The 54,260-nt window shown below is 61.7% G+C and carries 66 protein-coding genes (2 of these 66 cut by a window edge); 37 read left to right on the top strand and 29 right to left on the bottom strand.

Annotated elements, in window-relative coordinates; all coding sequences use genetic code 11:
- Positions 1-146 carry the 3' portion of an Nramp family divalent metal transporter gene (locus AC3ANU_RS08165; RefSeq protein WP_026265740.1) on the top strand. The gene continues 1,105 nt to the left of window position 1, outside the view, so 146 of the gene's 1,251 nt are visible here — the last part of the coding sequence; its start codon lies off the left edge, out of view; it ends in the stop codon at positions 144-146.
- 36 nt (positions 147-182) lie between these two features.
- On the opposite strand, the gene AC3ANU_RS08170 is transcribed toward AC3ANU_RS08165, so the two are convergent.
- The gene (locus AC3ANU_RS08170; RefSeq protein ID WP_018769132.1) at positions 183-1,619 is read right to left on the bottom strand and encodes a GH1 family beta-glucosidase; all 1,437 of its coding nucleotides are present in this window, start codon (positions 1,617-1,619) and stop codon (positions 183-185) included.
- Between the two features lie 398 nt (positions 1,620-2,017).
- Between AC3ANU_RS08170 and rpsJ the strand changes: the two genes are divergently transcribed.
- From rpsJ to map, 23 genes are all read left to right on the top strand, one after another.
- Positions 2,018-2,326, top strand: coding sequence for a 30S ribosomal protein S10 (gene rpsJ, locus AC3ANU_RS08175; RefSeq protein WP_003803825.1), 309 nt, complete (start codon positions 2,018-2,020; stop codon positions 2,324-2,326).
- A 17-nt stretch (positions 2,327-2,343) separates the two neighbouring features.
- Positions 2,344-2,994 (top strand): 50S ribosomal protein L3, encoded by a 651-nt coding sequence (rplC, locus tag AC3ANU_RS08180; protein ID WP_018769133.1) that lies wholly within the window; start codon positions 2,344-2,346, stop codon positions 2,992-2,994.
- A 4-nt stretch (positions 2,995-2,998) separates the two neighbouring features.
- A complete protein-coding gene (gene rplD, locus AC3ANU_RS08185) occupies positions 2,999-3,619 on the top strand; it encodes a 50S ribosomal protein L4 (protein WP_018769134.1) in 621 nt (206 codons plus the stop codon).
- Positions 3,616-3,921, top strand: a complete 306-nt coding sequence (gene rplW / locus AC3ANU_RS08190; RefSeq protein ID WP_011692807.1) for a 50S ribosomal protein L23 — start codon at positions 3,616-3,618, stop codon at positions 3,919-3,921. Before rplD ends, rplW begins: the two co-directional genes overlap by 4 nt.
- A gap of 29 nt (positions 3,922-3,950) precedes the next feature.
- Entirely contained in the window at positions 3,951-4,790 is an 840-nt protein-coding gene (gene rplB, locus AC3ANU_RS08195) for a 50S ribosomal protein L2 (RefSeq protein ID WP_026264302.1), read from the top strand.
- Positions 4,791-4,802: 12 nt separating this feature from the next.
- The gene (rpsS, locus tag AC3ANU_RS08200; protein WP_003803803.1) at positions 4,803-5,084 is read left to right on the top strand and encodes a 30S ribosomal protein S19; all 282 of its coding nucleotides are present in this window, start codon (positions 4,803-4,805) and stop codon (positions 5,082-5,084) included.
- A gap of 38 nt (positions 5,085-5,122) precedes the next feature.
- Positions 5,123-5,488 (top strand): 50S ribosomal protein L22, encoded by a 366-nt coding sequence (rplV, locus tag AC3ANU_RS08205; protein ID WP_009358304.1) that lies wholly within the window; start codon positions 5,123-5,125, stop codon positions 5,486-5,488.
- The gene (rpsC, locus tag AC3ANU_RS08210; RefSeq protein WP_134163700.1) at positions 5,489-6,319 is read left to right on the top strand and encodes a 30S ribosomal protein S3; all 831 of its coding nucleotides are present in this window, start codon (positions 5,489-5,491) and stop codon (positions 6,317-6,319) included.
- Positions 6,320-6,736: a 50S ribosomal protein L16 gene (rplP, locus tag AC3ANU_RS08215; protein WP_043454603.1), complete on the top strand. Its 417-nt coding sequence runs from the start codon at positions 6,320-6,322 to the stop codon at positions 6,734-6,736.
- A gap of 2 nt (positions 6,737-6,738) precedes the next feature.
- Positions 6,739-7,068: a 50S ribosomal protein L29 gene (rpmC, locus tag AC3ANU_RS08220; protein ID WP_018769136.1), complete on the top strand. Its 330-nt coding sequence runs from the start codon at positions 6,739-6,741 to the stop codon at positions 7,066-7,068.
- Positions 7,065-7,370 (top strand): 30S ribosomal protein S17, encoded by a 306-nt coding sequence (rpsQ, locus tag AC3ANU_RS08225; RefSeq protein ID WP_018769137.1) that lies wholly within the window; start codon positions 7,065-7,067, stop codon positions 7,368-7,370. Before rpmC ends, rpsQ begins: the two co-directional genes overlap by 4 nt.
- A 629-nt stretch (positions 7,371-7,999) precedes the next feature.
- Positions 8,000-8,368, top strand: a complete 369-nt coding sequence (rplN, locus tag AC3ANU_RS08230; protein ID WP_003803789.1) for a 50S ribosomal protein L14 — start codon at positions 8,000-8,002, stop codon at positions 8,366-8,368.
- Positions 8,369-8,371: 3 nt separating this feature from the next.
- Positions 8,372-8,734, top strand: coding sequence for a 50S ribosomal protein L24 (gene rplX, locus AC3ANU_RS08235; RefSeq protein ID WP_015937845.1), 363 nt, complete (start codon positions 8,372-8,374; stop codon positions 8,732-8,734).
- On the top strand, positions 8,734-9,315 hold the full coding sequence (gene rplE, locus AC3ANU_RS08240) for a 50S ribosomal protein L5 (protein WP_018769138.1): 582 nt from the start codon (positions 8,734-8,736) through the stop codon (positions 9,313-9,315). The genes rplX and rplE overlap by 1 nt, the downstream gene beginning before the upstream one ends.
- 82 nt (positions 9,316-9,397) lie before the next feature.
- Positions 9,398-9,796: a 30S ribosomal protein S8 gene (gene rpsH, locus AC3ANU_RS08245; RefSeq protein ID WP_018769139.1), complete on the top strand. Its 399-nt coding sequence runs from the start codon at positions 9,398-9,400 to the stop codon at positions 9,794-9,796.
- A gap of 18 nt (positions 9,797-9,814) precedes the next feature.
- A complete protein-coding gene (gene rplF, locus AC3ANU_RS08250; protein WP_018769140.1) occupies positions 9,815-10,351 on the top strand; it encodes a 50S ribosomal protein L6 in 537 nt (178 codons plus the stop codon).
- 2 nt (positions 10,352-10,353) lie between these two features.
- Positions 10,354-10,737: a 50S ribosomal protein L18 gene (rplR, locus tag AC3ANU_RS08255; RefSeq protein WP_018769141.1), complete on the top strand. Its 384-nt coding sequence runs from the start codon at positions 10,354-10,356 to the stop codon at positions 10,735-10,737.
- Positions 10,734-11,450, top strand: a complete 717-nt coding sequence (rpsE, locus tag AC3ANU_RS08260; RefSeq protein ID WP_018769142.1) for a 30S ribosomal protein S5 — start codon at positions 10,734-10,736, stop codon at positions 11,448-11,450. The genes rplR and rpsE overlap by 4 nt, the downstream gene beginning before the upstream one ends.
- Before the next feature lie 2 nt (positions 11,451-11,452).
- The gene (gene rpmD, locus AC3ANU_RS08265) at positions 11,453-11,659 is read left to right on the top strand and encodes a 50S ribosomal protein L30 (RefSeq protein ID WP_009358731.1); all 207 of its coding nucleotides are present in this window, start codon (positions 11,453-11,455) and stop codon (positions 11,657-11,659) included.
- Positions 11,660-12,145 (top strand): 50S ribosomal protein L15, encoded by a 486-nt coding sequence (gene rplO / locus AC3ANU_RS08270; RefSeq protein ID WP_013601817.1) that lies wholly within the window; start codon positions 11,660-11,662, stop codon positions 12,143-12,145. It begins immediately after the preceding gene.
- A 210-nt stretch (positions 12,146-12,355) separates the two neighbouring features.
- Entirely contained in the window at positions 12,356-13,666 is a 1,311-nt protein-coding gene (secY, locus tag AC3ANU_RS08275; protein ID WP_026265742.1) for a preprotein translocase subunit SecY, read from the top strand.
- A gap of 5 nt (positions 13,667-13,671) precedes the next feature.
- A complete protein-coding gene (locus tag AC3ANU_RS08280; protein ID WP_018760442.1) occupies positions 13,672-14,241 on the top strand; it encodes an adenylate kinase in 570 nt (189 codons plus the stop codon).
- A gap of 72 nt (positions 14,242-14,313) precedes the next feature.
- Positions 14,314-15,141 (top strand): type I methionyl aminopeptidase, encoded by an 828-nt coding sequence (gene map / locus AC3ANU_RS08285; RefSeq protein ID WP_144600745.1) that lies wholly within the window; start codon positions 14,314-14,316, stop codon positions 15,139-15,141.
- 108 nt (positions 15,142-15,249) lie between these two features.
- On the opposite strand, the gene AC3ANU_RS08290 is transcribed toward map, so the two are convergent.
- From AC3ANU_RS08290 to AC3ANU_RS08300, 3 genes are read right to left on the bottom strand one after another with little or no spacing between them, the layout of a single operon-like run.
- Positions 15,250-16,599, bottom strand: a complete 1,350-nt coding sequence (locus tag AC3ANU_RS08290; RefSeq protein ID WP_018769145.1) for an ABC transporter substrate-binding protein — start codon at positions 16,597-16,599, stop codon at positions 15,250-15,252.
- A gap of 60 nt (positions 16,600-16,659) precedes the next feature.
- Positions 16,660-17,580, bottom strand: coding sequence for a carbohydrate ABC transporter permease (locus AC3ANU_RS08295; RefSeq protein ID WP_018769146.1), 921 nt, complete (start codon positions 17,578-17,580; stop codon positions 16,660-16,662).
- Positions 17,577-18,536 (bottom strand): carbohydrate ABC transporter permease, encoded by a 960-nt coding sequence (locus AC3ANU_RS08300; protein ID WP_026265743.1) that lies wholly within the window; start codon positions 18,534-18,536, stop codon positions 17,577-17,579. The genes AC3ANU_RS08295 and AC3ANU_RS08300 overlap by 4 nt, the downstream gene beginning before the upstream one ends.
- 215 nt (positions 18,537-18,751) lie before the next feature.
- On the opposite strand from AC3ANU_RS08300, the gene AC3ANU_RS08305 reads away from it, so the two are divergent.
- From AC3ANU_RS08305 to AC3ANU_RS08340, 8 genes are all read left to right on the top strand, one after another.
- Positions 18,752-19,690: a P1 family peptidase gene (locus tag AC3ANU_RS08305; protein ID WP_488315827.1), complete on the top strand. Its 939-nt coding sequence runs from the start codon at positions 18,752-18,754 to the stop codon at positions 19,688-19,690.
- 171 nt (positions 19,691-19,861) lie between these two features.
- Positions 19,862-20,083, top strand: coding sequence for a translation initiation factor IF-1 (infA, locus tag AC3ANU_RS08310; RefSeq protein ID WP_009358723.1), 222 nt, complete (start codon positions 19,862-19,864; stop codon positions 20,081-20,083).
- 71 nt (positions 20,084-20,154) lie between these two features.
- Entirely contained in the window at positions 20,155-20,268 is a 114-nt protein-coding gene (gene rpmJ, locus AC3ANU_RS08315) for a 50S ribosomal protein L36 (protein ID WP_009358722.1), read from the top strand.
- A gap of 184 nt (positions 20,269-20,452) precedes the next feature.
- Positions 20,453-20,827 (top strand): 30S ribosomal protein S13, encoded by a 375-nt coding sequence (rpsM, locus tag AC3ANU_RS08320; protein WP_003803743.1) that lies wholly within the window; start codon positions 20,453-20,455, stop codon positions 20,825-20,827.
- Positions 20,828-20,881: 54 nt separating this feature from the next.
- Positions 20,882-21,283 carry a 30S ribosomal protein S11 gene (rpsK, locus tag AC3ANU_RS08325; protein WP_018769149.1) on the top strand — a complete coding sequence of 134 codons (402 nt, stop codon included), beginning with the start codon at positions 20,882-20,884 and terminating at the stop codon, positions 21,281-21,283.
- Positions 21,284-21,413: 130 nt separating this feature from the next.
- A complete protein-coding gene (locus AC3ANU_RS08330) occupies positions 21,414-22,424 on the top strand; it encodes a DNA-directed RNA polymerase subunit alpha (RefSeq protein ID WP_013601812.1) in 1,011 nt (336 codons plus the stop codon).
- Positions 22,425-22,492: 68 nt separating this feature from the next.
- A complete protein-coding gene (gene rplQ / locus AC3ANU_RS08335; RefSeq protein WP_026265744.1) occupies positions 22,493-23,074 on the top strand; it encodes a 50S ribosomal protein L17 in 582 nt (193 codons plus the stop codon).
- 32 nt (positions 23,075-23,106) lie between these two features.
- Positions 23,107-24,000: a tRNA pseudouridine synthase A gene (locus AC3ANU_RS08340; protein ID WP_488315828.1), complete on the top strand. Its 894-nt coding sequence runs from the start codon at positions 23,107-23,109 to the stop codon at positions 23,998-24,000.
- On the opposite strand, the gene AC3ANU_RS08345 is transcribed toward AC3ANU_RS08340, so the two are convergent.
- Positions 24,001-25,668, bottom strand: a complete 1,668-nt coding sequence (locus AC3ANU_RS08345) for a sensor histidine kinase (RefSeq protein WP_056388943.1) — start codon at positions 25,666-25,668, stop codon at positions 24,001-24,003. It abuts the gene before it with no gap.
- 253 nt (positions 25,669-25,921) lie between these two features.
- Between AC3ANU_RS08345 and AC3ANU_RS08350 the strand changes: the two genes are divergently transcribed.
- Positions 25,922-26,707: a response regulator transcription factor gene (locus AC3ANU_RS08350; RefSeq protein ID WP_026265746.1), complete on the top strand. Its 786-nt coding sequence runs from the start codon at positions 25,922-25,924 to the stop codon at positions 26,705-26,707.
- Between the two features lie 3 nt (positions 26,708-26,710).
- Here the strand turns inward: AC3ANU_RS08350 and AC3ANU_RS08355 are convergent, their stop codons facing one another.
- The 18 genes from AC3ANU_RS08355 to AC3ANU_RS08440 form a co-directional block, all read right to left on the bottom strand.
- Positions 26,711-27,190: an Hpt domain-containing protein gene (locus tag AC3ANU_RS08355; protein WP_018769154.1), complete on the bottom strand. Its 480-nt coding sequence runs from the start codon at positions 27,188-27,190 to the stop codon at positions 26,711-26,713.
- A 93-nt stretch (positions 27,191-27,283) separates the two neighbouring features.
- Complete coding sequence (locus AC3ANU_RS08360; protein WP_018769155.1) at positions 27,284-28,168, bottom strand: type II secretion system F family protein; 885 nt, start codon at positions 28,166-28,168, stop codon at positions 27,284-27,286.
- 7 nt (positions 28,169-28,175) lie between these two features.
- Positions 28,176-29,108, bottom strand: coding sequence for a type II secretion system F family protein (locus AC3ANU_RS08365; RefSeq protein WP_018769156.1), 933 nt, complete (start codon positions 29,106-29,108; stop codon positions 28,176-28,178).
- Positions 29,109-29,118: 10 nt separating this feature from the next.
- Positions 29,119-30,615 (bottom strand): TadA family conjugal transfer-associated ATPase, encoded by a 1,497-nt coding sequence (locus AC3ANU_RS08370; RefSeq protein ID WP_018769157.1) that lies wholly within the window; start codon positions 30,613-30,615, stop codon positions 29,119-29,121.
- Positions 30,615-31,808, bottom strand: a complete 1,194-nt coding sequence (locus tag AC3ANU_RS08375) for a CpaE/TadZ family protein (RefSeq protein WP_018769158.1) — start codon at positions 31,806-31,808, stop codon at positions 30,615-30,617. Before AC3ANU_RS08375 ends, AC3ANU_RS08370 begins: the two co-directional genes overlap by 1 nt.
- Positions 31,805-32,554, bottom strand: a complete 750-nt coding sequence (gene cpaB / locus AC3ANU_RS08380) for a Flp pilus assembly protein CpaB (protein ID WP_026265747.1) — start codon at positions 32,552-32,554, stop codon at positions 31,805-31,807. Before cpaB (AC3ANU_RS08380) ends, AC3ANU_RS08375 begins: the two co-directional genes overlap by 4 nt.
- A 39-nt stretch (positions 32,555-32,593) precedes the next feature.
- Positions 32,594-33,553: a Tad domain-containing protein gene (locus AC3ANU_RS08385; protein ID WP_231377422.1), complete on the bottom strand. Its 960-nt coding sequence runs from the start codon at positions 33,551-33,553 to the stop codon at positions 32,594-32,596.
- Between the two features lie 59 nt (positions 33,554-33,612).
- Positions 33,613-34,002, bottom strand: coding sequence for a TadE/TadG family type IV pilus assembly protein (locus AC3ANU_RS08390; RefSeq protein WP_026265748.1), 390 nt, complete (start codon positions 34,000-34,002; stop codon positions 33,613-33,615).
- A 93-nt stretch (positions 34,003-34,095) separates the two neighbouring features.
- The gene (locus AC3ANU_RS08395) at positions 34,096-34,329 is read right to left on the bottom strand and encodes a Flp family type IVb pilin (RefSeq protein ID WP_018769162.1); all 234 of its coding nucleotides are present in this window, start codon (positions 34,327-34,329) and stop codon (positions 34,096-34,098) included.
- Between the two features lie 266 nt (positions 34,330-34,595).
- Positions 34,596-35,477 carry a type II secretion system F family protein gene (locus AC3ANU_RS08400; protein ID WP_488315829.1) on the bottom strand — a complete coding sequence of 294 codons (882 nt, stop codon included), beginning with the start codon at positions 35,475-35,477 and terminating at the stop codon, positions 34,596-34,598.
- Positions 35,478-35,492: 15 nt separating this feature from the next.
- Positions 35,493-36,269: a type II secretion system F family protein gene (locus AC3ANU_RS08405; protein ID WP_224084032.1), complete on the bottom strand. Its 777-nt coding sequence runs from the start codon at positions 36,267-36,269 to the stop codon at positions 35,493-35,495.
- A 178-nt stretch (positions 36,270-36,447) separates the two neighbouring features.
- The gene (locus AC3ANU_RS08410; protein WP_018769165.1) at positions 36,448-37,923 is read right to left on the bottom strand and encodes a TadA family conjugal transfer-associated ATPase; all 1,476 of its coding nucleotides are present in this window, start codon (positions 37,921-37,923) and stop codon (positions 36,448-36,450) included.
- Positions 37,920-39,122, bottom strand: coding sequence for a CpaE/TadZ family protein (locus tag AC3ANU_RS08415; RefSeq protein ID WP_018769166.1), 1,203 nt, complete (start codon positions 39,120-39,122; stop codon positions 37,920-37,922). The genes AC3ANU_RS08410 and AC3ANU_RS08415 overlap by 4 nt, the downstream gene beginning before the upstream one ends.
- Positions 39,119-39,901, bottom strand: coding sequence for a Flp pilus assembly protein CpaB (cpaB, locus tag AC3ANU_RS08420; RefSeq protein ID WP_026265749.1), 783 nt, complete (start codon positions 39,899-39,901; stop codon positions 39,119-39,121). The genes AC3ANU_RS08415 and cpaB (AC3ANU_RS08420) overlap by 4 nt, the downstream gene beginning before the upstream one ends.
- Positions 39,902-39,921: 20 nt before the next feature.
- Positions 39,922-40,935 (bottom strand): pilus assembly protein TadG-related protein, encoded by a 1,014-nt coding sequence (locus AC3ANU_RS08425; protein ID WP_043424895.1) that lies wholly within the window; start codon positions 40,933-40,935, stop codon positions 39,922-39,924.
- The gene (locus tag AC3ANU_RS08430) at positions 40,923-41,249 is read right to left on the bottom strand and encodes a TadE/TadG family type IV pilus assembly protein (protein ID WP_488315830.1); all 327 of its coding nucleotides are present in this window, start codon (positions 41,247-41,249) and stop codon (positions 40,923-40,925) included. Before AC3ANU_RS08430 ends, AC3ANU_RS08425 begins: the two co-directional genes overlap by 13 nt.
- Positions 41,250-41,408: 159 nt before the next feature.
- Positions 41,409-41,615, bottom strand: a complete 207-nt coding sequence (locus AC3ANU_RS08435) for a Flp family type IVb pilin (protein ID WP_018769170.1) — start codon at positions 41,613-41,615, stop codon at positions 41,409-41,411.
- 278 nt (positions 41,616-41,893) lie between these two features.
- Entirely contained in the window at positions 41,894-42,520 is a 627-nt protein-coding gene (locus tag AC3ANU_RS08440; protein WP_043424896.1) for a prepilin peptidase, read from the bottom strand.
- Positions 42,521-42,854: 334 nt separating this feature from the next.
- Between AC3ANU_RS08440 and rplM the strand changes: the two genes are divergently transcribed.
- Entirely contained in the window at positions 42,855-43,298 is a 444-nt protein-coding gene (rplM, locus tag AC3ANU_RS08445) for a 50S ribosomal protein L13 (RefSeq protein WP_015937805.1), read from the top strand.
- 38 nt (positions 43,299-43,336) lie between these two features.
- Positions 43,337-43,840, top strand: a complete 504-nt coding sequence (gene rpsI, locus AC3ANU_RS08450) for a 30S ribosomal protein S9 (protein ID WP_018769171.1) — start codon at positions 43,337-43,339, stop codon at positions 43,838-43,840.
- 83 nt (positions 43,841-43,923) lie between these two features.
- Here rpsI and AC3ANU_RS08455 read toward each other — a convergent pair whose 3' ends face one another.
- From AC3ANU_RS08455 to AC3ANU_RS08465, 3 genes are read right to left on the bottom strand one after another with little or no spacing between them, the layout of a single operon-like run.
- Positions 43,924-45,828 (bottom strand): ArnT family glycosyltransferase, encoded by a 1,905-nt coding sequence (locus AC3ANU_RS08455; protein WP_196804753.1) that lies wholly within the window; start codon positions 45,826-45,828, stop codon positions 43,924-43,926.
- A complete protein-coding gene (locus AC3ANU_RS08460) occupies positions 45,800-47,677 on the bottom strand; it encodes an ArnT family glycosyltransferase (RefSeq protein ID WP_155845555.1) in 1,878 nt (625 codons plus the stop codon). Before AC3ANU_RS08460 ends, AC3ANU_RS08455 begins: the two co-directional genes overlap by 29 nt.
- Positions 47,674-48,912, bottom strand: coding sequence for a bifunctional glycosyltransferase family 2/GtrA family protein (locus AC3ANU_RS08465; protein ID WP_043424898.1), 1,239 nt, complete (start codon positions 48,910-48,912; stop codon positions 47,674-47,676). Before AC3ANU_RS08465 ends, AC3ANU_RS08460 begins: the two co-directional genes overlap by 4 nt.
- A gap of 231 nt (positions 48,913-49,143) precedes the next feature.
- On the opposite strand from AC3ANU_RS08465, the gene AC3ANU_RS08470 reads away from it, so the two are divergent.
- Together AC3ANU_RS08470 and glmM are read left to right on the top strand one after the other, a co-directional pair.
- Complete coding sequence (locus AC3ANU_RS08470; RefSeq protein WP_196804754.1) at positions 49,144-50,208, top strand: acyltransferase family protein; 1,065 nt, start codon at positions 49,144-49,146, stop codon at positions 50,206-50,208.
- 67 nt (positions 50,209-50,275) lie between these two features.
- Positions 50,276-51,637, top strand: coding sequence for a phosphoglucosamine mutase (gene glmM / locus AC3ANU_RS08475; RefSeq protein ID WP_026265751.1), 1,362 nt, complete (start codon positions 50,276-50,278; stop codon positions 51,635-51,637).
- Between the two features lie 82 nt (positions 51,638-51,719).
- Here the strand turns inward: glmM and mscL are convergent, their stop codons facing one another.
- From mscL to AC3ANU_RS08490, 3 genes are all read right to left on the bottom strand, one after another.
- Positions 51,720-52,121: a large conductance mechanosensitive channel protein MscL gene (mscL, locus tag AC3ANU_RS08480; RefSeq protein WP_018769177.1), complete on the bottom strand. Its 402-nt coding sequence runs from the start codon at positions 52,119-52,121 to the stop codon at positions 51,720-51,722.
- Positions 52,122-52,202: 81 nt separating this feature from the next.
- Entirely contained in the window at positions 52,203-53,765 is a 1,563-nt protein-coding gene (locus tag AC3ANU_RS08485) for a phenylacetate--CoA ligase family protein (protein ID WP_018769178.1), read from the bottom strand.
- 28 nt (positions 53,766-53,793) lie between these two features.
- On the bottom strand, positions 53,794-54,260 hold the final stretch of the coding sequence (locus AC3ANU_RS08490; protein ID WP_488315831.1) for a hypothetical protein. The gene runs 613 nt beyond the window's last position; the window shows 467 of its 1,080 coding nt (coding positions 614-1,080); its start codon lies beyond the right edge, outside the window; its stop codon occupies positions 53,794-53,796.

The following is a 54,260-nucleotide window of genomic DNA, read 5'->3' on the forward strand; positions in this document are numbered from 1 at the left end:
CCCTGATCCGGCTCACCGGCAGCCGCAAGGTGATGGGCATCCATGCCGATTCAAAGCCGCTCAAGATCGCCGGGTGGACCAGCGCCACCCTGATCGTGGGCTTGAACTGCGTGCTGATCTTCCTCACGGTGTTGGGACACGGCTGAACCCGCGGCCGCCGCTACAGTGCCGGTGGCGCGCCACTAATGTGGCCGGTGGCGCCGTGCCCTGGACAACGCCTGGTACCAGTAGAAGGACCGCTTGGGCGTCCGCTCCAGTGTCTCGAAGTCCACGTGCACCAGCCCAAAACGCTGTGAGTAGCCGGCCGCCCACTCAAAGTTGTCCATCAGCGTCCAGACGTAGTAGCCCCGGAGATCCACGCCCTCGGCGTGGCCGCCGGGGGCGGTGGCGTCAAGCGCTGCCGTCAGATGTGCGGCAAGGTACTCCACGCGGTCGGTGTCTTCCAGTGTGCCGGCGATACGGTCGGGTTCGGGGAAGCTGGCACCGCCCTCGGTGATGTACACCGGGGGGAGGGCCGCTCCGTACCGGTCCCGCATTTCCCGCAGCAGGATTCCCAGATGGTCAGGTGCCACGGGCCAGCCGAATCCTGTGCTGTCGAACTCGGAGTAGCCAACCTCGTGGAAGGGCAGCTTGGCGAGTTGCTTGTGCATATCCGCAGGCAGGGGAGTGATGCCCGGCCCCAGGGCCACCTTGACGGGGAAGTAGTAGTTCAGTCCGTAGAAGTCCAGCGGCTGGTGGATGGTCCGGAGGTCCGCATCGGAAATCCTGCCGATTGATCGCAGCCAGGGCTTAGCGTACAGCGGCAGCGAGGGGTATTGGCCCAGCAGGACGGGGTCGGCATAGATCCTGTTCATGAGCAGGTCGTAGAGATGGGCCACCAGCCGGTCGCCAAGCTTCCTGGTGGCGGGCCTGACGGGGGAATGCAGGTTGGTCAGGCCGATGCCGCCCGCCACGCCGGCCGCCCGCAGTGCCTGCACGCCGAGCCCGTGCGCCAGGAGCTGGTGATGGATGGCGGGAAGGGCGTCAAACATCAACCGGCGCCCCGGTGCGTGCACTCCAAGGGCATAGCCGTTCAGGGTGACCGAGACCGGTTCGTTGAGGGTGACCCACTGCGCCACGCGATCGCCGAACCGCTCGCCGGCAGCCCTGGCATACTCGCCAAACCGCTCCGCGGTGTCACGGTTCAGCCAGCCGCCGCGGTGTTCCAGGGGCAACGGGGTGTCCCAGTGGTAGAGCGTTGCCATGGGGGAGATGCCGGCCTCAAGGAGTTGGTCGATCAGCCGGTCGTAAAAGTCCAGGCCCTCGGGATTGAAGCCGCCCTGGCCATCCGGCTGGATGCGTGGCCAGGACAGCGAGAACCGGTATGAGTCAACGCCCAGTTCCTTGAGCAGCGCCACATCCTCCGGCAACCTGTTGTAATGGTCGCAGGCCACGGCGGGGGAGTGTCCGTCCTGGATGGCGCCGGGCTTTTCCGCAAAGGCATCCCACCCCGATGGCCCGCGGCCCCCGGCCTTGAGTGCGCCTTCAATTTGGAACGCCGCCGCCGCGACGCCAAGCGTGAACGACGGCGGAACGCGTCCGGCCAGTTCGGTCACCGATTCAGTGCCTTCCAGGGTCATGCTCCCTATCATCCAGCGCGTTCGGGTCCGCGGCAATGGCCGGTGACCAGCCCGGACCCGGAGCCGATTCGCATCTGCCGCGGATTTCCGGCATACTAGATGAGTTGTTCAAGCGCTTCTTCGCGTCCCGATCCGGATAATGCCGGGTGCAGGGTCCAAGCTGAAGACCAAACATAACCCACCCCCATGGAACTGCGGATTTATATGTGCGCCCAGCGCGACACGCCCGACCGCGGGGGTCGGTTACGCCGGCAAGGTGAGGAACCCGGATTCATCCGGATTCAGTTTGTGCGGCGGATGGTGGTTACGACCTCAAATGCTTCGGCAGCCATACAACGAGTAAGTGAACAGGGCAGCCCTAAACCGGGGAAGCACAGACTGAAAGAGAGTCAGGCGACATGGCGGGACAAAAAATCCGCATCCGGCTGAAGTCATACGACCACGAGGTCATTGACGTTTCAGCACGGAAGATCGTTGAGACGGTCACGCGCGCAGGCGCAACGGTAGTCGGCCCCGTGCCGCTGCCGACGGAGAAGAACGTGTACTGCGTGATCCGCTCTCCGCACAAGTACAAGGACAGCCGCGAGCACTTTGAAATGCGCACGCACAAGCGTCTTATCGACATCATCGATCCCACGCCGAAGGCTGTTGACTCGCTCATGCGTCTCGACCTGCCGGCTGACGTGAACATCGAAATCAAGCTGTAGGGAGGTGCTGAGAAACTATGACCGCAACCCGTAACGTAAAGGGCCTGTTGGGCACGAAGCTCGGCATGACCCAGGTCTGGGACGAGAACAACAAGCTCATCCCCGTCACTGTGGTCCAGGCAGACTCGAACGTCATCACCCAGCTGCGCAACGCTGAGACCGATGGCTACGTCGCCGTTCAGATCGGCTACGGCCAGATCGATCCCCGCAAGGTCACCAAGCCGCTGGCTGGTCACTTTGAAAAGGCAGGCGTCACGCCTCGCCGCCACGTCGTCGAACTCCGTACCGCAGATGCTGCCGAGTACGAGCTGGGCCAGGAGCTCTCCGTAGAGGTCTTCGAAGCCGGCCAGAAGATCGACGTCATCGGCACCACCAAGGGTAAGGGCTTCGCCGGTGTTATGAAGCGTCACGGCTTCCACGGTGTTGGAGCTTCCCACGGTGCCCACAAGAACCACCGTAAGCCCGGTTCAATCGGTGGCGCATCCACCCCGAGCCGCGTCTTCAAGGGCATGAAAATGGCCGGCCGCATGGGCGCCGTTCGTCACACCACGCTGAACCTCACGGTCCACGCGGTTGACGTCGAGAAGTCGCTGCTCCTGATCAAGGGTGCCGTTCCCGGCGCCCGCGGCCAGGTCGTACTCGTACGCACCGCCGTGAAGGGAGCCTAGTTCAATGGCTAACACTGTCCAGGTTGACCTGCCTGCAGAGATCTTCGACGTTCAGACCAACGTGCCGCTGCTGCACCAGGTTGTCGTTGCCCAGCTCGCTGCTGCCCGCCAGGGAACCCACAAGACCAAGACCCGCGCTGAAGTTTCCGGTGCAGGACGCAAGCCGTTCAAGCAGAAGGGCACCGGCCGCGCCCGTCAGGGTTCCATCCGTGCTCCCCACATGACCGGCGGTGGCATCGTCCACGGTCCCACCCCGCGTGACTACAGCCAGCGCACCCCCAAGAAGATGATTGCTGCTGCACTGCGCGGCGCACTGTCTGACCGGGCACGCAACGGTCGCATCCACGTTGTCGCAGAACTGGTTGAAGGCACCAAGCCCTCCGCCAAGACCGCACTGGCAACGCTCCGCGGTGTGTCCGACCGCAAGAACCTGCTGGTCGTCATCGAGCGCGATAACGACGTTGCCGCACTGTCCGTGCGCAACCTCGCCGGCGTTCACGTTCTGTATGTAGACCAGCTGAACACCTACGACGTTCTCGTCTCTGATGACGTTGTCTTCACCAAGGCTGCCTACGACGCATTCGTTGCCGCTAAGGCAGCTAAGAACGAGGAGGATGCCAAGTGAGTGCAGCCACCATCAAGGATCCCCGCGACGTCGTGCTTGCACCCGTCGTGTCGGAAAAGAGCTACGGCCTGATCGACGAGGGCAAGTACACCTTCCTGGTGGACCCCCGTTCGAACAAGACCGAGATCAAGCTGGCCGTGGAGAAGATCTTCTCCGTCAAGGTCGAATCGATCAACACCATCAACCGTGCCGGTAAGCGCAAGCGCACCAAATTCGGATGGGGTACCCGCAAGAACACCAAGCGTGCGATTGTCACCCTCAAAGAAGGCACCATCGACATCTTCGGCGGTCCGCTCGCGTAGCGGAGACCACTTTAACGAGGAAATAAATTATGGGAATCCGTAAGTACAAGCCGACTACCCCGGGCCGTCGTGGCTCGAGCGTAGCGGACTTCATCGAAATTACGCGGTCGACGCCGGAAAAGTCGTTGGTACGTCCGCTGCCCAAGAAGGGCGGCCGTAACAACACCGGTAAGATCACCACCCGTCACAAGGGTGGTGGGCACAAGCGCCAGTACCGTCTGATCGACTTCCGTCGCCACGACAAGGACGGCGTCAACGCCCGCGTTGCCGAAATCGAGTACGATCCGAACCGCACGGCTCGCATCGCCCTCCTGCACTACGTTGATGGCACCAAGCGTTACATCATCGCTCCCAACAAGCTCTCCCAGGGTGACGTTGTCGAGGCAGGTGCCGGTGCTGACATCAAGCCCGGTAACAACCTGCCCCTGCTCAACATCCCGGTGGGTACCGTTATCCACGCAGTGGAACTGCGTCCGGGTGGCGGCGCCAAGATGGGCCGCTCCGCCGGCGCATCCATCCAGCTTGTTGCCAAGGAAGGCCGCTTCGCCCAGCTGCGCCTGCCTTCCGGTGAAATCCGCAACGTTGACGTGCGCTGCCGCGCAACCGTCGGCGAGGTGGGCAACGCCGAGCAGTCGAACATCAACTGGGGCAAGGCCGGCCGTATGCGGTGGAAGGGCGTCCGCCCGACCGTCCGTGGTGTTGCCATGAACCCGGTTGACCACCCGCACGGTGGTGGCGAGGGTAAGACGTCCGGTGGACGTAACCCCGTCAACCCGAACGGTAAGCGTGAAGGCCGCACCCGCCGCCCCAACAAAGAGAGCGACAAGCTTATTGTGCGTCGCCGTCGTACTGGCAAGAACAAGCGATAGGAGCCTGGACACATGCCACGCAGCCTGAAAAAAGGTCCTTTCGTCGACCAGCACCTCTTTGTGAAGGTAGCCAGGGAAAACGAAAAGGGCACCAAGAACGTCATCAAGACCTGGTCCCGCCGTTCGATGATCATCCCCGACATGCTCGGACACACGATCGCCGTACACGACGGACGCAAGCACATCCCGGTGTTTGTCACTGAGTCGATGGTCGGGCACAAGCTCGGCGAATTCGCTCCCACGCGGACATTCCGCGGCCATGTCAAGGACGACCGTAAGGGCAAGCGCCGCTAGGCGCCTGCGTTTACGTCAAAGACGAGAGAAGGAAAGCAATGGAAGCCAAGGCAATTGCGCGCCACATCCGCGTAACGCCTATGAAGGCCCGGCGCGTCGTCAACCTTGTTCGTGGATTGCAAGCGAATGAGGCTCTGGCAATTCTGAAGTTTGCCCCCCAGGCAGCTTCGGAGCCGGTATTCAAGGTAGTTCAGTCGGCAATCTCCAACGCCCGGGTCCTCGCGGACCGCGACGGCGTGGCGTTTGACGAAGGCGACCTCATCATCAGCGAAGCGTTTGTTGATGAAGGCCCGACCATGAAGCGGTTCCAGCCGCGTGCCCAGGGTCGTGCATTTCAGATCAAGAAGCGCACCAGCCACATCACCGTGGTAGTCGCTACCCCGGAGAAAGAGGAGGCTCGCTAAGTGGGACAGAAAGTAAACCCGCACGGGTTCCGACTCGGCATCACCACCGATCACGTATCGCACTGGTTCGCTGACAGCACCAAGGCAGGCCAGCGGTACAAGGACTTCGTCCGCGAAGACATCCGCATCCGCCAGCTCATGTCCACGGGCATGGAGCGCGCCGGCATCGCCAAGGTCGAGATCGAGCGCACCCGTGACCGTGTCCGCGTGGACATCCACACGGCACGTCCCGGCATCGTCATCGGCCGCCGTGGAGCAGAAGCAGACCGCATCCGCGGCGAGCTCGAAAAGCTCACCGGCAAGCAGGTCCAGCTGAACATCCTCGAGGTCAAGAACCCCGAGATGGAAGCCCAGCTTGTTGCCCAGGGCGTTGCAGAGCAGCTGACTTCCCGCGTGGCATTCCGCCGTGCGATGAAGAAGGCCATGCAGTCCGCTCAGCGTGCAGGTGCCAAGGGCATCCGTATCGCCTGCTCGGGCCGCCTGGGTGGCGCTGAAATGTCCCGCTCGGAGTTCTACCGCGAAGGCCGTGTGCCCCTGCACACCCTCCGCGCGAACATCGACTACGGCTTCTACGAAGCCAAGACCACCTTCGGCCGTATCGGCGTGAAGGTCTGGATCTACAAGGGTGACGTCACCGCCAAGGAACTGGCAGCACAGGCTGCTGCAGCTCCGTCCCGCGGTAACCGTGGCGACCGTCCCGGCCGCCCGGGTGGCGCTGACCGTGGTGACCGCCGCCGTCGCACCGACCGCCCGGCCGCTGACGCAGCTCCTGCTGCCGAAGCACCGGCAGTTGAAGCAGCACCTGCTGCTGCAGAAGGAGGACAGGCTTAAATGCTTATCCCACGTCGAGTAAAGCACCGTAAGCAGCACCACCCGGGTCGTTCCGGCGCTGCTACGGGCGGTACCCAGGTCTCCTTCGGTGAGTACGGCATCCAGGCCCTGAGCCCGGCATACGTCACCAACCGTCAGATCGAGTCCGCTCGTATCGCGATGACCCGCCACATCAAGCGTGGCGGTAAGGTCTGGATCAACATCTACCCGGACCGTCCCCTGACCAAGAAGCCGGCCGAAACCCGCATGGGTTCCGGTAAGGGTTCACCGGAATGGTGGGTCGCCAACGTCAAGCCGGGCCGGGTTCTGTTCGAACTCTCCGGTGTCAATGAAGAGGTAGCTCGCGAGGCCCTGCGCCTGGCAATCCACAAGCTGCCGTTGAAGGCACGCATTGTGCGTCGCGAGGGTGGTGAATAGAAATGGCAGTAGGATCCAAGGATCTGGCTCCCGCACAGCTGGACGGTTTCGACAACGAGCGTCTCGTTGAAGAACTCCGCAAGGCCAAGGAAGAGCTGTTCAACCTGCGTTTCCAGTCCGCCACCGGACAGCTGGAGAACCACGGTCGCCTGCGCGCGGTAAAGAAGGACATCGCCCGCATCTACACCGTTCTCCGCGAACGCGAGCTGGGCATTCGTGCCGAGGTTGCCGCACCGGTTGTGGAAGCCAAGGAAGAGAAGAAGTCCAAGAAGGCTTCAACCAAGAAGGCCGACAAGGCTGAAAAGGCTGAGACCGAGGAGGACGCCAAGTGAGTGAAAAGGACCAGAACGTGACCGAAACTGCTACCGCAGCCAAGGCTGGGCAGCGCGGTTACCGCAAGACCCGTCGCGGCTACGTGGTCTCTGACAAGATGGAAAAGACCATCGTCGTCGAGGTTGAAGACCGCGTGAAGCACGCACTGTACGGCAAGGTCATCCGCCGCACTTCCAAGGTCAAGGCACACGACGAAGAGAACACCGCCGGCATCGGCGACCTCGTAGTCATCGCCGAGACCCGTCCGCTGTCCGCCACCAAGAACTGGCGGCTCGTGGAAATCCTCGAGAAGGCCAAGTAGCACCTGCTGCTTAGCTGTTGCCCCTGCTCCCTCCCGGGAGCGGGGGCTTCCTCGTTTAACGGGCAGCGGGCGTGGCCGTCCGTCCCACACAGACGCCCCATCACTTCCTGCATCTTTTCCCGAAACGCCCCATCAGTTCCTGCACGCTTTTCGGAAACGCCACATCACTTGCCGAAACGTACCAGCGGGAGGTGATGGCGCGTTGGAGGATTTCCTGCAGGTAGTGATGGGGCGTAGTGGACTGCCGGACGACGGCGGCGCCTGGACTGGCGGGGGAGTGGCACCTTTGGTGGGCCGAAAGGCTGCCCTGCGTGACGCCGTCGTCCGTCTTGCGGGGTGGTGGGCGGTGGTGATATGGGGACCGGCGGAAAACGTGCTAGGATATTGAGTTTGTATGGCGCCTTTCGCGCGCCGTCATCAACCTCGTAAACAAGCGTGCCACAGCATAGTGCCCTGTGCGCCCGGGATCCGTCCCGGACCGGATGGGAGCAACTGCTTCTGGCACGGGCGTTTAGGCCTGGTCTGGCAAAATCCAGGCAGGTCAAGAGACACCCCGATCAACCGTTCCGCAAGGCTCATTCCGTAGCAAGATCACGACCTGAGAACCGGCGCGACGCAAGGAGTAAATAGTGATTCAGCAGGAGTCGCGACTCAAGGTCGCCGACAACACGGGTGCTAAGGAAATCCTTACCATTCGCGTTCTCGGTGGATCCGGCCGTCGCTACGCAGGCATCGGTGACGTCATTGTCGCCACCGTCAAGGATGCAATCCCGGGCGGCAACGTAAAGAAGGGCGATGTGGTCAAGGCCGTCATCGTCCGTACCAAGAAGGAACGCCGCCGTGCGGATGGTTCCTACATCAAGTTTGACGAGAACGCAGCTGTGATCCTGAAGAACGACGGTGACCCCCGCGGTACCCGTATCTTCGGACCGGTTGGTCGTGAACTGCGTGACAAGAAGTTCATGAAGATCGTTTCTCTGGCTCCGGAGGTGCTCTAGTCCATGGCTGCAAAGATCAAGAAGGGTGACCTGGTTCAGGTCATCACTGGCGCCAAGGCTGAGCGCGGCGGCGACCGCGGCAAGCAGGGCAAGGTTCTGCGCGTATTCACCGACACCAACCGCGTGCTGGTTGAGGGTATCAACCGCGTCACCAAGCACACCCGGGTTGGACAGTCGCAGCGCGGCACCAAGACCGGTGGCATCGAGGTCGTAGAGGCCCCGATCCACATTTCCAACGTGGCCCTGGTTGACCCGTCGACCAAGAAGCCGACCCGCGTGGGCTTCCGCCTCGACACGGTGGAGAAGAACGGTGTCAAGAAGACCGTCCGCATCCGCGTGTCCAAGAGCTCCGGGAAGGACATCTAATGACTGAGACTCTCGAGACTCCGGCAACGAAGATCGTTCCTCGTCTGAAGACCAAGTACGCCGAATCCATCAAGGCAACGCTCCAGGATGAATTCAAGTACGAGAACGTGAACCAGGTACCCCGCCTGGTGAAGGTTGTTGTGAACATGGGTGTTGGAGATGCCGCCAAGGACTCCAAGCTGATCGACGGCGCTGTCCGCGACCTCACCCAGATCACCGGCCAGAAGCCGCAGGTTACCAAGGCCCGCAAGTCGATCGCACAGTTCAAGCTGCGCGAAGGCATGCCCATCGGTGCACACGCAACCCTGCGTGGCGACCGCATGTGGGAATTCGTGGACCGCCTGGTCACCCTGGCCCTGCCCCGTATCCGCGACTTCCGCGGCCTCAGCGGCAAGCAGTTCGATGGCAACGGCAACTACACCTTCGGTCTGACCGAGCAGGTTATGTTCCACGAAATCGACCAGGACAAGATCGACCGCGTCCGCGGTATGGACATCACGGTTGTGACCACCGCCAAGACCGATGACGAAGGCCGCGCGCTGCTCAAGGCGCTTGGTTTCCCGTTCAAAACCGAAGCTTAATTAACTACGTAAAAGGTCCGGCCGCTCCGCTCCATCAAGGAGGGAACGGCGGAAACCGTTACGAGGAAGGGCATGAGCCCACATGACAATGACAGATCCTGTCGCAGATATGCTTACGCGCCTGCGTAACGCAAACTCGGCATACCACGACTCCGTGTCTATGCCTTACAGCAAGCTCAAGGCACGCGTTGCCGACATCCTCAAGGCCGAAGGTTTCATCGCCGGCTGGAAGGAAGAGGACGCTGAGGTTGGCAAGAAGCTGACCCTCGAACTCAAGTTCGGTCCGAACCGCGAGCGTTCCATCGCCGGTGTACGCCGCATCTCCAAGCCGGGTCTCCGCGTTTACGCGAAGTCCACCAACCTGCCTCACGTGCTCGGTGGCCTGGGAATCGCAATCCTGTCCACCTCTTCCGGCCTCCTGACTGACAAGCAGGCCGGCAAGAAGGGCGTGGGCGGCGAAGTCCTCGCGTACGTCTGGTAACGGGAAAGGAAGAGAATAATGTCACGTATTGGACGTCTCCCCATCACCGTTCCTGCCGGCGTTGAGGTCAAGGTTGACGGCTCTGTCGTCAGCGTCAAGGGTTCCAAGGGGGAGCTGACCCACACTGTGGCCAGCCCCATCGAGGTTGCCCTGGACGAGAACACCCTGACCGTCAGCCGCCCGAACGACGAGCGCGCCTCCCGTTCGCTCCACGGCCTGACCCGCACCCTGATCGCCAACATGATCCAGGGCGTCACCGCAGGCTACGAGAAGAAGCTTGAAATCGTCGGTACCGGTTACCGCGTTCAGGCCAAGGGATCTGACCTTGAGTTCGCTCTCGGCTACAGCCACCCGGTCAGCGTTTCCGCTCCGGCCGGCATCACCTTTGCAGTAGAGGGACCGACCAAGCTCTCTGTCTCAGGTATCAATAAGCAGCAGGTCGGCGAAGTTGCTGCCAACATTCGTAAGCTGCGGAAGCCGGACCCCTACAAGGGCAAGGGCATCCGTTACGCCGGCGAAGTCATCCGCCGCAAGGTCGGAAAGGCTGGTAAGTAACCATGGCCATCTCCATTAACAAGAAGCGTACGAACAAGAGCAAGGCTGCTGCCCGCAGCCGCCGCCAGCTTCGTATCCGCAAGCGCATTGCCGGTACGGCTGCCCGCCCCCGCCTGGTGGTCAACCGCTCCGCACGCCACGTATTTGTCCAGGTTGTCGATGACAGCATTGGCCAGACCGTAGCAAGCGCGTCCACCCTGGAAGCTGACCTCCGTGCATTCGACGGTGACAAGACTGCCAAGGCCAAGCGCGTCGGCGAGCTCGTTGCCGAACGTGCCAAGGCTGCCGGCGTCGAGGCTGTCGTGTTCGACCGTGGTGGTAACAAGTACCACGGCCGCATTGCCGCCGTCGCTGACGGTGCACGCGAAGGTGGGCTGTCACTGTGACCGAAGCAAACAAGGAAAAGGACACTGTGTCTGCAGATCAGAAGGCGCCCGAAGCCGCAGCTGCTGAGACCACTGCCCCCGCTGCCGAGGACCGCCGTGGTGGCGCCCGTCGCGGCGAGCGTGGCGACCGCGGCCAGGGCCGCGGCGACCGCGGTGGCCGTGGCGGCCGCGACGGTGGCCGTGAAGCCGAGAAGAACCAGTTCGTAGAGCGCGTTGTCACCATCAACCGCGTTTCCAAGGTCGTCAAGGGTGGTCGTCGCTTCAGCTTCACCGCACTCGTCGTCGTTGGTGACGGTAACGGCATGGTCGGCGTGGGCTACGGCAAGGCCAAGGAAGTTCCCGCTGCTATCGCCAAGGGCGTTGAAGAGGCCAAGAAGTCCTTCTTCCGCGTTCCCCGCGTAGGCAGCACCATCCCGCACCGCGTTCAGGGTGAAGCCGCTGCAGGCGTTGTAATGCTGCGTCCGGCCTCCGCCGGTACCGGTGTTATCGCCGGTGGTCCGGTCCGTGCAGTACTGGAGTGCGTGGGTATCCATGACATCCTCTCCAAGTCGCTCGGTTCCTCCAACGCCATCAACATCGTTCACGCGACTGTTGATGCCCTGAAGCGCCTCGAAGAGCCGGCAGCAGTGGCAGCACGCCGCGGCCTGCCCCTCGACGAGATCGCTCCGGCGGCACTGGTGAAGGCCCTCCTCGCCCCTAAGGCAGGTGTTTAGTCATGGCTAAGAACCTGGTCCCCTCCGACGCTCAGTTGGAGATCACTCAGATCAAGTCCGCCATTGGCGGCAAGCAGAACCAGCGCGACACCCTTCGGTCCCTCGGCCTGAAGCGGATCGGACACACCGTTGTCCGCACCGCCGATGCCGTGACCGTTGGAATGCTCAACACGGTTCCGCACCTGGTAAAGGTAGAGGAGGCGAAGTAAATGGCAGAGAACACTGCTGATAAGGCACAGGCTGCTGAGAAGCAGAACGCCCTGAAGGTTCACCACCTGCGTCCCGCGCCGGGTGCCAAGACCGCCAAGACCCGTGTTGGTCGTGGTGAGGCATCCAAGGGTAAGACTGCCGGCCGTGGTACCAAGGGTACGGCTGCTCGCTACCAGGTGAAGGCTGGCTTTGCCGGCGGCCAGTTGCCGCTGCACATGCGCCTGCCGAAGCTGCGTGGCTTCAAGAACCCGTTCCGGGTTGAGTTCCAGGTTGTAAACCTGGACAAGCTCAACGAGCTGTTCCCGGAAGGTGGCGCAGTCACCGTGGAGAACCTGGTCGAAAAGGGCGCAGTTCGCAAGAACCAGCCCGTCAAGGTGCTGGGCACCGGCGACATCACCGTCAAGGTTGACGTCACCGCCCACGCATTCTCGGCCAGTGCCGCTGAAAAGATTGCTGCAGCAGGCGGAAGCACCACCGCCCTCTAAGGGACGGCGCCAGCTGTTGAACTCCCGGTATCCGCGGGCTTCGGCCCCGGATACCGGGAGTTTTTCACATCCGCCGGGCGATATTTTCCTGCCATCCGGCGCATGCGCGCTGGCGCGGATTGTTCGCACGGCACATTCAACCGTTAGACTCGGTTGTCGGGATTTATCAAGTTCCGCACCCCCACTCTTATTGACACCACAGGAGGACGCTTGCTTAGCGCATTTGGCCGGGCCTTTCGCACGCCTGATCTGCGACGCAAGTTGTTGTTCACGCTGGGAATCATCACCATATTCCGCTTGGGTGCTTTCATTCCCTCGCCAGGTGTGAACTACCAGAATGTCCAGCAATGCTTGCAGAACGGTCAGACCGCCGGCGGGCTGTACCAGCTCGTTAACCTCTTCAGCGGCGGTGCGCTGCTCCAGGTGTCCATCTTCGCCCTGGGCATCATGCCCTACATCACGGCCAGCATCATCGTCCAGCTGCTCCGGGTGGTCATTCCCCGGTTCCAGCAGCTTTACGACGAGGGCGCGTCGGGACAGTCCAAGCTGACCCAGTACACCCGCTACCTCACCATCGCGCTGGGCCTGCTCAACGCCACCACGCTGGTGTCCCTGGCCCGCTCCGGGCAGCTGCTTCCCGGCTGCCAGCTGCCGGTGATCCCGGACAACAGCATCATCACCACCATCCTGATCATCATCACGCTGACGGCCGGCACCGGCCTGATCATGTGGATGGGTGAGCTCGTCACCGAGAAGGGCGTGGGCAACGGCATGTCGCTGCTCATCTTCACGTCCATCGCTGCGCAGTTCCCCACCTCGCTGGGTGCCATCTGGACCTCGCAGGGCCCCGGGACCTTCTTCATTGTCCTGGCCGTTGGCCTGCTCACCGTCGCGCTGGTGGTCTTCGTGGAACAGTCCCAGCGGCGCGTTCCGGTCCAGTACGCCAAACGTATGATCGGCCGGCGCACCGTGGGCGGCACCAGCACCTACATTCCCATCAAGGTGAACATGGCCGGTGTCATTCCGGTGATCTTCGCTTCCTCCATGCTCTACATTCCCGGGCTGATCGCACAGTTCAACCAGCCCCGGAACGGCGAGTCGATGCAACCGTGGGTTGAATGGATCAACAACAACCTCACCCGCGGTGACCACCCGATCTATATGGCGGTTTACTTCGTCCTGATCGTGTTCTTCACCTACTTCTACGTCGCGATTACCTTCAACCCTGAAGAAGTCTCAGACAACATGAAGAAGTACGGCGGCTTCATCCCAGGTATCCGCGCCGGCAGGCCGACCGCTGATTACCTGCAGTACGTGCTCTCTCGGATCACCCTGCCCGGCGCCCTCTACCTGGGCTTCGTGGCGCTGATCCCGTTGGTTGCACTGGTACTGATCAACGCAAACCAGAACTTCCCGTTCGGTGGCACCTCGATCCTGATCATGGTGGGCGTTGGGTTGGAGACCGTAAAGCAAATTGATGCGCAGCTACAACAACGTCACTACGAAGGGCTTTTGCGATGACGAGAATGCTGATTATTGGACCTCCCGGTTCCGGAAAAGGAACGCAGGCGGAGCGGATCTCAGAACGCCTCGGCGTTGTGGCCATCTCCACCGGTGACATCTTCCGGGCCAACGTGAAGGGTGAAACCCCTCTGGGCATCGAGGCCAAGAAGTACATGGACAACGGTGACTTTGTTCCGGACAGCGTGACCAACAAGATGGTCCGCGACCGCCTGGGCGAGTCCGACGTCGAGAACGGCTTCCTGCTTGACGGCTACCCGCGCACCACCGCGCAGGTGGACTACCTGGACGAGATCCTCGCCGACGGCGACGAGAAGCTCGACGTGGTCCTGCAGCTGACCGCCGATGACGAGGAACTGGTCCACCGCCTCCTGGGCCGGGCCAAGGAAACGGGCCGGAGCGACGACAACGAAGCCGTCATCCGCCACCGCCTTGACCTGTACCACGAGCAGACCGAAGCCGTGGTGGCAAAGTACGCCGAGCGCGGCATCCTCACCCAGGTTGACGGGATCGGTCCCATCGACGAAGTCACCAACCGCGTCATGCAGGCCATCAAGGCCGCACAGGCAGCCTGACCCCAGGCGCCCGGTTTATCGAGGCTCCTCCCGGCATCCGGGAGGAGCCTCAGCCATTTGAAAGGACACACCATGGCCTTCGGCCAGCCCCGCATCGAATTCAAGAACAACGCCCAGATGCGCACCATGCATGAGGCCGGCCTGGTCCTCAGCCGTGCACTGGATGCCGCCGTTGCCGCCGCGGTGCCGGGGGTCACCACCAAGCACCTGGATGACGTCTTCGCCGCAGTCCTCAACGAGGCAGGGGCCAAGTCCAACTTCCTGGGCTACCACGGCTTCCCCGCTACCATCTGCACGTCCGTCAATGAGGAAGTGGTGCACGGCATCCCCGGCAGCCGCGTCCTGCAGGACGGCGACATCATCTCCATCGACGGCGGCGCGATTGTCAACGGCTGGCATTCGGACTCCGCCCGCACGGTGATCGTGGGAAACGCGGACCCCGAGGACCAGCGGCTGTCCGACGTCACCCATGCAGCGATGTGGCGGGGGATCGCGGCACTGGCAACCGGCACGCATGTGGGGGACATCGGAGCCGCCATCGACGACTACGTTTCATCTGTGCCGGGCAAACCGCTTGGCATCCTGGAGGACTACGTGGGCCACGGCATCGGCTCCGAGATGCACATGGCACCGGACGTCCTGAACTACCGCACCAACCACCGCGGGCCCAAGATCAAACCGGGCCTGTGCCTGGCCATCGAGCCCATGCTGGTCCGCGGCAGCATTGACACGGCAGTCCTGGATGACGACTGGACGGTGGTAACCACCGACGCCAAGCGTTCCTGCCAGTGGGAGCACTCCGTGGCCGTGCACGAAAAAGGCATCTGGGTGCTTTCAGCTCCCGACGGCGGCGCGGAGCACCTGTTGCCCCTCGGCGTCACCCCCGTGCCGATCCCATAGGCGACGCGCCGATTCCGTAAGCGACGCGCGCCTTCAGGCACGACACGCAAAAGCCCTGGCGATACCCGTATATGGGTGTCGCCAGGGCTTTTGCGCGTCGCTCAGGTGCTAGGACTTCAGCTTCGGCTTCACGTCGCGGTCGTAGATGCTCTGCAGGGTGTTCTTGAGGTCCGTCATGGTGGACTTGACGTCGCCCTGCTGGGTGAGGATCTTGGCGGCGGCCTTGGCCATTTCCTGGTCGGCGCCCGGCAGGAACACCCGGGCGTTGTCCTGGACTTTGGTCACCGCCAGCTGGTCCATGGCGGTCTTGATCTGTGGCGTCTTGGCCAGGACGGCCGCCATGTCCGCGGACTTGCGTGTGGGCATGTAGCCGGTGGCTGCCGAGAACTCCGCCGTGCTCTCCGGCTGGGTGACGAAGTCCAGGAACTTGCCGGCGGCCAGCTGTTCCTCCTTGGTGATCCCGCTGGGGATGCCCAGCCCGGCGCCGCCCGTGGGGCACACGTTCGACTGGGATTTGGGACCGCCCGGCAGGAAGCCAACACCAACGTTGAACTTGGCCGACTTCAGGATCCCCAGCAGCGAACCGGTGGACGAAATGGTGGTGGAGGTCAGCCCGGCCGAGAAGTCATCCGCCGCTTCCTTGGACGAAACACCGGCCCACTTGTCCTTGTAGATGGAGTCCTGCGCCCACTGCAGGGCCGCCACGGAATCGGTGGAGTCGCACGTGATGTTCCATTCCTTGGACCAGCCGCCGCCCCAGCCCCACAGCATGTTCTGCAGCGTCCAGCCCGCGTACCCGGCGAGGGCGGGGTAGATGTAGGCGTACTGCGCGCCCGAGCTTGCCTTCAGCTTGGGTGCCCACTGACTGAACTCGTCCCAGGTCTTCGGGGCACGGTCGGGAATTCCAGCCGCCGCAAAGTGGTCCTTGTTGTAGTAGAACAGCGGCGTTGACCGGCCGTAGGGCAGTGCCCACTGCTTGCCGTCGTATTTGTAGTCATTGACCAGCGACTGCTGGAAGTCGTCCATCTTCATGTCCAGCTGCTTGATAAGGCCGTCAACCGGAATGATGCTGCCGTTGGTGTAGTAGCGGAACCACCAGACGTCGGACAGGACCACCACGCCCGGCAGGCCCGACTTAGCGGCCTGGGCGGTCTGGAACTTCTGGGCAATTTCCTCGTAGTTGGCACCTGCGGTGACCAGGTTGACGGTGATGTCCGGGTTCTTGGCGTGGAATTTGTCGATCAGGCTCTTCTCCACCTCCTGGGACTGGCCAGGGTGGCTGGACCAGAAGTCGATCTTGGCGGCGGGCTTCACGCCGTTGAAGTCGATCTCGGCTGCCTGGGAGGTAGCCTGGCCGCCGCCGGTTGTTGATGGTCCGCCGCATGCGGCCAGGGCAGCTGCAGAGGCGGATACCCCTGCCAGGCCCAGGAAATGCCTCCGGTCAAGGTGCAGTGTCATGACGGTTCCTTTCGGTTGTTGCCTTGGTAAAGGTTGGAAGGTACGACGGCGGCCGGCAGCTTAGCCGGTTACGCTGCCCTGGGTGAGGCCCGCAACGATGTAGCGCTGGAGGGCCGCGAAAATGATCAGGATGGGAACGATGACCAGGACCGCCCCGGCCATGAGGACGCCCCAGCCGGCGGCGTTGCTTTCGTTGTTCTGCAGCAGGGTGAGACCCACGGGCAGGGTCATGGTTTCGGGGCGGTCCGTGATGATGAGGGGCCAGATGTAGTCATTCCATTCGGTCACGATCGTCACCAGCGCCACGGTGGCGATGGACGGGACCGAGACGGGAACCACGATCTGCCAGAGCCGGCGCCAGTGGCCGGCACCGTCCACCTCGGCCGATTCCAGGATGGAGGCGGGAAGCGTGCGGAAGTGCTGGCGGAGCAGGAACGTTCCGAACGCGGTGCCAAGGCCGGGGAGGATGATGCCCCACAGCGTGTTCTTCCCGCCGATGCCGGCGATCAGGATGAAGTTGGGCAGGATGGACACCTGCGGCGGCACCATGAGGGCCACCAGGATCAGCAGGAAGATGAAGTTCCGGAACGGGAAGCGGACAAACACCAGGGCATAGGCCGTCAGGATCGCCAGCAGCACCTTGATGGTGGCCCCGGCCAGGGTAACGATGGTGCTGTTCAGGAAGAACTGCCCAAACGGCACCGTGGTCATGGCGGTCCGGTAGTTCTGCAGGTCCAGGCTTTCAGGGAGGATCTTCAGGTCCGTGGTGACGATCTCGCCGGACGTCTTGAAGGAGCTCAGGACCATCCACAGGAGGGGCAGGAACACCACCAGGGTGGCCACGAGCAGCGGCAGGTAGCCGGCCACCACGGTCCGGATGAGGTTGCGGCGGGAGAACGGCCGGTCACGGTGGAGGCTTGGCTCCGGTCCGGCAATGGCGGGAGCTGCGGGGTCGGGGCTGACCGGGGAAAGGGAAGTCACGAGTAATGCACCTTTCGTTCCACGAACCGCAGCTGCAGCACGGTGATCACCAGGAGGATTGCGAACAGGACCACGGAAATGGCTGCCGAGTAGCCGGCCCTGTTGTACGCCCCGAAGGCCTGCAGGTAGGCCTCGTAGATCAGGGTGCTGGTGCCGGTGCCCAGCGGCGTCATGATCCGGATGAGGTCGAAGGCCTGCAGCGAGCTGAGCATGGTGGTGATCAGGAGGAAAAACGTGGTGGGGGACAGCAGCGGCAGCGAGATGCTGACAAAGCGGCGGAATCCGTTGGCGCCGTCCAGGGACGCGGCTTCCATGACATCCGCCGGGAGGGACTGGAGCCCCGCAAGGTACACCACGGCGCAGTAGCCCAGGTTTTTCCAGACGTAGACCAGGATCACCATGACCAGCGAGAGTTGGGGGTCGTTGATCCACTGCGGGCTCTGCTGCCCGATGCCGCGCAGCAGCCAGGCCAGGACGCCGTAGCCGGGGTCGAAGATGAACAGCCACACCAGGCCCACGCCGACGCCGGAGAGTACGTACGGGGCAAAGACGGCCGAACGGGCGAAGGTGGTGCCGCGGACCTTCGCGTTCAGTGCCAGCGCCACCAGCAGGCCCAGCACCATGGAGCCGCCCACCGTGACCACGGTGAACACAGCCGTGGTCCCCAGGACTTTCGGCGCATCATTGCTGGTGAAGAAGGTGACGTAGTTGCTGAGGCCAACCACGGTGGCCGTGGGGGAGCCAAGGGTCCAGTCGAGGGTGGAGTAATAGATATTGCTGAACAGCGGCCGGTAGGTGAAGACGGCGATCAGCACCAGGTTGGGCAGCGCCATGGCCAGGAAGACAAAGAAGTCCCTGCGGGTCCGTGCAGTCCACCGGCGCTTAGGGATTTTCGCGGACCGCCCCGGAGGCCTCTTGGGTTTGGCGGCGGGGTGGGGGGCGAGTTGACGGGTCATGCGTGTCTCTCCCGGGTTGGGAGCCTGCTCGTGGCCGGCCCTGGCTTGATCTAGGGACTACTACACCAGACCGTCAGGGGGCTGAAACCCGCATATGCCCTTGTCAGGGGACTGTTATCCAAGGCTTCGTCGCCCGTTAACGCTGTGTTGAATGCAGTCTCGCACAAAGTCCCGCGATGCGGCAGGGGCGCGCTCACAGAGGGGAGAATAGGGGAATGGGAACCATCACCGACGTGCCGGGCATCCGGGTAGGCCAGGTCCACAAGGACAGCGGGGGCTGGCTGACCGGCGTCACCGTGGTCCTGCCGCCGCCGGGCTGCGTGGGTTCGGTGGAGGTCCAGGGCGGCGGCCCTGCCACACATGAAACGGACGCCCTTGACCCCACCACCCTGGTCAGGGCGGTGGACGCCGTGGTGCTGACCGGCGGCAGCGCCTACGGGCTGGCGTCCGCGGCCGGTGCCCAGCGCTGGTGCGAGGAGAATGGGCGGGGGTTCGCCGTTCCCGGGGGCGTCGTGCCCATCGTCCCCGCTGCCGCGATCTTCGACCTTGGCAGGGGCGGCGACTTCAAGGCACGGCCGACGCCGGACATGGGCTACGCGGCAACGGCCGCCGCGGCAGCACAGAAGGAAGGGCACGTCGTCGAACGCGGCAACGTGGGTGCCGGAACCGGGGCACTTATTGGCAGGGGGCAATACAAAGGGGGAGTTGGCACGGCGTCGGTCACGCTGGAGAACGGGGTAGTGGTCGGCGCGCTGGCCATAGTCAACGCACTCGGGCTCCCGTTCGACCAGACCAAACCTGGCTTTCCAACGCCAATCAAAGCAGCGACCACGACGAACACCACCCTTGCCGTGGTGGCCACGAACGCCGTCCTGGATGCGGCCGAGTGCAAGCGCACGGCGGCTGCCTCGCACGCGGGGATTGCCCGTGCCTTGAATCCCAGCCACACCCTCGCCGACGGGGACACCGTTTTTTGCCTGGCAACCGGTGCCGTGGCACTGGACCGCTCGGACGAAGCTGCCCGGCAGGTCAGCCTTATTACGCTGCAGAGTGCGGCGGCCGACGTCGTCCGCCTGGCCATCCTGGACGGCGTGGCCAGCGCTGCAGGCGTCAGCACTCCAGCAGGTGAATATGGTGCGTACCGCCCGGCGTAGGCTACTATGGCCGATTTAACTTTTACCGGCCAACAGGGTAGTGTTGTTTGTTGGTTGTCTGGACTGCCACGCCCTTTTGGGCCTGGAGGCGGCAATCGATCCAACAAAAACGTTCGTGGTCATGCCCGGTGCATTCCGGCGGGACTGCGGCAACAACAGTTAGCGGAGGGTATGGCCAAGAAGGACGGGGTCATTGAGATCGAAGGCGTTGTGACCGAGGCGCTGCCTAACGCGATGTTTCGCGTTGAGCTCACCAACAAGCACATCGTTCTGGCACACATCTCTGGAAAGATGCGTCAGCACTACATCCGAATCCTCCCCGAGGACCGCGTAGTGGTGGAGCTGAGCCCGTACGACCTCACCCGTGGTCGTATCGTCTACCGCTACAAGTAAATTGCTGGGCGGCTTCAGCACAAGCTGACCGCTGCTCCAGTTGACCACACTGCTACACGCAAAGGAACGCCATGAAGGTCAAGCCGAGCGTCAAGCAGATCTGCGAAAAGTGCAAAGTGATCCGCCGTAATGGCCGGGTCATGGTGATCTGCGAGAACCCGCGCCACAAGCAGCGCCAGGGCTAATTTCCTTCCCTGAAGGAAATCCTGGGTTGCTAACCCACGCAAGTAAATAAAGGCAGCACAAGCTGATCTGGAACATTGAGCTCGAAAGAGTCCGGACAGCTAACCCCCGGTCGGAGGCTGGGGCCGCATGGAACATGCGGGTGTACTGCCTACGACCTCCGGTTTATCAAGGAGTACTGCCACTATGGCTCGTCTCGCTGGCGTAGACATTCCCCGCGAAAAGCGGCTGGAAATTGCGCTTACTTACATCTACGGCGTGGGCAAGACCCGTGCACACGAAACCCTGGCTGCCACGGGCATCAGCGCTGACGTTCGCGTCAAGGACCTGACTGACGCCCAGCTGGTTGAGCTGCGTGACTACATTGAAGGCAACTACAAGGTTGAGGGTGACCTTCGCCGCGAAGTAGCAGCAGATATTCGCCGCAAGGTTGAAATCGGCAGCTACGAAGGCCTGCGCCACCGCAAGGGCCTGCCCGTACGCGGTCAGCGTACGAAGACCAACGCACGTACCCGCAAGGGCCCGAAGCGTACCGTCGCCGGCAAGAAGAAGGCCCGTTAAAATCCCCGCTCGGGATTTACGGACTTTCCCCAATAACTTTCTGTAGGAGAAAAAATGCCCCCGAAGACTCGTGGCGCGGTTCGCAAGCCGCGTAAGAAGGACAAGAAGAATATCGCGCTTGGCCAGGCGCACATCAAGAGCACCTTTAACAACACCATCGTTTCCATCACGGATCCGAACGGCGCTGTTATTTCCTGGGCTTCCTCCGGTGAGGTTGGCTTCAAGGGCTCGCGCAAGTCCACCCCGTTCGCTGCACAGATGGCTGCCGAAGCCGCTGCCAAGCGTGCGCAGGAGCACGGCATGCGCAAGGTAGACGTTTTCGTCAAGGGACCGGGTTCCGGTCGCGAGACGGCAATCCGTTCGCTGCAGGCCGCAGGCCTCGAGGTTGGCTCCATCCAGGACGTCACCCCCGCAGCCCACAACGGCTGCCGCCCGCCGAAGCGCCGCCGCGTCTAATTCTTTTCCGCAGCAGGAGCTTGCCCGGACCAGCGATGGTCCGGGCAAGCCCAGCGCGTTAAGTCTTCAGACCGAATTTCCACCACCTGTGTTGCGTCATATAGCGGATGCTCGCCGAAAGGAAACCTAAGTGCTCATTGCACAGCGCCCCACCCTCTCCGAAGAGGTAGTCTCCGAAAACCGTTCGCGTTTCATCATCGAACCGCTGGAACCGGGCTTCGGCTACACCCTCGGAAACTCCCTCCGCCGTACCCTGCTCTCCTCCATCCCCGGTGCTGCCGTAACCAGCATCCGGATCGATGGTGTGCTGCACGAGTTCACCACGGTTCCGGGTGTCAAGGAAGATGTCACCGAGATCATCCTTAACATCAAGAGCCTGTCGGTTTCCTCCGAGCACGACGAGCCCGTCGTGGCTTACCTGCGCAAGCAGGGCCCCGGAGTCGTCACCGCCGCGGACATCGCTCCGCCGGCCGGCGTCGAATTCCACAACCCGGATCTGCACATCGCCACGCTGAACTCGAAGGGCAAGTTCGAACTCGAACTGACCATCGAGCGCGGCCGCGGCTACGTTTCGGCAGCTCAGAACAAGTCCGGCGATGCAGAGATCGGCCGTATCCCGGTCGACTCCATCTACTCGCCGGTGCTGAAGGTTACTTTCCGCGTGGAAGCAACCCGTGTTGAGCAGCGCACCGACTTCGACAAGCTGATTGTCGACGTCGAGACCAAGCAGGCCATCGCCCCGCGCGATGCCGTCGCTTCCGCAGGCACCACCCTGGTGGAACTGTTCGGTCTGGCCCGTGAGCTGAACACCGCAGCTGAAGGTATCGAGATCGGCCCGTCGCCCACCGACGCTGCCCTGGCAGCCGACATGGCACTGCCGATCGAGGATCTGGACCTCACCGTCCGTTCCTACAACTGCCTCAAGCGTGAGGGCATCCACACCGTGGGTGAACTCGTTGCCCGCTCCGAGGCTGACCTGATGGACATCCGCAACTTCGGTGCAAAGTCCATTGACGAGGTCAAGGCAAAGCTGGTTGAACTGGGCCTGTCCCTCAAGGACTCGCCTCCCGGTTTTGACCTCGCAGCACGCGCCGCAGCAATCGAAGAGGACGACGCCGCCTTCGGCGACGACGAACTCTAAACCAGACCTTGGCCGGAGGGCAGCACCACGGTGTGCCGCCCACGGCTTCCACATGAGGAGAAACAATTATGCCTACCCCCACTAAGGGTCCGCGCCTCGGAGGCGGCCCGGCTCACGAGCGCCTCATGCTCGCGAACCTGGCAGCATCCCTGTTCGAGCACAAGCGGATCACCACCACGGTGACCAAGGCCAAGCGCCTGAAGCCGTACGCAGAGCGCCTGGTGACCTTCGCCAAGCGTGGCGACCTCGCTTCCCGCCGCCGCGTTCTCGGCCTGATCAGCAACAAGGGCATCGTCCACGAGCTGTTCACCGACATCGCCCAGGCTGTGGAGAACCGCGATGGCGGCTACACCCGCATCACCAAGATCGGCAACCGTAAGGGCGACAACGCTCCCATGGCTGTCATCGAACTGGTCCTCGAGCCGGTTTCCGCCAAGCAGGCCGTCGTAGCCGAGGCTACCTCCGCTGCCAAGCGCGATGCCGACAAGAAGGAAGCTGCTGCTGCACCCGTTGCAGAAGAAGCTCCCGAGGCTGAGGCCGTGGAGACCGAAGCTGCTGAGGCTCCGGCTGAAGAGGCTGCAACCGAAGAGGCTCCCGCCGCTGAGGAAGCTCCCGAGGCTCCCGCCGCCGAAGAGAAGGACGCGAAGTAATTCGCTGATTCTCTTCGCATAGACTTAGGTCTGTGAACCACCAAAAACCCGCGGCCCCCGTTCCAGGGGGCGGCGGGTTTTTGCGTATCCGGCTTGACCTTTCGTACGACGGCGGCCCGTTCAGCGGGTGGGCACTGCAACCGGGACGGCGTACCATCCAGGGCGTCCTGGAAGAGGCGATCGCCCTGTTGGTACGCCGTCCGGTGCGTGTCACCGTGGCGGGACGGACCGACGCCGGCGTGCACGCCCGCGGCCAGGTGGTCCACCTGGACCTCACCGAAGACGAGTGGCAGAACCTGCCGCGCGGGCACGAACTGGATCCCGCCGTCGCCATGCTGCGCAGGCTCCGCGGGGCATTGAACCGGGCCCTGGGCGATCTTCACGGGGCCGTGGACGTGCATGACATCTCGTTGGCACCTGTGGGCTTTGACGCCCGCTTCTCGGCTCTCTGGCGCCGCTACAGCTACCGGATCGCAGACGGGCCCGCCCTGTGGGATCCGTTGGAGCGGTATTTCACGTTGTGGCACAGGAATCCGCTGGACGTGGGACTGCTGAACGAGGGCGCGTCGCAGCTGCTGGGCCTGCAGAACTTCCTGTCTTTCTGCAAGCCGCGCGAAGGTGCCACCACCATCCGGGAACTCCAGCGGTTTGAGTTCAGGCGCGGCGAGGACGGCGTCATTGTGGCCACCGTCCAGGCTGATGCGTTCTGCCACAACATGGTGCGCGCCCTCATCGGCTCCGCGCTGTACGTGGGTGAAGGCGTTGTGGAGCCGGGCTGGCTGCACGAACGGCTGCTGCTGCAGAAGCGGGACGCCAAGTCGGTCCTGGCCGCCCCGCATCCGTTGGTGCTGGAGGAAGTGGCCTACCCCTCGGACAGCGAACTCCTGGCCCGCGCCGAACAAACCCGCGCCCTCCGCGAGCCCTGACTAGAACGCCGGGGGTGGGCCCTCGGCCGGCAGCGTCACCGTAAACGTGCTGCCTTGGCCCTCGCCGCTCTCGCAGGCGATCGTCCCGCCGTGCCGCTCCACAATCATTCGGGTGATTGACAGACCCAGACCTGCCCCCGGGATGGCGGCCTTCCGGGCGGTCTCGGCGCGGAAGAACCGGTTGAAAGCCCTCGCCGCGTCCTCGCTGGACATGCCCATCCCGGTGTCCGTGACGCTCAGCCGGACCCACTGCCGGTCCGCGTCCGCGCTGATGCTGACCTTGCCGCCGTCGGGCGAGTACTTGATGGCGTTGGACACGAGGTTGTCCAGCACCTGTCCGATCCTGAGCGGATCCGCGTAGGCCCACAGCGGCGAGGGGACGTCGGCGGCGATCTCCACGTGGGAGCGTTGCGCCAGGGCCTGGGCGGAACCAAGGCTGGTCTCCACCAGGCTGGCCAGATCGGTCCGCTTGGGGTGGACGTTCAAGGTGGTGGAGGCGGAGGCCGTCAGATCGGCCACCAGGTCCAGCAGCCGTTCCGCGTTGCGCTGCACCACGAGCAGGCGCTGGGCCACCTGCCGGGGCAGGCTGTCGGCGTCGTCTAGGACCAGGTCCACGTTGCCCAGAATCGAGTTCAGTGGGTTCTTGAACTCGTGCGAGACGTTGGACACCAGCTCCTGGTTCGCGGCCAGGGACTCCACCCAGCCGGTGACGTCCGTGTAGACCACCACTGCCCCGGTCAGCCGGCCGTCCTCGCCGACCAGCGGGCGGGCGGCGGTGGATATGGCGCGCTGCTCCGGGCCTTCGCCGGCCCACACCAGGTAGTCGGCGAAAGACTCACCCGCCATGGCCCTGTTGATGGGCCGCCGGTCCCGGGGGAGCAGCGTGCGCCGGTCCTGTCCAAAGATGAGCTGGTGCCCCTGGCCGGGGAGGGCGTCGTCAGCGCCCGTGACACGGCGGAAGTTGCGCTGGCGGCTGTTGGACACCAGGAAGTGGCCGGAGCGGTCGACGGCGGCAATTCCGACGTCGGTGGCCTCCAATACAGTTTCGAGCAGCTTCTCCCGTTCCCGGCTTGCGGCCAGCAGTTCGCGGAGTTCACGGTCCTTGTCCGCCAGTTCACGCTGCTGCTGCCGGAGGCTTACGCTCGCGAAGCGGATGGCCAGGGATACAGCGAGCATCATCACGGGAAAGAGCAGGACGGTGGTGAGGTCCGAGGCCGTGACGGTGGGGAAATGGCCCACGGCAGATGGAACCATGATCAGGAAGGGCCCCGCAAAACTGAGCACCAGGCTGCTGCGCGCCAGCATGCCGGAGGCGGAAAGCCAGATGACCGGGAAGACCACCAGTACCGCGAGGCCCGGCAGGAGCGGAGCGGCGCCGTTGCGCAGGAACCCGATCAGCGCGAAGTCCAGCACGGGGATCAGCAGGTATGGGCGGTGCGCCAGGCGTTCCCAGGGAACCAGGAAGCAGCCCAGGAACAAAACCGCGTTCAGGGCAAGGCCGGCCACGTACAAGGGGGAGTGCATGAGCGAGGGCCAGGCGAAGGGGGTGGCCACGGCAATGACAAGCACAAGGAAGGTAAGGGGGAGCTGGCACAGCGCCACTTGGGCGCGGGTTCCCAGCCGCCGGAAGATGCGTCCGGGTCCACGCTGGAACAACGGCTCGGCCATGTTTCTGACTCGTACCCCTTTAGGTCCGGAAAGCAGGCGCCGCCAAGATGTAGCAATTCCCCCCAGTTACCTTGGCCAGCACCCTTTCCCTTGGATAATGCACATGTCTTGTCATAGTAATTGACTTTTCAATTTTCAGTGTCGATTCGTATGTGAACAGCCGGGCTTACTAGTAGCGTATAAATTGTTGGAGCGGGAATGGCATTGGCGCTGGGCCAATGGGGGGCCATCTCCGCCTGGCGCAGGGGTAGCAATGGACGATCTTGGTGTAGCGGTGGTTATCGAGGACGACGACGACGTACGCAACCTCCTCGAAGGTGTCTTGACCCAGGCGGGCTTCGAAGTTCATACGGCGGCTGACGGACGGGCCGGGGTTGAGGTGGTCCGCACTAAGCAGGCCAACGTTGTGACGCTGGATATCGGCCTGCCGGATATCGACGGGTTCGAGGTTTTGCGGCGAATCCGGAATTTCAGCAACGCGTACGTGGTCATGCTGACTGGCCGGACCGACGAACCGGACCTGCTGTCAGCACTGAATGCGGGCGCGGATGACTATATCGCCAAGCCGTTCAGGCCCAGGGAACTCCGGGCAAGGGTGGCAGCCATGATGCGCAGGCCGCGCCACGAGGTGAACGAGCAGCATGAATCCGCGTCACACGGGGGCCAGGCACCGGTTCCTGCCGCCGCGCAGCTCGAGCCCGGCGTCCTGCGGCACAACGGACTCCTGTTGAACCACCGGACACGCACCGTGGAGGTCAAGGGCGAGCCGCTGGGCCTGACCCGCAGCGAGTTCGACCTGCTCCACGTGTTGCTGAAGGGCGGTGGTGCCGTGTGCACCAGGGCGGACCTGGTGCGGGCGGTGCGGGGCGATTTCTATGACCGGGACACCTACATCAGCGAGGCGGACGAGCGGGCGGTGGAGGTCCACGTGGGAAACCTGCGGCGCAAGCTCAAAGAGGACCAGTTGTCCCCGCGCTGGCTGCAGACAGTCCGTGGGGTGGGTTACCGGCTGGCGCCGAGGCGGCCGGACGATGCTTAACTGCTAGCCGTTCTCCATGATGTAGGTTGACTGCAGTTCGGACACGGTGCGTGCCCCGTCCTGGGCCACGCCTGCCATCATCGCCTGGCCCTGGACAAAGTCACCCCGCCGGATCAGGCCCTCCAGGAGTTCGGCGAGCTTTGCCAGCCGTACCCCGCCCACCATGGCGGAACTGATTTTGAGGCTGATGACCGCGTCCAGGGCAGAGTCCCCGTCCCGGCTCAGCACCGCTGTTCCCAGCCGGGCCAGCCGCACGTCCCACATGGCCGCGTAGTCCCTGGCGAAGCGCTGCGCCAGTCCGGACCCGGCCAGCTCATCTTCGAGTTCCGCCAGCACTGCGGCGTCAACCAACGGCAAGAGGGCGGCCGCTTCCAGTGAGGGGTCCACGCCGGCGGGAGCGGGAGCGGGAGGAAAACCGACCCCGGACAGCGGGAAGTCCGCAGCGGGGCTCTTTCCGCTGGAACCGGGATCGGGACTGTTCATTGTTCAAGGCTACTTCCTGGAAATGCTTCGGGGTCCTGTTTTTCATCATTCTGTGTAAACCTTGAGACAACCTTGCCGCCGCGCTGAGCATCTTTACTGGCCGCTGAAGGTCACCACTGCATTGATCACGGCCGGCCCCAGAATGGCAATGAAAAGGACCGGGAAAATAAAGAACAACAGCGGGAAGAGGATCATGACGGGCAGCTTCATGGCCTTTTCCTCGGCCCGCTGGCGCCGTTTGACCCGCATGACCTTCGCCTGGACGCGCAGGACCCGGCTGATGGCGATTCCGTACGTGTCCGCCTGCACCACGGCCTGCACAAAGCTGCGCAGTTCCGGGATGTTGGTCCGTTCCGCCAGGGCGATGTAGGACTCACGGCGGCTGCGTCCCACCTGCATGTCCTGCAGGGTGCGGACAAGTTCTTCGGCAAGGGGGCCCTTGCCGTTCTCGCCTGCACGGGCCATGGCGCCTTCAAAGCCCAGCCCAGCCTCAACCGAAATGAGCATCTGGTCCAGCGTGTTGGCCAGTTCCAGCTGCATCGCCTTCTGCCGCTCCAGGCCCTTGCTGTACAGGAGGAGATCCGGGATGAAGTAGCCCAGGAAGAGGACGAAGAGCCCGGCGAGCTTCATCAGCGGGCTGCTTCCCACGCCTGCCAGCCAGCCGCCCATTGCCACCCCGGCCAGGCCGATGGCGAGTTTGGATCCCAGCACTTTTCCCAGCGGCATGGAGGCGGGCCGGCCGGCGAGGGACAGGAGGCGGTCGAGGAATGCCACATAGGCCGGGGGAGTGAGGCGCCGGCCTATGGCCTCGAGCAGCCCCGGCGCTCCGGCGGCTGCCGTTGCAACAGGCGGGGCGCCGCGGGAGAGCAGGTCAGAGACGGCCAGGCGCCCCTGCTTGTCCACGGTCAGGACGGACCAGGCCAGGGCCGCCAGGGGGATGCAGACCAGGAGAACGGAGAGGAGGACGATCAGGTTCATGGGGTCCTCAAAACTTCAGGTCGATGATCTTGCGCATCCAGAGTGCGCCGATGGTCATGAGGACAAAGGAGGCGCCGATCATCACCCAGCCCAGGGGATGGGTGAACATCGAGTTCATGTAGCTGGGGCTTACGGCCAGCAGCATGGCCACGATGCCGAACGGCATGGCGATCAGGATGTACGCGGAAAACTTTCCCTCCGCGGCCAGTGCCTTGATGTGGCCCTTGATCTCGGCGCGCTCGCGAATGGTCTCGTTCACCTGGTCCAGCACCTCCGCCAGGTTGCCGCCCACTTCCCGGTTGATCTGGATGGCCTGCGAGATCCACACGAAGTCCTCGTTTTTCATCCTGTCCGCGGTGTCGTTCAGCGCGGCCAGCAGGTCCCTGCCCAGGCTGGTTTCGGTGATCACCCGCCGCATCTCCTCCGATGTCGGCTTTTGGGACTCCGTGGCGGCGGCGTCGATGGCGCGCAGGATGCTGTGGCCGGCCCGGAGGCCGCCGGAGAGCAGCTGCAGTGTGTCGCCCAGCTGACTGTCGAACGCGCCGCGGCGCTTGCCGGCAAGGAATCCGAGGACGAGCTTGCCCGCGAAGGGTGCCAGCAGGGCCAGCAGCACCCCCACGAGGGGGCTCACCGTCACGGTGCCGACCAGCATCCCGACGCACGCGCCGATGCCCACCAGCAGGAAGAATTCGGCCTGGCTGAGGCGCAGGCCGGCGTTCTCCAGCTCCGCGCGGGAGAAGAGCTTGACGTTCCGGCCGGCGAGCAGCCGTTCAAAGGACCTGACCCCGGACAGGGCAAGGCGCGACAGCGAGGACGGCGGCTCCGGTTCAAACGGACGACGGCGGTCCAGCGGCACCGCCGGGGCGCTCGGCAGGAGCACGGCCACACCGAGCAGGCAGATGGCTGCCAGGAGGAGGACGCTTCCAATGGCGATGATCATGGCCGCGTCCCTACTTGGCGCCCGGTGACAGCGGCCCGGCGAATACTGCCGGGGACACGTGGATGCCCAGGTCCTCGAACCGGTCGATGAACCGCGGCCGGATGCCCGTGGCCACCGGCCTGCCCAGGAACCGGCCGTGCGCGTCGACGCCGGCGGAGTAGTCGAAGACGAAGGCATCCTGGAGCGTGACAATGTCGCCCTCCATGCCCTGCACCTCGGTGACGTGGGTGATCCGGCGGGAACCGTCGCGGAGCCTGGAAATCTGGACGATCAGGTTTACCGCGGAGGCGATCTGCTCACGGATGGCGCGCAGCGGAAGGTCCATGCCGGCCATAAGCACCAGGGTCTCGAGACGCGCCACGGCGTCCCTGGGCGAGTTGGAGTGCACCGTGGACAGGGAGCCGTCGTGGCCGGTGTTCATGGCCTGCAGCATGTCCAGCGATTCGCCGCCACGGACCTCACCCACCACGATCCGGTCCGGGCGCATACGGAGGGAGTTGCGGAGCAGCTCGCGGATGGTGACTTCGCCCTTGCCTTCGGTGTTGGGCGGCCGGCTTTCCAGCCGGACCACGTGGTCCTGCTGGATCTGAAGTTCCACGGCGTCCTCGATGGTGACGATGCGTTCGTCGTGCGGAAGGAATGAGGACAGGACGTTGAGGAGCGTGGTCTTGCCCGTGCCCGTGCCGCCGGAGACGATGATGTTCAGTTTGGCCTTCACACAGGCGTTCAGCAGTTCGGCCATCTCCGGGGTCAGGGTCCCGAAGTCGATCAGGTTGCGGACCGTCAGCGGGGTCTTGCTGAATTTTCGGATGGTCAGGGAGGAGCCGCCCACGGCCAGCGGCGGGATGACCGCATTTACGCGGGAGCCGTCTTCCAGGCGGGCGTCCACCAGGGGCGAGGATTCATCGATTCGGCGGCCCACCTTGGACACGATCCGTTCGATGACCTTGCGCAGGTGTTCCTCTGAGCTGAAGCGGGACTCGCTGAGGGTCAGCTTGCCCTTGCGTTCCACGTAGATCTGGTCCATGCGGTTGACCATGATTTCGGTGACGGCGGGGTCGTCCAGCAGGCGCTGGAGGGGGCCGTAGCCCAGCACATCGTCGGCAACGTCCTGGACCAGGCGGGTGCGCTCCTCCGGCGTCAGCGGCACCTGCTCGGCGTCGATGATGCGGGTGAGTTCCTTCTTGGCGGTGCTCCGCAGTTCCTGTTCCGTGACCGCGGCGTCGTTGAACCGCGTGCCCATGCGTTCGAAGAGGGCGGTGGCCGCCCTGTCCTTCATGGCTGCGAAGACGTCCACCCGGGGTGCCGTGGGCACCTGCTGCGCGCCGTCGTCGTACGTTGGATGGACGACGGCGGCGTGCGCCGGAAGGTGCCGTTCCGCACCGTCTGCGGCGCTTGGGGAAGGCGCCGGCTGCGGGGGCTCAAGCAGGGCCGTGGCCGACCCCGATCCCGCGGCAGAAGCCTGGTTGCGGCCCTGGACCGCGTTGATGCGTTCGGAGAGTTTCATCAGATGACCACCCTTCGGTGAAGCTTCCTTTGGGTCTGCGTGCGCCAGGCCGGGTTGAAGCGCTCCACGAGCTGGCGGAGGCTTTTAACCGCGGGGTCCTTCTTTGATTCCTGGAGGACGGGGATGCCGCGGTTGGTGGACAGCGCCACGGCACGGGATCGTGGGACGCTGACGTCCACGGGGGCGCCGATGGTGGATTCGACGTCCTGGACGTTCAGGCCGGCTTTGGCGTCGGCCATGTTCAGGACCACGTGGCGGGATTCGGGCATGATGTCCAGCTGGCGGAGGACTTCCAGTCCGGAGCGCAGGCCGCGGAGGCTGGGGATGTCCATGGCGCTGACCCAGACCACGTCGGTGCACTGCTCCATGGCGGCGAGGCCGATTTCCGGCATGCCGGGGGCGGTGTCGATGACCACGTACTGGAACTCCTGGGCCAGTTGCTCCAGCAGCCGGCTGACCTGGTCCGGGGTGATGTGGTCCGCGTCCACCGGGTTGGGCGGTGCGCACAGGGCGTAGATGCCGGCCGGATGCACGGTAAGGAAGGCCTTGAGGACCAGGGAGTCCTGGGCGGCGGCGGGGGTGACGGCGTCCGTGACCGTGTGTTCGGGGTTGAGGTAGAGGCCGGAGGCGACGTCCCCGAACTGGAGGTCCAGGTCCACGATGACCACGCTCATGGGCGCCACCTGGCCCAGGCCGATGGCGATATTGGTGGCCAGGGTGGTTTTGCCCACGCCGCCCTTCGGGGAGAAGACGCCGATGACCAGGCCCTTGCCGTTCTCTGATTGCTGCGGTTCGGCCCCGCGGTGCCTGGTGGCAAAGGACTGGCAGGCGCGTTCCAGCAGTACCCGTATTTCGGCTGCATCCGCCTGGGGGCTGAGGATGTCCCGGATGCCGGCGCGCATGGCGTGCAGGAGGAAGGACGGGTCCACGTCGCTGACCAGGACCAGGCTGAGGCCCGGAAACTGGACGTCGAAGACCTTGGCGAAACGCAACGCCTCTTCATAGGGAACGTCGGGGCCGATGATGAGGACCTCCGGCTGTTCCTGGTTGAGGAGGGCAAACAGTTCCGCCGGGCCGGCGGGGAGGATGTCGCTCGAGATTGTCTGCACACTGCCGCGCAGGCCATGGGCGACGGCGGAACGCAGCTTCTGGTCGAAGTCGCCGCTGGGGGAGAGGAGGACGAAGCGGCTCATTTGTACACGTTGTCCTTCCTGGCGATGAAGCCGCCGTTGTCCTGCGCGTCAAGGGGCTCCTTGGTGAGCCAGAGGTCACCGTTGTTCGAGGAGTAGATGATCTTGGTGGCGTCGATGTCATTCACGGCGACGGTGACCATGAACGATCCCTGCGGGAGCGTAGTGTCCTGGGGATTCGTGCCATCCGTGGGCTTGGCACTTGGTTGCGGGGCCCTCTGGACCGCTGTGACAAGAACCTTGCGGAGGGTGAGCTGGGTGGTTCCTTCGCCTGGTTTGGTCTTGTCAGCGCCCGCGCCAAAGCTGAAACCGATACCCACGTGGTCCCCGGCCTCGATGCGGCCGCCCACTACACGCTTGGCTTCGAGTTCGAAGGTGATTTCCTGCAACCCGGCCGGCACTTTTACTGCACCGCTGGACTTGACGTCTTTCGGATCAACCAGTCGTTCGGCCAGGAGTTGCTCGCCGGGGACCAGGTCCACGGCGGCGACTTTGCCGGCTGAATCGTCGAGGTTTTTCAGGGCGGTCTTCGAAACAGCAGTGGCGGGTACCTGTTGCATGGTCACGGACGCTTTTACGGTGTCGAGGGAAGCGCCGGCCGGCACGGCCTTGGTCACAACCATCACCCCGGTGGGGTCCATGTCCTTCATGGCGCGCTGGTCGGCACCTTGGGCGTAGGTGACGATAAGAACCGCTCCGATGATGGCCAGCACCACTGCTGATACACCGGCCAACATACGTGACTTCACTGACTGCTCCTGTTGCTTTCACAGATAGGGTGTTGCGTTTTAGCTTGCTATTGCCACAATGGTGGCGCCGTCCGGGTTGACTGGGCCCAGCGTGTAGCCGTTGGCCAGGGAAACGTATTTGACGAAGGTGCCGATAATGCCGCGGCATGGTTCCCGGCACTGCACCGCGGCCGGTACGTCCGGCGTCCTGTTGCGGAACGTGTAGGGAAGGCCTGTGGGGCCGAATTTCCAACCGGATACCTTGAAAGCGGCAAAGGTGGTGAGCCCGAAGACGGCATTATTTCCTGTCCCGGTGACGGCGTTGAAGACGGGAATCAGAACAATAACGTCTTTGCCAGCGGTCATATCGGCCGCCCATGAATTCAAGAGGGTGTCGCAGTAGGGCGGGGGGTTGTTTCCAGTGTCTCCGCCGGCGGTGCTCTTCGAGATGTCGATGGTGGCGCCGCATGCCGAAGGATCCTGTTTGAGACCCCCGAAGCCACCCTCCACCGCTGCGCCGGAGGGACCGTAATTGCAGCTTGGGTTGGCGCCGGTACCGTGCAACTGAAGCAGCTGCAGCACGCCAGTCTGTCCTCGCACCTGGCAGACGGAAACGGTGATGGGAAAAGCAGCCAAGCCCTTGGTGGGGCTGCCCCACTGCACGGATGCCGGCGCGTTGACCTCAGCCGTGTTGATCCCTAGGACGCGGGCGAAGAAGAGGGACACCTGATTGGGCGTGTGCCCTGCCTCCTGGGATGCAACTGAGACCGACACCTTGCGGTTTGTCGTGTCGATCGTAACGGACTTGAGGTTGCTGAGGCCGTCGTTGGCGTTACTGTTCGCCAGGGTTTTAGCCAGAGACGAAGTGTTGGAACAGTCCGAATCGTTGGGATTCTTGGCACATTTCTGCGCGATAGCCAGCGCGGCGGAGTCGGCTCCGTTGTGCAGCTGGGTTCGCTCGGAGTACATCATTGCCACGTCGACCGCCATGGCACCGAATCCGAGCAGGACCACCAGCATCAGCGCAACAATGACGCTCACGGCGCCGCGTTCGATGTCCTTGTTTTCAGGGGGTAGTTTCAGCCTCCGCACAGCATGGCTCCTTGCCCTGTCATGGTGAAGGGTCCTGCTATTCCAGTCATGGTTGAGAGGGTGTAGGTGATGGTGACCTTCATTCGGGTGCCCGACGCGCAAGTTGCGGTGCCCGAATCGAGATTCTTGAAGGTGATGTTGGAATCCGCGAGCGATGGCTTGAGAGCGATAGCCGTATTCTTGGCTGCGGTGCGCGATGCCACAGGATCATTGGAAATGGCCATCACGCGGACACTTTCGCGGGCGGCCGCCGATAGCGAGGCCTGTGCGTTGTAGGCCCGGCTGAATTCCATGATGCCCAACAGCAGCATGACCAGGACCGGCACCACGATCGCGAACTCGACCGCGGCTGCGCCGCGTTCGGATGATCGGGACATGATGGTGCCTTTCGACCGGTCATTGTTGTTGAGCGAAAGCAGAGTGGCGGTGGGGAGCGTCGCACCCGCCACTCTGCCAACGGAACTTCTTATTTAGCCAGCGGCAGCGGCGCAGGTGGCGGCCGCACCGTCAACACCAGGGGTGAAAGTGCCCTTGGTCATCGTGCACTGAACCTGGGTGAAGAGATCTGTCAACGTTCCCCCGAGAAGTGTGACGGCGGCGATGATGACGACGGCGATGAGCGCGACCATGATGCCGTACTCAACGGCAGTTGCACCCTTTTCGCTGCGAAGGCGGGTCGTGAGGGTGGTGTAGAGAGAAAGCATTTTGACTCCTGAGCGAGACGGATCGGCTGGCCCTGCACCAGCACTGAAACGAAGTTAGCAACGCTTGATGCGACATTGACCGGATCTTGCAGCATCCTGCGCAAAGCCTTTACCGGGTGCCCTTTCAATGCGCAGCCGCTGGGTTTTTCCTGCGCTAATGTTGTTTTTCCATGAGCGCTGGGCACGCAAAAGGACCCCCTCGGTTCTGGGTGCCGAGGGGGTCCGGTCTTTGTGACGCAGGGGCGCGAGGCTTCTGCGTGCTGGGTTTATTTGTTCGCAAATACTTCCATGATGCTGAGGACTGTCGGCCCCAGTACTACAACGAACAATGTGGGGAGGATGAAGAAGATCAGAGGGAAAAGCATCTTGACTGGCATCTTCATCGCATGCTCCTCCGCTCGCTGGCGGCGCTTCACCCTCATATCCTTCGCCTGGGCATTAAGCACATTGGCTATGGCAATTCCGTAGGTGTCTGCCTGCACTACGGCTCGGACAAACGATCGGAGATCGGGAACGTCTACCCGTTCTGCCATGGCGGCGTACGCTTCCTTGCGCGACCGGCCCACTTGGATGTCCTGCAGTGTCCTGATGAGCTCGTCAGCAAGCGGTCCGCTACCGTTCTGTCCTGCCCGCGCCATCGCCGTTTCGAAGCCGAGGCCGGCCTGCACAGAGATGAGCATTTGATCCAAGGTGTCCGGGAGGTCCAGTTTGATGCGTTCGCGGCGTTTTTGCGCGTAGTTGCGAATCAAAATGTCAGGAAGGAAATAGGCCACGGCCGTCATCACGACCATGAGGAGCACTTTTATCCCGGAAGGGTCCGCTGCCACCAGGAAGATGCCGAACATCGCACCTGCGAGGGCAAGGAGTGGCTTCACCATGATGATGCGGCCAAGAGGCCAGTCTTTCGGACGCCCGGCACCCGCAAGTTGCTTGTCCAGCCATGCCGTGTAGCCCTTGGGTGTGACCCGCCTGCTGAATTCTTCAAGTTGTCCGTTGGCGGTGAAAGCTGAACCGTTAGGGCGGGCGATACGCCCCAAATTTGACTGGATGTTCCGCAGCCCGGCACGGTCGCCGGTGAAGGCCAACCAAGTCATGACCGAGAGAGGTGCAATTACCGCCAGTATGGCGGCGTAAGCAATGGTCTGCATGAGTTGCTCCCTTTCTCAGAACTTCGGTTTGATGAGTCTGCTGAGCCAAAAACCGCCCAAAGTCAGCAGAATGATGGCCACGGCGATCATGAGGTAACCAGGAACCGTAGTTAGAAAGACCCTGGAATAGAGCGGGTTGAAAAGCGTGAGGCCAATGAACATGACAACCGGGAGTGCCATGAGAACGATGGCGGACATTCTCCCTTCGGCGCTCAAGGCCCGAACCTGGCCCCTGATCTGGTTTCGGTCGCGGATAGTTTCGCCCACGTTGTCCAACACATGGGCGAGGTCTCCGCCAACTTCGCGGTGAATTTCGATAGCCCTTGTAATGGCCCGGAAGTCGTCATTGTTCGTCCTGGTCCCCACATCAGCAAGGGATTCACCTAAGTCCCTTCCGATCCTGGTTTCAGTGACCACCCGATTTAGTTCTTCCTTCATCGGTGCCTCATTTTCCTCGGCGGCAGCGTCGATCGAGCGAAGAAGGCTGTGCCCGGCTCGCAGTCCACCGGCCAGCATGTTCAGAGTGTCGGGTACCTGCTCGTCGAAGTTCTTCCTCCGACGAGCCACGAGCAGATTTAGGAACAGGACCAGGCCTATTGGAGTCAGAACCAGCAGCAGAATCGAAAAGAGCAAACCACCGAGCAAGAAACCAAAAACGACAGCCACGAAAGTGATAGAACCAGCAGCCAGGAGATAATCGCCCGGCTGTTTTCGCAGGCCCGCATTCTCAAACTTCTCAGTACTGACTACTGAGAACCGACGCAGGTGAATGCGCCTGTTCAGCGATTCCACGGCCTGGTTTGTCAGGCGTGTGAGGTTCGACGAGTGGATCGTTGTGTCGCCTGGCCGTCGGCGTGACAACGGCAGCTGTGTTCTGGACCTAAAGGCGACTGCAATCAAGAGGGCCAAAGCCAGATAGGAGAGTAGAAGTCCGCCGACAAGGAGGAGGGGAGACTGATCGGAATCCACTTCACCGCCCCCTGACGGCTTGGCCGCCGAAGACAGCAGGCGAAATCGGGATGCCAAGCTCGGCGAAGCGATCGGTAAAACGTGGGCGGACGCCGGTCGGAATTGGTTTTCCTAGGAATCGGCCGCTTGCGTCAACTCCAGCTGAATAGTCGAATACGAAGGCATCCTGAAGCGTGACCACATCTCCCTCCATCCCTTGCACTTCTGTGATGTGGGTAACGCGTCGGCTGCCATCGCGCAGCCGCGAGATGTGGACGATGAGGTTCACTGCGGATGCCACTTGTTCCCTGATGGCACGCAAAGGAAGGTCCATGCCCGCCATTAACACGAGGGTCTCCAATCGTGCGATGGCATCCCTGGGAGAATTGGCGTGCACGGTGGAGATGGAACCGTCGTGGCCGGTGTTCATGGCTTGAAGCATGTCGAGACATTCACCTCCGCGAACCTCGCCAACCACTATGCGATCGGGGCGCATACGAAGGGAATTCCGGACCAAATCGCGGATTGAGACTTCGCCTTTGCCCTCAATGTTTTGTGGCCGGCTCTCGAGACGAACCACGTGGTCCTGCTGCAGTTGGAGTTCCACGGCATCTTCGATGGTGACGATTCTGTCCGCAGCGGGGATGAATGATGAAAGGACGTTCAACAACGTTGTCTTACCGGTTCCCGTTCCACCCGAAACAATGATGTTGAGTCGGGCGAGAACGCAGGCCCTAAGCAGTTCGGCCATTTCCGGCGAAAGGCTGCCCATGGCGATCAGATTATGAACAGTCAACGGATCACGGCCGAATTTACGTATGGTCAGAGCCGGCCCGTTTACCGCCAAAGGTGGAATGATGGCATTGACCCGGGATCCGTCGGCAAGTCTCGCATCAACCAAGGGCGATGATTCATCGATACGACGACCGACATTGGATACAATGCGCTCGATAACCCGACGCAGCGCATCATCAGATGTGAACTTCGTGTCCGTGAGGTGAAGCTGTCCCTGGCGTTCAACGTATATCTGGTCAAAGCGGTTGACCATGACTTCCGTTACTGCAGGGTCGTCAAGAAAACGTTGAATGGGTCCATGTCCGAGGACATCGTCAACGATGTCCCGGATTAGCCGCTGGCGTTCGAGGGCGGTAAGCGGAATCTGTTCCGCCTCGACGACGGCTTTGAGCTCATCCTTGACCGACTGATGGAGCTCGGCCTCGTCAATGGACGAATCGGTAATCCGTGCGCCGAGTCTTTCAAACAAAGCCTGGCTCGCGCGCTCTTTGAGCGAGTTCAAAGCATCGCTGGCCACCGATGCGATTTGTGGAACCTCGGAGGAGCCCGGCTGCGCTTCGGCCGCCGTCTTGGCTTCGAGAATCCGACCAAGGGTGGCTGGCTGGGCGGGCACAGCAAACACATCTGCAGAAGCGCGGGGTTCCACTTCCTGCTCGAACGCTGAATCGCCGCGAAGCTTCTGGAACCGGTCCGAAAGACTCATTGCACTACCGCCCTTCTGTGAAGTTGCTTGTGGGGTCTGCTTTCCCAATCTGGCCTGAAGCGGTCAACCAACTGCCGCAGCCCTTTAAGTGCCGGGTCCCGGCCTCCGTCCTGCAGGACAGGAACACCCTTATTCGTCGAGAAGGGAAGGGTCTTGGAACGAGGCAGCACCACGTCAACAGGCGCCCCGATGGTGGCTTCAACATCCTTCAAGCTCAACCCCGCCCGGCGGTCCGCCATGTTCACCACAATGTGGCGCATCTCCGGGACGAGGTTTAGCTCATCAAGGATTTGGAAACCTGTACGCATTCCCCGGATGCTCGGTACGTCCATGCCGCAAATCCAAACGGCATCCGTGGCCTGTTCGAGTGTGGCCAACACATGTTCACCCAAACCCGGCGCCGTATCCACCACGACGTATTGGAACTCTTTCTTGAGCTGCTCCAGTAGATGGGAGACATTGGCGGCACTGATCCGGTCCATCTCCACAGGGGAGTTGGGAGCACAGAGGGCGTAAATGCCGGCAGGGTGCACTGTCAGGTATGTCTTGAGGACCATCGAGTCCTGACTTGCCGCCCCCATAACCGCATCCGTAATGGTGAAGTCGGGTTTGAGCAATAGACCGCTGGCCACGTCGCCAAACTGAAGGTCGAGATCCACGATGACGACGCTCATGGGAGAGCCCTTGCCCAGACCAACAGCCAGGTTCGTAGCCACCGTTGTCTTGCCGACGCCGCCTTTCGGAGACATCACTGCAATGACACGTCCATCTGCATGGTCAGCGTGTTCGGATGTTTGCGGAGCCAGCCCCCGTCGCCGGCCTGCCGCGGCCAGGCTGGCCCGCTCGAGCATGACGCGGATCGTGTCCGGATCCGAGCCTGGGTCCAACAGATCCCTCACACCTGCGCGCATTGCTTGCAGAACGGTCTCGGGAGTTGTCGTAACAGCAAGGATGACGCTGATCTCCGGGTACTGCAGATCCATGACCGCGGCCAACTTGAGCGACTCTTCGACCGGTAAACCGGGCCCCAGCATGAGGACTTCCGGCGGCTCTCCGACCATCTGGCGGAGAATATCGCCAGGACTCTCGGGCAGGTAGTCGGCTTGGAATACGTGCAGATCGCCGTGGATCCCCGCGGTGGCGGAACGAACGAGCTTTTCGAACTCTGAGTCGGGCGTGATCAGGATGAAGCGGCTCATCGGAACAACCTTGATGAGTCTACGAAGCTCGATCCCGACTCGGTGGCATCCGACGGCTCCTTGGACAGGTATACCTTCCCGAACTCGGTTGCGAAGACGATGCGCTCGGCGTCTGCTGAGTCCCGTGCAATCGTAATCAGGTACGTGTCATCGGACTGTTCCTTGGTGCTTGAAGTCGACGCAACCTGACTGGCCCCCGAATTGGAGGCGGTTGCCTCCGTTTGGGCGGCCGAACCATTGCTGAACTGGGCTGCAGTAACCAGAACCTTGTGGAAGCTGAGCTGGGTCTTGCTGGAACTGGTTTGCCCATCAGTGCCCCCGGCACTATTCAGCGAAAGAAAGACGCCCACTGTGTCACCAGCATTGATCTTGCCTCCGGCCACCCTTTCGATGGGAAGCTTGAGAGTGATTTCTTGAAGGCCTGAAGGCACCTGGATCCGTGCCGGACCAAGATAGGCATCCTGGTCCACCATCCGACTGGCCAAGAGTTGTTCGCCTGGGACCAGAGCTACGGACGTTACCTTCGAATCGAGAGTCCCGAGATCAGTCACCGTGTTGTCGGCAACGGCCGCCTTGGGAACCTCCTTTTTGGTCACCGACGACATGACTTTATCTGCAGGTGATCCAGCCGGGATCGGCTGCTGCACTACGTAGATAGTTTCAGTTTCAGTGCCGGCCATTGCCCGCTTATCAGCGGCCTGGACATAGGACACAAGGAGGACAGTTCCGATAATCGCCACAAGTAGTGCGGCAATGCCTCCCAGTAGGCGTGTTTTCATTTCTTCCCCTTACAACGTGGCTACTTGATGAGCCGGATTTCGACGGTTCCAAGATTGGAGCCGGTGCCGGGGGTTCCCCCAGTTGAATTGATGGTTTCGAACTTGACGAACTGCCCAATGACGCAGCGGTCGTTGCCGCCAGGGCAGGCGAGCGAGGGTGTCATTCCGGGATCGCTGGCTTTGTTGCGGAACTCATAAACACCGTTGTTGCCGAATTTCCAGCCCCAGATTTTGAACGTGGCGTAGCCTATGATGTGGAAGTTGCCGTTCTGGCCCTGATTGGTGGCGTCATCAAAGACCGGGAAGACGGCACGCACCTCACCGCCAGACAGAATTGTGTTCTTCCATTGAGTAAGAATGGTCTGGCACTCCGTCGGCGGATTGTTCCCCGGGTCCGAACCAATTTCATTGCTGCCCGTCTGCGTAACGGCCTGGCAGGGCGCATCTTGGTCCAGCCATCCCCAGCCACCGGGAATCTGGGTCCCCGAGGGTCCCGTGCATGTCCCGCCTGGCTTGTAGGAGATCTTCTGAACCTGGCCGGTAGGGCTGGCGGCTGTTAGGTTGAAGCAGCTGTTCGAGAGCGCCAAGGGAAACCCGGAACCGGATCCGGGCGGAAAAAAGGAAGCCGTCGCGTGGGCTCCTACCCTGACGGGCGGAGCGTTGAGTGCGCTCGCAAACATCTTCGTCAGAAACGCATTCGAGCCGTTGCGGGTAGCCGTGGCTACGGTCACCTTATTGGGAACCGATAGGTCGACGGAGGTTACGTCGGTTGACCCATCATTCGAGTTAGGTCCCGCAAGGGCCTGTGCCCAAGCCGTAGCCTGTGAAACGCTGCAGGTGCCGGCTTTATGGCACTGTTGCGCTGCTGAAAGGGCGCCGGCGTCGGCCGCATTTTGGAGTTGTGCCCGTTCGGAGTAGATCTGGCCCACGTCGACGGCCATTGCGCCTGCCCCAATAAGGACGAGCATCATGACTGCAACTAATACTCCAGCGGCACCGCGTTCTTTTTCCTTCGGGTGCGTCAACCACCGCATCGCATTGCTCCTACTCCACCAACGGTGATAGTGCTGCCGAAAAGCCCCGTCATGGTGTTGCCCGTGTACGAAATGCTGACCGTCATGTTCGTATTTGCGGCGCAGGTCCCCGGGTTGAAGGTGTATGAAAACGCCGTCGGGTTTAGTCCAGGTGCCCCGGCTACCGCGGCGGTTCTTGCTGCAGCCTGATTGTTTGAGATGGCCATTTCCCGGGCGGCTTCCCTGGCAGCCTGGGTCACTGAAATCTGGAGGTTGTATGTGTGTGAAAACTCGACGATGCCGGCGACAAGGGCCAGAAGTACTGGTGCGACCAAGGCGAATTCCACTGCGACTGCGCCGCGCGAGCGCTCGGTCCTGACAAGTCCGCGCTTCCTCAAAGTTCCCCCTCAAGATGTTGTGTACCTACAAAGTGGTGTGGGCCGCTTCCGCCAGCGGCGTGAGCGGCCCACACTGATGGATCCCGGAAGATCGAACTAGACCGTCCAGGCCGTCACGGTCGAGCCGAGGGTGGAGAACCAGCCGCTAAGGGCGTTGCCGAACAACGTGACGCCGGCAATGATGAGGAACGCGATAAATGCGATCAGAAGCGAGTATTCCGTCGCTGTTGCGCCCTTTTCGGAAGCGAAACGATCCTTGATGCCGGCGATGTAAGCAGTCATTGAGACCAGGAGTGAAGTCATTGCATTTTCCTTAATTCGGTGAAATTGAAGTGATTTGTATTTCAACGAATTTCCAGCTGCCCCCATAAATCCTTAGCGGCTGGACTTCGCTAAGAAAAGATTGTCACTTGATCCCATGGGCAACAATGCGTAGTGGTACTCGACTTTTTTCGGGAACGGCAAAAGCGCGTACTCGGAAGATGGAGTCAGTACTCGGAAACCAATGTGAGTACCTCGTCGACCACTCGGACGTGGTCGGAACTTGACGCGAGGAGCTGACGACGGTCTTTGGGGGGGGCTTAGCTCACAAGAAGCGTTACGGCGGCCAGGGCACCCAGCATGGAGGGGCCGTGAGCCACTTCTGGGGCTTGTTCCCGGCCCTTTTTGGTAACCACTGCGACCGTAACAAGGCCATTGAGTATGAAGCCCAGTAAGCCGCCGTACAGGAGTTGGGTCCAACCTAGGTACCCCAGGTAAAGACCCACGGGCGCGGCGAGCTTAACGTCGCCCATGCCGATTCCGCGGGGAGAAATAAGCCCCAGAATCAGGTAGCCGACAAACAAAATGACTGCTCCAAGGACAGCCCGAAGCAGATCGTCCGATTGCTTAGCGAATATACCGGGCCACAGAAACAGCAGAATGCCGCCGGCAAGCAGTATGAGTACGAGCGGGTTTGGCAACAAATGGAGCGCCACGTCGATCCGTGCGAGCTGCGTGCCTAATAGTGCAAGAAAAAGGAACGCTGGAAGGCTAAAGGAAATTCCAAAATGCAAGGTAAAGGCTACGCTTGCGATGCCGGTAAGTCCCGCCGTCGTAATCCGAACCCGCAACGTAGGAAGGCCACCCAGTCGCGGGAGCAGTCGCGAAATCAAGAGCTCGGCCACGGGGGAGAGGAAGAGCCCCAGGAGGCCGATGGCAACGACCATGAGCCCAGCGGTCGGACCGTTGCCCCCTGCTGATACCACTGCGGCCCCCTAAGTAGCTTGGGCCGGCGCGCGATGTACCAGCCGCCGGCTACCCCATTTTGACCCTGAACCCCCTGACGCGCTAATCTTGGTAGTCGTTGTGCGTGTCCTATTCCGATGGTGCGTGCCCGCTTGAGAATCCGGTTGCAGGATAACTACTCAACGTGCACATTCGGAACTTCAGGATGACTGGTTACATGGAGCCCTCACCTCTGTTCCGGTAGCGCGCAGACAGTAGGTGCGCGAGCTAGCGACACCTAAACAAGAACGCCAGAACAAGAACGAGGCAAACACCGTGCGTACGTACACCCCGAAGCCCGGCGATATCAACCGCCAGTGGCACGTCATTGACGCCACCGACGTTGTCCTTGGTCGTCTTGCAAGCCAGACCGCAATCCTGCTGCGCGGCAAGCACAAGGCCACTTTCGCATCCCACATGGACATGGGCGACTTTGTCATTATCATCAACGCCGAGAAGGTAGCCCTGACCGGCGCCAAGCTGGAGCAGAAGCGCGCATACCGCCACTCCGGCTACCCGGGCGGCCTGACCTCCGTCAACTACGCGGAACTGCTGGAATCCAACCCGGTCCGCGCCGTTGAGAAGGCCATCAAGGGCATGCTCCCCAAGAACTCCCTTGCTGCCCAGCAGCTCGGCAAGCTGAAGGTGTACCGCGGTGCCGAGCACCCGCACGCCGCCCAGCAGCCCAAGACTTTCGAAATCACCCAGGTCGCCCAGTAGTCCTGGCCACCAAACAACTTATCTATACAAGGAGAATCGTGGCTCAGAACGAAGAGACCACCGAGGTCGTCGAGGCCGAGGAAAACCTGACCAGCTACACCTCTGAGAGTTCAGCTGCTGAAGCTGCTCCCAAGAAGGAGCGCCCGGCCCTGACCGTTGCCGGCGCAGCTGTTGGCCGCCGCAAGGAAGCCGTTGCACGCGTCCGCGTTGTGCCCGGCTCCGGCAAGTGGACCATCAACGGCCGCGAGCTGGCAAACTACTTCCCGAACAAGCTGCACCAGCAGGACGTCAACGAGCCCTTCAAGATCCTCGATCTCGAAGGTGCCTACGATGTCATCGCCCGTATCCACGGCGGCGGCATCTCCGGCCAGGCCGGCGCACTGCGCCTCGGCATCGCCCGTTCGCTGAACGAGATCGACGTCGAGAACAACCGCGCCACCCTGAAGAAGGCCGGTTACCTGTCCCGCGACGCCCGTGTCATCGAGCGTAAGAAGGCCGGTCTCAAGAAGGCCCGTAAGGCCCAGCAGTACTCCAAGCGCTAAACCCGCTTGCACAGAAGCCCGTCCCGCTATTCAGCGGGGCGGGCTTCTGCTGTATAGACGGCCCGAAGGGCAGGTGTGCAGAACTAAGGACGAGTGTTCTGGCCTGCAAGGTCATAGACCCTGATGCCATCGATTTCTTTAGCGGGAAAGGTTTCGCTCACCCAGTTGTGGATCGCTACGAGTTCGTCACTCACTCCCGGAATTTTGAGTTGCTCGGGTTGGAGGATGTAGGAGCAGACCTGGCCAGTTCGAACCAGATTCTGGAACGCCGCCAACGTTGGGCTTGGGTCAGTCGCCGCAAAACCGCCAAGTGGCATTATGGGGCGCCCAATGCTCAGCTGGAATTGGGCAGCAGTCTGTCCAGGGTAGGTTGCGCCCGCCCATTTGCAGCGGGACGGTGTAGCCCGCAAGTAGGCTTCCAGACCCGGGCCGGGTGTGGATCCTATAGCCAGCTCATGGACGCCTGCGGGATCACCGTTCTTTACTTGATAGAGAAAATGGCTGAGTGATGCTGGGCTTCTGGTTAGCCCCCCGGACAGCGGGTTTGATCCCTGTTGCGGCGTCGATACCGTGACAAGAGAACCCACGATAGGTCCTACAAGCAGACTCGCTAGGGCTACCGAGCCGGCAAGCGGGGTGAGCCATTTGTAGGGCGTTGGAACCGTGAGCGCTGATGTTGCAACCAACGTCACAAGGAGTAAAACCTGGGCGACGCTGGCTGGGTTGGAAGGGCTGAGACCCCATATCAAGTTTGCGAAAAGTGCGGCCAGCAGCAAGGCGACAGAAGTTCCGGCACGCCGGGCAATGGATGTGGAAGACGAAACCAACAGCTTGCTCCCGATGCCAATGCACAGTGCCATCGGGGCCACGAGTGAAGCCGTGTAGTAAGAATGGATGCTGTTACCCATGAAACTGAGCACCAAATATGCTGAAATCATCCAGGTTGCCGCGGCGACCATTAGTATCGGCCTGTCGGAAGTGCGACGCCGCTGAATTGACCGGACTATAACAACAACAGCAACGACTAACGCCGGCAGCAGTAACCACGCAGCTTCTTGGCCATAGTTCGCATTGAACAAGCGAAATAGACCTGCATCTGAGCTGGCACCTTGAAATTCCTGAGGCGTGAGGGCTGCAGAGCGCCCACCTTGCTGTTGGAGCAGGCGGTCCAGCCCGTTGTATCCAAGAGTGAGGTCGATCATACTGTTGGTTTTGGATCCACCCACGTATGGGCGGCTGCTGGTTGGTGTGAGATCGACAATTATCGGCCATGCCATAGACCCTGCGGCAAGAATCAGGCCCGCCACACTCAGTGAGGTTGCCACTTTCCGCCATGGGCGTCCCACGAAAAGGCAGAAAACCAGACCCAGCGCAGGCAAGACCATGAAAGCTTGAAGCTGCTTGGCGAGGAAGCCCAAGGCGAGAAGGCCGGCCGCGAAATACAACCATCGTGACCTTGCGGTTTCTGTTGCCCGGATCCCTGCATATAACGCGGACAGCATTAGCAGGATCATGAGAGGGTCCGGGTTGTTGTAGCGGGCCAGCAAAACCGTTATCGGAGTTGTCGCGAAAACGAAGGCAGCAACGAGTGCTGCGTAAGATGGCAGATACTTCCGAGCAAGTTGGAAGATCATGAGTGTGCTTCCGAGCGTCATCGCGGCCTGCGGCAGCAGTAGTGCCCAGGTGTTAAGACCGAAGAGACGCACGGACAAACCCATGATCCAGAGGCTCAGAGGCGGTTTGTCCACCGATATGGAATTTCCCCAGTCTGCAGACCCAAAGAAGAAGGCGGTCGGGTCATGAAGACCGGACTGCACTGCGGCCGAGTAGTACGCGTTCGCCCACCCGTTTTCCGAAAGCCGCCAAGTGTACAGTCCAGCGGCCACTAACAGGATGACCAATAGCGCTACAAGCTCCCATGGACGGCGGCGCTCTTTTTCCGGGGGAGTCGGCAATTTTCTAACTTCTAAGGTCGTATAGTTTGACACCGTCAACGTCCTTCGCGTCGAAGTTTTTTTGGACCCATTCGGTAATGGCCAACGCATCCCTGCCAAGCGGAACGGCATCCAGTATTGGCTGCTGCCAAATGAAATATGCGATCTGACCGTCCCCAGCAAGGGCCTTGAATTGCTCAAAAGTGGGTGCTGGATCAGTACCGAGCCAGCCACCAAGAGCCACGACCGGCCGCTGGGAGGCAAGCTGGTATTGGGCAGCATTTTGCGCGGTGTAGGTCGCAGCGGCCCACTTGGTCCCGCTCGACTTGAGCAATTCGGTCACCTGGCCGGAAGGCTCGACCCCGAAACCAAGATGTCGCGATAGGGGCGGGTTCCCGAGTCGTGCAGCCTCAAGATGGGATGAGAGCGCCTGTGGGTTGTTGCTGACAGGGCCCGACAGTGGATTTGTCCCTGCCTGGGGTTTTGCAAGGGTGATCGCGTCCGTCAGGATTGGTGCGAGGACCAAGGTAAAAGTAACGAGACTAAGTGTTAGAAGCTGACTCACTGGCTTTTGACAGAGAAGCCAGCCCACAGTCGCAAAGACCGTTAGGCAAGCCACAACAGCGGGCCATTGCCCCCATTCGTCACTGTACTGGAATATGCGAAACGCTATGTATCCCGTTCCGGAGATCAACAACGCACCAATAACACGAGGTACCAACCTTTGGCGCTGATTCCAGAGCAGATGCAGCCCAAGAGGAACCACTATCGCGACCGGCGCGGCCGTGGAAAAGATGTAATAGGTGTGCGTCATGGTGCCCATAAAGCTGACTACTAAAAACGCTGAAAGGAGCCATACGACGCCGATAATCATCAATCGGGACGAGGCCCTATCGCGTCCTGACTGCCGCTGGAGAACCATCAGAGCAACCGCGCAGATAAGTGCAGAGAAGAGCAGCCAAGCACCCTCGTTGGCAAAATTGGCGTTGAAGAGTCTGCCAAGCCCCCCATCGTACGTAAGATCTCCGAGAGGAGACTTTGCTGCGTCCGCCGTCTGGGGCTGACTGCCGAAACGTAAGAAACGGGCAAGCCCGTTGTAGTCAAGTGTCAGTTCCAACATGCTGTTGGACACGGACCCGCCAACGTATGGGCGCGATGAGGCCGGCGTGAGGTCCACCACCGCCATCCAAGACGCTCCTGTCAGGATCAGCGTGAATAAGGCCGCCAGAAGTCGGCCAAGTCGTGACCTCAAGGTGCCCGCACCCAGTAGAAGCACGGCCACCACCAAACCCGGAATGACGAGGAAAGCCTGGATCTGCTTTGCCATGAATCCGAGCCCCAATGCTCCGCCGGCAAGTAGATACCAAGTCCACCCGTTTTGTTCCATCGCACGGATCGTGAAATAGACTGCCGCTACCATAAGGAGCCCCATCAGAGGCTCAGGATTGTTGAAGCGTGACATCAGCAGAACCACAGGCGTGGTCGCGTAGATCAGGCCTCCGAGAAGCGCTGGTGCGGCGCCATGATTGCGCCGCATGATCTTGTAGACAAGCCAAGTTGTGGCGATGCCCATAAGCGCCTGAGGAAGCAGGAGAGCCCAGGAATTAAGTCCAAAAAGCCGGACAGACAATGACATGATCCAGATGCTCAGTGGCGGCTTGTCGATCGTGATCAAGTTCCCGGCATCGAGTGAGCCGAAGAAGAACGCTGTCCAGTCCTGCGATCCGGCAAGTGCGGCTGCCGAGTAGTAAGGGTTGGCGTAGCCGTTCTGGTCCAGACCCCAAATGAAGCACACTCCGGTGCCTGCTAAGAGCACTGCGAGCCCTATATGTTCCCACGGTAGATGGCGTTTTTGGATGTTGTTTGCAGGAGTAGGAAGGCGGAGGCTTTCCTTGATACTCAACGGACAGCCTGTCCTGCAGGCCGCATGGCCAGCACAGTCGAATGCTTATTGCTGTGCCGAGGCCGGAATACCCAGAGGCGAAGGAGCACGAATCGAATAAGCGTGGCGAGGACATTGGCCCCGGTGAGGACCAGGAGTTCCATGCTCGGTGCTGAGTCCAGACTTACTGCGTGCAGCACCATCAGTGACGATGAGGTTATTCCCCAGGCAAGCAAGAAGACAATCAGGCCCTGAAACTGCTGAGTAAATAGTCTTGCTGGCCCGCTGATGCCGAAAGTGAACCTGCGGTTTGCAGCTGTATTTCCAATAGCGGTAAGTAAAAGAGACAGGAAGTTGGCTTCCTGGGAACCAAATGGCCCTTGCATCATCAGGTACAGGAGCGCGAAAACGAGCGTGGACGCGGCTCCCACCACTCCAAACCGCAGCACCTGCCCAAAAAAGCTAGGCCGGCCGACTGGCACTATTGGACGACGCCCCAACTCTGCGTAGATTGCCTGGACGGGGATCACGCCCCTTACTAGCGATCCGGCAACCCGCACCATTCCTTTTAGGTCATCAAGAGCTGTCTGCCGGATGTCCACTCTGCTGTCCGGATCGTCCACCCAGTCGACCGGAATCTCATGGATGCGAAGTCCGGAACGCTCAGCGATAATCAGCAACTCTGTGTCAAAGAACCAACCGGTGTCTTCGACATGGGGAAGCAGGCGCTTGGCAACATCCGCACGAATGGCCTTGAACCCGCATTGGGCGTCAGAAAACCGCACCTGCATTGTCCGACGGAGAAGGAAGTTGTAAGACCTGGAGATGAATTCGCGTTTGGGACCTCGGATCACTCGGGAGCTCTGCCCAAGCCTTGTCCCTATCGAGATATCGGAATGCCCGGACAAGAGTGGTGCGACGAGTGGAGGCAGCGCAGTGAGATCGGTTGACAGATCAACGTCGAGGTATGCGAGCACTTTAGCCTGGGAAGCGCTCCAGGCATCCTTTAGCGCGTAACCCCGCCCTTTCAACTCAAGGCGGCGATATCCAACGTTCGGCATGTGCTCGCTAAGGCGGGCGGCAATAACTGACGTACGGTCAGTGCTTGCATTATCGGCGATGGTGATTTTCCACGTCGACGGCATTTCATTCGTGAGATATTCGGCGAGCCTAGTGATGCTGCTTTCGAGTACCGCTTCTTCGTTGTGGACCGGTACAACAATTTCGAGCGCCAAGCCCCCATAGCTAGGTGTCATGCATCAGAGAGTAGGGTGCCGGAAGGGCCGGTGACGAGGCTTATTTCGAAAGACACGTACTGCAAGCAAGAACCCAAGTAGTACACATAATCGCTAGCCTCTGCATGCAGGTAGTTGCTACTGGGGCCTGCTGCCCCGAAACTCGATATCGTCGCGCCCATGGGGGCTATTTGTGTCACTGACAAAGGGCCGCGCTACTCATCACTTGACGCGTTGAGGGGCCTGGCCGCGATGGTTGTGCTGATTCATCATTGCTGTCTTGTCTCACCCGCATTGGTTGGCGCGGTGGAGAGTCGCGGTCAAGGGCCTATGGCATCATGGTTATGGTGGATGACCTACACTCCGGTCCATCTTATTTGGGCCGGCAAGGAGGCAGTCTATGTCTTCTTTATTCTGTCCGGCTTCGTTCTCGCGCTTCCCGTCGTCAACAATTCGGGCCCCAAATGGCCAGCCTACTTCTCCAAGCGTCTTGTCAGGATCTACTTGCCGGTGTGGGCATCCCTTGTCTTTGCACTCGCGCTGGCAGACGCCATTCCTCGAGAGGCGAGCAGCGGGTTGAGCCCCTGGCTGAATATGCATGACGAAGCAACGCGGTGGTTCTCCGACGCGCTTCTGCTTTCGGGACCCGGATCCCTGAATTCACCTCTATGGTCCCTGCAGTGGGAGATGATATTTTCCCTGCTTTTGCCGTTGTACATTTTCGTGGCGATAAGAATCAACAGAGCATGGTTGGCCGGAGTGTTCAGTCTCCTCGTTTTGATCGCTCTTGCCAGCGAGCGGCTGCCGGCCTTCGCCGTCTACTTGCCGATGTTTGGGATTGGGGTGATGCTGGCTGCGCGCGTCCAATTGCTAAGAGTTACAGGTAGGAGAGTTGGATCCTGGGGATGGGCAGGAATTACGGCGGCCTCCTTAGTTCTCCTCTGTGCACAATGGCTGTTTCCGCAACTTCCCGGGTTCATCGCGTTGAGTGCCGCTGGCGGGGCGCTGCTTATATTTGCATGCATCGCCTGGCGCCCCACCGAGGCCCTTGGAAAGAACCGAATCCTGCAATGGCTGGGGACTCGGTCTTTCAGCCTCTATCTCGTGCACGAACCAATCGTGGTATCGATTGGATTCGCTTCCCATATCACCAATCCATTCCTGATTGCCGCCTTGGCTATCCCGTTGTCGCTGGTAGCAACCGAAATTTTCTACCGATTCATCGAGCGGCCCAGTCTCTTGCTTGCCGGGCGGGTTGGCCGTCTCATGGGCAGGATGGGCTCCCGCAAGCAGGATCTTATGATGGCGCAGCCGTAGACAGTCGCCGCACGTCTATCCGGGACCCCGCTGCGAGGCCGGCGAACCCATCCTCTACACTTGACCGGTGTCTAGATTATTTGGAACTGATGGTGTCCGGGGGCTGGCCAACGGCCTGCTGACAGCAGAACTGGCCCTGCAGCTGGCCCAGGCGGCCGCCGTCGTGCTCGGCCACGACCGCAACTCCAACGGCTCCCGGCCCCGCGCCGTGCTGGCCCGCGACCCGCGCGCCAGCGGCGAATTCATCGCCGCAGCCGTGGAAGCCGGGCTCTCCAGCTCAGGCATCGACGTCTATGACGCAGGGGTGTTGCCCACCCCCGCGGCCGCTTACCTGGTGGCGGACCTGGACGCGGATTTCGGCGTCATGATCTCCGCCTCCCACAACCCGGCACCGGATAACGGCATCAAGTTCTTCGCCCGCGGCGGCCAGAAGCTGCCCGACGAGGTGGAGGACGCCATCGAAGCCCAGATGGGCAAGGAAGCCGTCCGGCCCACCGGCGCCGACGTGGGCCGCATACAGCGCTTCTCCGACGCAGAGGACCGCTACATCGTCCACCTGCTCCGCACCCTCCCGCACCGCCTCGATGGCCTCACCGTGGTCCTTGACTGCGCCAACGGTGCGGCCAGCGGCTGCTCGCCCCAGCTCTTCAAGGACGCCGGAGCTGACGTGGTCGTCATCGGCGCCGATCCGGACGGACTCAACATCAACGACGGCGTGGGCTCCACCCACCTCGGCCCGCTCAAGGAAGCCGTGATCAAGTACGGTGCCAACCTGGGAATCGCCCACGACGGCGATGCCGACCGCTGCCTGGCCGTGGACCACGAAGGCAACGAGGTTGACGGCGACCAGATCATGGCCATCCTCGCCGTCGCGCTCAAGAACTCCGGCAAACTCAAGGATGACGTCCTGGTAGCCACCGTCATGAGCAACCTCGGCCTGAAGATCGCCCTCCGCGAAGCCGGCATCACCATCGTGGAAACCGCGGTGGGGGACCGATACGTGCTGGAGGGCATGCGCGACGGCGGCTACAACCTGGGCGGCGAACAGTCCGGCCACGTCATCTTCGCCGACCACGCCACCACCGGCGACGGCCTCCTCACCGGCCTGCAGCTCGCCGCACAGGTGGCCCTGACCGGGAAACCGCTCAAGGAACTCGCCACCGTGATGACCAAGCTCCCGCAGGTCCTCATCAACGTCAAGGGCGTGGACCGCACCCGCGTGGGCAGCAGCGATGTCCTGGCCCAGGCCGTGGCATCGGCGGAAGCAGCGCTTGGGGAAACCGGCCGCGTCCTGCTCCGCCCATCCGGCACAGAGCCCGTGGTCCGCGTCATGGTGGAGGCCGCCGACGAGGAGACGGCCCAGTCCATCGCCGAACACCTGGCCCAGGTGGTCCGCACCGAACTCGCGCTGGAGCTCGCCTCCAACTAGCCGGCGCGGCTCAAAACAACCGCAGCAAAAAGAGTGGCCCGCCTCCCAACAGGGAGACGGGCCACTTTGCGGTTGGAAAGGCTTAGACCCGGTCCTTCAATGCATCCCGGATCTCGGTCAGGAGCGCAACCTGCGGATCCTCTGCAGCGTCCTTCTTCACATCCTTGTTGATCCCAAGCCGGCGGTTGCGGCGCTCAATCATGATGTTCATCGGCATCACCACCACAAAATAGATGGCCGCCGCAATCAGCAGGAAGTTCACCACAGCGGTCAGCAGCACCCCGAACTCGATGGCGTTGCCGTTCAGCTCCACCCTTCCAAAGCTGTCGAAGTTGGGCGCACCCACCAGGCCTGAGACGAAGGGCATCAGCACTTTGTTGACCAGCGCCGTCACCACGGCGCCGAAAGCAGTACCCATGACGACGGCGACCGCAAGGTCAACCACGTTGCCCTTCATGATGAAGTTTTTGAATCCAGTCAGCATACGAACCAAACTAGCGCATGTCCCAGTCCCCGGACTTCCGGTTAGGGGCGTCACACGTTTGAGAAAACATCACGTCACGGATCAGATAGCGGCTGCTGGATTCTTCTGCGCCCGAAAGGCCAAGTCCAGGGTCCAGTCTTGGGGAGCTGAGGGACCGAGCTGCCAAACGTATTCGTTCTTGAGTTTCACGCCATCAGAAGTGAACGGGCCGGTGCGCCGTCCATAGAACGCAATGGTGGGCAGGCTCGATTCCGCCGATGTAAGGATTGCGTTGTTGAAATCGCCGTTCATTTTTCTCAGCTGCTCGAGGATGTAGTTCCTGTATGCAGCCTCGTCCAACGTGCGCTCGTGGGTGGCCTTTGCCGTCAGTTGCAGTGCAATGTGCAGCTGCCGGTTTCCCTGCTCATCTTCGAAACTGACGAGGCGGTGGTTTTCTACGGCTGCGAGAAGGGTTTGGTCGCTGCTGAGCACATCGCGCAGCGCATCCGGTGCCACAACCGCCCCGTTGAAGTCGACGGACAGGTCGCTCCTGCCGTAGTGGAAGAGCAGCGGCAGATCGAGGAACTGTTGACGAATAACGTCTTCGAGCCCGAAGTCCTTCAGCACGGCATTGACTTCACGTACACGTAGCACGTGCCCTCGATCGTGGATGTTGTAACGGATCCTCGGGTTGACGTTCTCTTTCCGCACGATAGTGACGACGAGTTCCCCGTCCGCGTTCGTCTCCATCAGGTAGTCGTACGGGTTGAACTGGAAGATCATCGGTAGGACGCCGTATTCGTCCTGCCGCGTGAGCCGTGCTGACAGTTCAGCGTTGGCATCTAACGCCTTGCGAAGTTCCACTGTGTAATCGGTTTCGATGGCGATGTTTATTTCCAGGTCGGAGGCACCGTAGGACCCAAAGGCGCTGTGGGCGTACTTGGTGATGTGGGCCCGCATGTTCTCGCTGATACCCTCGCCGCCGAACGCGGCAACAATGTCGTAGTCTTCCCATTTGACCCGGTCGTCGTCGAACAAGGATTTCAAAAAGGGCGGGTAGCTGAGGATGATGTAGGTGTAGTCGGGCCCGAATTCGAGCATCGTGGCGATTGCTTTGTCACGGTCCGGGCCAATGGATTTGATCATCGTGACGTCCGTGAGGGAAGTCGTCACGTTCATCCCTGTGGCCCACGCTCCGAGCGAAAAGCAGTTGAGCACGAAGGGCTGCTTCTTGAGCGTTTCCGCAGTCCGGGAAAAGCCCACCTGGAGCAGCTGCCGTGTGGCGAGGCGCTCCTCAAGGCCCCGTACCCAGCTGGTGGGAACACCTGAGCTTCCAGAGGATTCGTCGACCACTACGCCGTGGCGGGGAAGCACCCCGTCGACGCTGCGGGCGGGAATGGTCCAACGTTTGATATAGCTGTCTTTGTCCATCTCCGGCAGCGCTGCGAAGGCCCGCGTCAGTGTTTTGCCTCCGAGTGAAAGCTTCCCAGGTACCCCGTTTTCGGCGAGAAACTCGCGATAGGCTGGTACGCGTTTGGCTGCCATCTCAAAGGTCCGCCATGCCCTCCAGCGGCCGGCTGTCCACCGGAAAGGCTCGATGCCCGGCATCAGCAGGATCCGGTGCGTGGAGATTCTCGGGGTGAACAGTCCAACAAACCTGTCCATGAGAAACACGAATACGAATATGAACCTTTTATTCACGGAGGGGCTCCTGTAGTGACATGTCTTCAGGCAATGGACTAAGCAGAGTCGAGGTGGCGGGGCGGCGGTGGGCGGCTGGAGGGGTGTCGCTATAGCCGAATCTGAAGAGCATCCAAGCCATTCTGTTCGCGGTTTCACGTATTCCCGCAGCCTGTACAAACTCGGCGTGAGAGGCCGGGTTGGTGATAACGGTGCCGAAGGGATGGAGGCAGACGCCTTTCTCCGTAAAGAAAAGCCAGATCCGCATGAACGTCCGCCCGGCCTCCAAATAATCGGCGGGCTCGGCGAACCGCCCTTCCAGCCACCCGAGTTGCCGCACCCCATGCATTGTGCACAAGTAGAGGCCCCTTATGAGACCGCCGATCAGAGGAAGGGACCACATGCCGCGGTGACCCATCGCGAAGCGAAGGATCCGACCAGGCATCATCATCGTTTCCGCACTCAAGCCGTCGGCCTTTG

This window comes from Arthrobacter sp. SDR-2R, from assembly GCF_057747955.1.

Excerpts from the sequence above, each read along its gene's own strand:
- AC3ANU_RS08170 (WP_018769132.1), bottom strand. The coding sequence starts at position 1,619 with ATGACCCTGGAAGGCACTGAATCGGTGACCGAACTGGCCGGACGCGTT.
- rpsJ (WP_003803825.1), top strand. The coding sequence starts at position 2,018 with ATGGCGGGACAAAAAATCCGCATCCGGCTGAAGTCATACGACCACGAG.
- rplC (WP_018769133.1), top strand. The coding sequence starts at position 2,344 with ATGACCGCAACCCGTAACGTAAAGGGCCTGTTGGGCACGAAGCTCGGC.
- rplD (WP_018769134.1), top strand. The coding sequence starts at position 2,999 with ATGGCTAACACTGTCCAGGTTGACCTGCCTGCAGAGATCTTCGACGTT.
- rplB (WP_026264302.1), top strand. The coding sequence starts at position 3,951 with ATGGGAATCCGTAAGTACAAGCCGACTACCCCGGGCCGTCGTGGCTCG.
- rpsS (WP_003803803.1), top strand. The coding sequence starts at position 4,803 with ATGCCACGCAGCCTGAAAAAAGGTCCTTTCGTCGACCAGCACCTCTTT.
- rplV (WP_009358304.1), top strand. The coding sequence starts at position 5,123 with ATGGAAGCCAAGGCAATTGCGCGCCACATCCGCGTAACGCCTATGAAG.
- rplP (WP_043454603.1), top strand. The coding sequence starts at position 6,320 with ATGCTTATCCCACGTCGAGTAAAGCACCGTAAGCAGCACCACCCGGGT.
- rpmC (WP_018769136.1), top strand. The coding sequence starts at position 6,739 with ATGGCAGTAGGATCCAAGGATCTGGCTCCCGCACAGCTGGACGGTTTC.
- rplX (WP_015937845.1), top strand. The coding sequence starts at position 8,372 with ATGGCTGCAAAGATCAAGAAGGGTGACCTGGTTCAGGTCATCACTGGC.
- rplE (WP_018769138.1), top strand. The coding sequence starts at position 8,734 with ATGACTGAGACTCTCGAGACTCCGGCAACGAAGATCGTTCCTCGTCTG.
- rpsH (WP_018769139.1), top strand. The coding sequence starts at position 9,398 with ATGACAATGACAGATCCTGTCGCAGATATGCTTACGCGCCTGCGTAAC.
- rplF (WP_018769140.1), top strand. The coding sequence starts at position 9,815 with ATGTCACGTATTGGACGTCTCCCCATCACCGTTCCTGCCGGCGTTGAG.
- rplR (WP_018769141.1), top strand. The coding sequence starts at position 10,354 with ATGGCCATCTCCATTAACAAGAAGCGTACGAACAAGAGCAAGGCTGCT.
- rpmD (WP_009358731.1), top strand. The coding sequence starts at position 11,453 with ATGGCTAAGAACCTGGTCCCCTCCGACGCTCAGTTGGAGATCACTCAG.
- rplO (WP_013601817.1), top strand. The coding sequence starts at position 11,660 with ATGGCAGAGAACACTGCTGATAAGGCACAGGCTGCTGAGAAGCAGAAC.
- AC3ANU_RS08280 (WP_018760442.1), top strand. The coding sequence starts at position 13,672 with ATGCTGATTATTGGACCTCCCGGTTCCGGAAAAGGAACGCAGGCGGAG.
- map (WP_144600745.1), top strand. The coding sequence starts at position 14,314 with ATGGCCTTCGGCCAGCCCCGCATCGAATTCAAGAACAACGCCCAGATG.
- AC3ANU_RS08290 (WP_018769145.1), bottom strand. The coding sequence starts at position 16,599 with ATGACACTGCACCTTGACCGGAGGCATTTCCTGGGCCTGGCAGGGGTA.
- AC3ANU_RS08300 (WP_026265743.1), bottom strand. The coding sequence starts at position 18,536 with ATGACCCGTCAACTCGCCCCCCACCCCGCCGCCAAACCCAAGAGGCCT.
- AC3ANU_RS08305 (WP_488315827.1), top strand. The coding sequence starts at position 18,752 with ATGGGAACCATCACCGACGTGCCGGGCATCCGGGTAGGCCAGGTCCAC.
- infA (WP_009358723.1), top strand. The coding sequence starts at position 19,862 with ATGGCCAAGAAGGACGGGGTCATTGAGATCGAAGGCGTTGTGACCGAG.
- rpmJ (WP_009358722.1), top strand. The coding sequence starts at position 20,155 with ATGAAGGTCAAGCCGAGCGTCAAGCAGATCTGCGAAAAGTGCAAAGTG.
- rpsM (WP_003803743.1), top strand. The coding sequence starts at position 20,453 with ATGGCTCGTCTCGCTGGCGTAGACATTCCCCGCGAAAAGCGGCTGGAA.
- rpsK (WP_018769149.1), top strand. The coding sequence starts at position 20,882 with ATGCCCCCGAAGACTCGTGGCGCGGTTCGCAAGCCGCGTAAGAAGGAC.
- rplQ (WP_026265744.1), top strand. The coding sequence starts at position 22,493 with ATGCCTACCCCCACTAAGGGTCCGCGCCTCGGAGGCGGCCCGGCTCAC.
- AC3ANU_RS08345 (WP_056388943.1), bottom strand. The coding sequence starts at position 25,668 with ATGGCCGAGCCGTTGTTCCAGCGTGGACCCGGACGCATCTTCCGGCGG.
- AC3ANU_RS08350 (WP_026265746.1), top strand. The coding sequence starts at position 25,922 with ATGGACGATCTTGGTGTAGCGGTGGTTATCGAGGACGACGACGACGTA.
- AC3ANU_RS08355 (WP_018769154.1), bottom strand. The coding sequence starts at position 27,190 with ATGAACAGTCCCGATCCCGGTTCCAGCGGAAAGAGCCCCGCTGCGGAC.
- AC3ANU_RS08360 (WP_018769155.1), bottom strand. The coding sequence starts at position 28,168 with ATGAACCTGATCGTCCTCCTCTCCGTTCTCCTGGTCTGCATCCCCCTG.
- AC3ANU_RS08365 (WP_018769156.1), bottom strand. The coding sequence starts at position 29,108 with ATGATCATCGCCATTGGAAGCGTCCTCCTCCTGGCAGCCATCTGCCTG.
- AC3ANU_RS08370 (WP_018769157.1), bottom strand. The coding sequence starts at position 30,615 with ATGAAACTCTCCGAACGCATCAACGCGGTCCAGGGCCGCAACCAGGCT.
- AC3ANU_RS08375 (WP_018769158.1), bottom strand. The coding sequence starts at position 31,808 with ATGAGCCGCTTCGTCCTCCTCTCCCCCAGCGGCGACTTCGACCAGAAG.
- AC3ANU_RS08385 (WP_231377422.1), bottom strand. The coding sequence starts at position 33,553 with ATGCTGGTGGTCCTGCTCGGATTCGGTGCCATGGCGGTCGACGTGGCA.
- AC3ANU_RS08390 (WP_026265748.1), bottom strand. The coding sequence starts at position 34,002 with ATGTCCCGATCATCCGAACGCGGCGCAGCCGCGGTCGAGTTCGCGATC.
- AC3ANU_RS08395 (WP_018769162.1), bottom strand. The coding sequence starts at position 34,329 with ATGCTTTCTCTCTACACCACCCTCACGACCCGCCTTCGCAGCGAAAAG.
- AC3ANU_RS08400 (WP_488315829.1), bottom strand. The coding sequence starts at position 35,477 with ATGCAGACCATTGCTTACGCCGCCATACTGGCGGTAATTGCACCTCTC.
- AC3ANU_RS08410 (WP_018769165.1), bottom strand. The coding sequence starts at position 37,923 with ATGAGTCTTTCGGACCGGTTCCAGAAGCTTCGCGGCGATTCAGCGTTC.
- AC3ANU_RS08415 (WP_018769166.1), bottom strand. The coding sequence starts at position 39,122 with ATGAGCCGCTTCATCCTGATCACGCCCGACTCAGAGTTCGAAAAGCTC.
- cpaB (WP_026265749.1), bottom strand. The coding sequence starts at position 39,901 with ATGAAAACACGCCTACTGGGAGGCATTGCCGCACTACTTGTGGCGATT.
- AC3ANU_RS08425 (WP_043424895.1), bottom strand. The coding sequence starts at position 40,935 with ATGCGGTGGTTGACGCACCCGAAGGAAAAAGAACGCGGTGCCGCTGGA.
- AC3ANU_RS08435 (WP_018769170.1), bottom strand. The coding sequence starts at position 41,615 with ATGACTTCACTCCTGGTCTCAATGACTGCTTACATCGCCGGCATCAAG.
- AC3ANU_RS08440 (WP_043424896.1), bottom strand. The coding sequence starts at position 42,520 with ATGGTCGTTGCCATCGGCCTCCTGGGGCTCTTCCTCTCCCCCGTGGCC.
- AC3ANU_RS08465 (WP_043424898.1), bottom strand. The coding sequence starts at position 48,912 with ATGACACCTAGCTATGGGGGCTTGGCGCTCGAAATTGTTGTACCGGTC.
- AC3ANU_RS08470 (WP_196804754.1), top strand. The coding sequence starts at position 49,144 with ATGGTTGTGCTGATTCATCATTGCTGTCTTGTCTCACCCGCATTGGTT.
- mscL (WP_018769177.1), bottom strand. The coding sequence starts at position 52,121 with ATGCTGACTGGATTCAAAAACTTCATCATGAAGGGCAACGTGGTTGAC.
- AC3ANU_RS08485 (WP_018769178.1), bottom strand. The coding sequence starts at position 53,765 with ATGGACAGGTTTGTTGGACTGTTCACCCCGAGAATCTCCACGCACCGG.